Source organism: Phenylobacterium sp. P4_E10, assembly GCF_056401675.1.
This window is the reverse complement of the sequence record NZ_JBFUIW010000007.1, coordinates 165,016-222,686: the sequence shown is the minus strand read 5'-3', so window position 1 is coordinate 222,686 and position 57,671 is coordinate 165,016. Positions and strand designations below refer to the sequence as shown.

The 57,671-nt window shown below is 64.3% G+C and carries 45 protein-coding genes (1 of these 45 running past the window's edge); 26 read left to right on the top strand and 19 right to left on the bottom strand.

Annotation, left to right across the window (positions count from 1 at the left end; translation table 11 throughout):
- Nucleotides 1–270: the final stretch of a taurine dioxygenase gene (gene tauD, locus AC1DQJ_RS10900; RefSeq protein WP_477603096.1), read on the top strand. Its footprint begins 609 nt before the window's first position; only the last 270 of its 879 coding nucleotides appear in the window; its start codon lies beyond the left edge, outside the window; its stop codon occupies nucleotides 268–270.
- A gap of 7 nt (nucleotides 271–277) precedes the next feature.
- Here tauD and AC1DQJ_RS10895 read toward each other — a convergent pair whose 3' ends face one another.
- The 3 genes from AC1DQJ_RS10895 to AC1DQJ_RS10885 all read right to left on the bottom strand — a co-directional run bounded on the left by AC1DQJ_RS10895 (nucleotide 278) and on the right by AC1DQJ_RS10885 (nucleotide 3,416).
- Complete coding sequence (locus AC1DQJ_RS10895) at nucleotides 278–1,939, bottom strand: glycosyltransferase family 4 protein (RefSeq protein WP_477603094.1); 1,662 nt, start codon at nucleotides 1,937–1,939, stop codon at nucleotides 278–280.
- 67 nt (nucleotides 1,940–2,006) lie between these two features.
- A complete protein-coding gene (locus AC1DQJ_RS10890) occupies nucleotides 2,007–2,708 on the bottom strand; it encodes a 2OG-Fe dioxygenase family protein (protein WP_477603092.1) in 702 nt (233 codons plus the stop codon).
- Between the two features lie 69 nt (nucleotides 2,709–2,777).
- Entirely contained in the window at nucleotides 2,778–3,416 is a 639-nt protein-coding gene (locus AC1DQJ_RS10885) for a helix-turn-helix domain-containing protein (protein WP_477603090.1), read from the bottom strand.
- Nucleotides 3,417–3,602: 186 nt separating this feature from the next.
- Here AC1DQJ_RS10885 and AC1DQJ_RS10880 point away from each other — a divergent pair, with 186 nt between their 5' ends.
- The 12 genes from AC1DQJ_RS10880 (at nucleotide 3,603) to AC1DQJ_RS10825 (ending at nucleotide 21,881) form a co-directional block, all read left to right on the top strand.
- Entirely contained in the window at nucleotides 3,603–4,631 is a 1,029-nt protein-coding gene (locus AC1DQJ_RS10880; RefSeq protein WP_477603088.1) for a dipeptide epimerase, read from the top strand.
- Nucleotides 4,631–5,650 (top strand): N-acetyltransferase DgcN family protein, encoded by a 1,020-nt coding sequence (locus AC1DQJ_RS10875; RefSeq protein WP_477603086.1) that lies wholly within the window; start codon nucleotides 4,631–4,633, stop codon nucleotides 5,648–5,650. Before AC1DQJ_RS10880 ends, AC1DQJ_RS10875 begins: the two co-directional genes overlap by 1 nt.
- On the top strand, nucleotides 5,647–6,939 hold the full coding sequence (locus tag AC1DQJ_RS10870) for a peptide MFS transporter (RefSeq protein ID WP_477603084.1): 1,293 nt from the start codon (nucleotides 5,647–5,649) through the stop codon (nucleotides 6,937–6,939). Before AC1DQJ_RS10875 ends, AC1DQJ_RS10870 begins: the two co-directional genes overlap by 4 nt.
- A complete protein-coding gene (locus AC1DQJ_RS10865; protein ID WP_477603082.1) occupies nucleotides 6,936–8,060 on the top strand; it encodes a YkvI family membrane protein in 1,125 nt (374 codons plus the stop codon). The genes AC1DQJ_RS10870 and AC1DQJ_RS10865 overlap by 4 nt, the downstream gene beginning before the upstream one ends.
- 64 nt (nucleotides 8,061–8,124) lie before the next feature.
- Nucleotides 8,125–10,098 carry a serine hydrolase domain-containing protein gene (locus AC1DQJ_RS10860; RefSeq protein ID WP_477603080.1) on the top strand — a complete coding sequence of 658 codons (1,974 nt, stop codon included), beginning with the start codon at nucleotides 8,125–8,127 and terminating at the stop codon, nucleotides 10,096–10,098.
- Nucleotides 10,089–11,744, top strand: a complete 1,656-nt coding sequence (locus tag AC1DQJ_RS10855) for an N-acyl-D-amino-acid deacylase family protein (RefSeq protein WP_477603078.1) — start codon at nucleotides 10,089–10,091, stop codon at nucleotides 11,742–11,744. The genes AC1DQJ_RS10860 and AC1DQJ_RS10855 overlap by 10 nt, the downstream gene beginning before the upstream one ends.
- A 58-nt stretch (nucleotides 11,745–11,802) precedes the next feature.
- Nucleotides 11,803–14,001, top strand: coding sequence for a TonB-dependent receptor (locus AC1DQJ_RS10850; RefSeq protein ID WP_477603076.1), 2,199 nt, complete (start codon nucleotides 11,803–11,805; stop codon nucleotides 13,999–14,001).
- Between the two features lie 65 nt (nucleotides 14,002–14,066).
- A complete protein-coding gene (locus tag AC1DQJ_RS10845; protein WP_477603074.1) occupies nucleotides 14,067–15,800 on the top strand; it encodes a DUF885 domain-containing protein in 1,734 nt (577 codons plus the stop codon).
- Nucleotides 15,797–17,122, top strand: a complete 1,326-nt coding sequence (locus AC1DQJ_RS10840) for an amidohydrolase (protein WP_477603072.1) — start codon at nucleotides 15,797–15,799, stop codon at nucleotides 17,120–17,122. Before AC1DQJ_RS10845 ends, AC1DQJ_RS10840 begins: the two co-directional genes overlap by 4 nt.
- Nucleotides 17,123–17,207: 85 nt before the next feature.
- The gene (locus AC1DQJ_RS10835) at nucleotides 17,208–18,035 is read left to right on the top strand and encodes a hypothetical protein (RefSeq protein ID WP_477603070.1); all 828 of its coding nucleotides are present in this window, start codon (nucleotides 17,208–17,210) and stop codon (nucleotides 18,033–18,035) included.
- 480 nt (nucleotides 18,036–18,515) lie between these two features.
- Complete coding sequence (locus AC1DQJ_RS10830) at nucleotides 18,516–20,036, top strand: tyrosine-type recombinase/integrase (protein WP_477603068.1); 1,521 nt, start codon at nucleotides 18,516–18,518, stop codon at nucleotides 20,034–20,036.
- A gap of 843 nt (nucleotides 20,037–20,879) precedes the next feature.
- Nucleotides 20,880–21,881 carry an SIR2 family protein gene (locus tag AC1DQJ_RS10825; RefSeq protein ID WP_477603066.1) on the top strand — a complete coding sequence of 334 codons (1,002 nt, stop codon included), beginning with the start codon at nucleotides 20,880–20,882 and terminating at the stop codon, nucleotides 21,879–21,881.
- Nucleotides 21,882–22,634: 753 nt separating this feature from the next.
- Here AC1DQJ_RS10825 and AC1DQJ_RS10820 read toward each other — a convergent pair.
- From AC1DQJ_RS10820 to traA, 7 genes are all read right to left on the bottom strand, one after another.
- Nucleotides 22,635–25,775, bottom strand: a complete 3,141-nt coding sequence (locus AC1DQJ_RS10820) for a type I restriction endonuclease subunit R (protein ID WP_477603064.1) — start codon at nucleotides 25,773–25,775, stop codon at nucleotides 22,635–22,637.
- Nucleotides 25,772–27,538: a GmrSD restriction endonuclease domain-containing protein gene (locus AC1DQJ_RS10815; protein WP_477603062.1), complete on the bottom strand. Its 1,767-nt coding sequence runs from the start codon at nucleotides 27,536–27,538 to the stop codon at nucleotides 25,772–25,774. The genes AC1DQJ_RS10820 and AC1DQJ_RS10815 overlap by 4 nt, the downstream gene beginning before the upstream one ends.
- Entirely contained in the window at nucleotides 27,535–28,767 is a 1,233-nt protein-coding gene (locus AC1DQJ_RS10810) for an FRG domain-containing protein (RefSeq protein WP_477603060.1), read from the bottom strand. The genes AC1DQJ_RS10815 and AC1DQJ_RS10810 overlap by 4 nt, the downstream gene beginning before the upstream one ends.
- Complete coding sequence (locus AC1DQJ_RS10805; protein WP_477603058.1) at nucleotides 28,764–30,086, bottom strand: restriction endonuclease subunit S; 1,323 nt, start codon at nucleotides 30,084–30,086, stop codon at nucleotides 28,764–28,766. Before AC1DQJ_RS10805 ends, AC1DQJ_RS10810 begins: the two co-directional genes overlap by 4 nt.
- Nucleotides 30,083–31,690 (bottom strand): class I SAM-dependent DNA methyltransferase, encoded by a 1,608-nt coding sequence (locus tag AC1DQJ_RS10800; protein WP_477603056.1) that lies wholly within the window; start codon nucleotides 31,688–31,690, stop codon nucleotides 30,083–30,085. Before AC1DQJ_RS10800 ends, AC1DQJ_RS10805 begins: the two co-directional genes overlap by 4 nt.
- Nucleotides 31,691–32,082: 392 nt before the next feature.
- A complete protein-coding gene (locus tag AC1DQJ_RS10795; RefSeq protein ID WP_477603054.1) occupies nucleotides 32,083–32,757 on the bottom strand; it encodes a DUF6118 family protein in 675 nt (224 codons plus the stop codon).
- Nucleotides 32,754–35,144, bottom strand: coding sequence for a Ti-type conjugative transfer relaxase TraA (gene traA, locus AC1DQJ_RS10790; RefSeq protein WP_477603052.1), 2,391 nt, complete (start codon nucleotides 35,142–35,144; stop codon nucleotides 32,754–32,756). The genes AC1DQJ_RS10795 and traA overlap by 4 nt, the downstream gene beginning before the upstream one ends.
- 170 nt (nucleotides 35,145–35,314) lie before the next feature.
- On the opposite strand from traA, the gene traD reads away from it, so the two are divergent.
- From traD to AC1DQJ_RS10770, 4 genes are all read left to right on the top strand, one after another.
- Complete coding sequence (traD, locus tag AC1DQJ_RS10785; RefSeq protein WP_477603050.1) at nucleotides 35,315–35,593, top strand: conjugal transfer protein TraD; 279 nt, start codon at nucleotides 35,315–35,317, stop codon at nucleotides 35,591–35,593.
- Nucleotides 35,594–35,660: 67 nt separating this feature from the next.
- A complete protein-coding gene (locus AC1DQJ_RS10780) occupies nucleotides 35,661–35,933 on the top strand; it encodes a conjugal transfer protein TraD (RefSeq protein ID WP_477603048.1) in 273 nt (90 codons plus the stop codon).
- Entirely contained in the window at nucleotides 35,930–37,507 is a 1,578-nt protein-coding gene (locus AC1DQJ_RS10775; RefSeq protein ID WP_477603046.1) for a type IV secretory system conjugative DNA transfer family protein, read from the top strand. The genes AC1DQJ_RS10780 and AC1DQJ_RS10775 overlap by 4 nt, the downstream gene beginning before the upstream one ends.
- Before the next feature lie 69 nt (nucleotides 37,508–37,576).
- Nucleotides 37,577–38,494: a HEPN domain-containing protein gene (locus tag AC1DQJ_RS10770; RefSeq protein WP_477603044.1), complete on the top strand. Its 918-nt coding sequence runs from the start codon at nucleotides 37,577–37,579 to the stop codon at nucleotides 38,492–38,494.
- Between the two features lie 279 nt (nucleotides 38,495–38,773).
- Here AC1DQJ_RS10770 and AC1DQJ_RS10765 read toward each other — a convergent pair whose 3' ends face one another.
- The 5 genes from AC1DQJ_RS10765 to AC1DQJ_RS10745 form a co-directional block, all read right to left on the bottom strand.
- Complete coding sequence (locus AC1DQJ_RS10765) at nucleotides 38,774–39,475, bottom strand: hypothetical protein (protein ID WP_477603042.1); 702 nt, start codon at nucleotides 39,473–39,475, stop codon at nucleotides 38,774–38,776.
- A gap of 8 nt (nucleotides 39,476–39,483) precedes the next feature.
- The gene (locus AC1DQJ_RS10760) at nucleotides 39,484–42,495 is read right to left on the bottom strand and encodes an HsdM family class I SAM-dependent methyltransferase (RefSeq protein ID WP_477603040.1); all 3,012 of its coding nucleotides are present in this window, start codon (nucleotides 42,493–42,495) and stop codon (nucleotides 39,484–39,486) included.
- Entirely contained in the window at nucleotides 42,492–42,770 is a 279-nt protein-coding gene (locus AC1DQJ_RS10755; protein WP_477603038.1) for an XRE family transcriptional regulator, read from the bottom strand. The genes AC1DQJ_RS10760 and AC1DQJ_RS10755 overlap by 4 nt, the downstream gene beginning before the upstream one ends.
- A 270-nt stretch (nucleotides 42,771–43,040) precedes the next feature.
- Entirely contained in the window at nucleotides 43,041–45,386 is a 2,346-nt protein-coding gene (locus AC1DQJ_RS10750) for an nSTAND3 domain-containing NTPase (RefSeq protein ID WP_477603036.1), read from the bottom strand.
- Nucleotides 45,387–45,642: 256 nt separating this feature from the next.
- Nucleotides 45,643–46,077 (bottom strand): hypothetical protein, encoded by a 435-nt coding sequence (locus tag AC1DQJ_RS10745; RefSeq protein ID WP_477603034.1) that lies wholly within the window; start codon nucleotides 46,075–46,077, stop codon nucleotides 45,643–45,645.
- A 1,027-nt stretch (nucleotides 46,078–47,104) separates the two neighbouring features.
- Here AC1DQJ_RS10745 and AC1DQJ_RS10740 point away from each other — a divergent pair.
- Nucleotides 47,105–47,626 carry a hypothetical protein gene (locus tag AC1DQJ_RS10740; RefSeq protein WP_477603032.1) on the top strand — a complete coding sequence of 174 codons (522 nt, stop codon included), beginning with the start codon at nucleotides 47,105–47,107 and terminating at the stop codon, nucleotides 47,624–47,626.
- Nucleotides 47,627–48,025: 399 nt separating this feature from the next.
- On the opposite strand, the gene AC1DQJ_RS10735 is transcribed toward AC1DQJ_RS10740, so the two are convergent.
- From AC1DQJ_RS10735 to AC1DQJ_RS10725, 3 genes are all read right to left on the bottom strand, one after another.
- The gene (locus tag AC1DQJ_RS10735) at nucleotides 48,026–48,937 is read right to left on the bottom strand and encodes an ArdC family protein (RefSeq protein WP_477603030.1); all 912 of its coding nucleotides are present in this window, start codon (nucleotides 48,935–48,937) and stop codon (nucleotides 48,026–48,028) included.
- Between the two features lie 67 nt (nucleotides 48,938–49,004).
- Nucleotides 49,005–49,313, bottom strand: coding sequence for a DUF736 domain-containing protein (locus AC1DQJ_RS10730; RefSeq protein ID WP_477603028.1), 309 nt, complete (start codon nucleotides 49,311–49,313; stop codon nucleotides 49,005–49,007).
- Between the two features lie 343 nt (nucleotides 49,314–49,656).
- Nucleotides 49,657–49,887: a hypothetical protein gene (locus tag AC1DQJ_RS10725; RefSeq protein ID WP_477603026.1), complete on the bottom strand. Its 231-nt coding sequence runs from the start codon at nucleotides 49,885–49,887 to the stop codon at nucleotides 49,657–49,659.
- A gap of 111 nt (nucleotides 49,888–49,998) precedes the next feature.
- Between AC1DQJ_RS10725 and AC1DQJ_RS10720 the strand changes: the two genes are divergently transcribed.
- Entirely contained in the window at nucleotides 49,999–51,009 is a 1,011-nt protein-coding gene (locus AC1DQJ_RS10720; RefSeq protein WP_477603024.1) for a hypothetical protein, read from the top strand.
- A gap of 257 nt (nucleotides 51,010–51,266) precedes the next feature.
- Here AC1DQJ_RS10720 and AC1DQJ_RS10715 read toward each other — a convergent pair whose 3' ends face one another.
- A complete protein-coding gene (locus tag AC1DQJ_RS10715; RefSeq protein WP_477603022.1) occupies nucleotides 51,267–51,863 on the bottom strand; it encodes an RNA polymerase sigma factor in 597 nt (198 codons plus the stop codon).
- A gap of 556 nt (nucleotides 51,864–52,419) precedes the next feature.
- Here AC1DQJ_RS10715 and AC1DQJ_RS10710 point away from each other — a divergent pair.
- The 7 genes from AC1DQJ_RS10710 to AC1DQJ_RS10680 all read left to right on the top strand — a co-directional run bounded on the left by AC1DQJ_RS10710 (nucleotide 52,420) and on the right by AC1DQJ_RS10680 (nucleotide 57,637).
- Nucleotides 52,420–52,770 (top strand): toprim domain-containing protein, encoded by a 351-nt coding sequence (locus AC1DQJ_RS10710; protein ID WP_477603110.1) that lies wholly within the window; start codon nucleotides 52,420–52,422, stop codon nucleotides 52,768–52,770.
- Between the two features lie 430 nt (nucleotides 52,771–53,200).
- Nucleotides 53,201–54,229 (top strand): ATP-grasp domain-containing protein, encoded by a 1,029-nt coding sequence (locus AC1DQJ_RS10705; protein ID WP_477603020.1) that lies wholly within the window; start codon nucleotides 53,201–53,203, stop codon nucleotides 54,227–54,229.
- The gene (locus AC1DQJ_RS10700; RefSeq protein WP_477603019.1) at nucleotides 54,226–54,945 is read left to right on the top strand and encodes a class I SAM-dependent methyltransferase; all 720 of its coding nucleotides are present in this window, start codon (nucleotides 54,226–54,228) and stop codon (nucleotides 54,943–54,945) included. Before AC1DQJ_RS10705 ends, AC1DQJ_RS10700 begins: the two co-directional genes overlap by 4 nt.
- Nucleotides 54,946–55,018: 73 nt before the next feature.
- A complete protein-coding gene (locus AC1DQJ_RS10695; RefSeq protein ID WP_477603017.1) occupies nucleotides 55,019–55,171 on the top strand; it encodes a helix-turn-helix transcriptional regulator in 153 nt (50 codons plus the stop codon).
- Between the two features lie 304 nt (nucleotides 55,172–55,475).
- Nucleotides 55,476–56,420: a restriction endonuclease gene (locus AC1DQJ_RS10690; RefSeq protein ID WP_477603015.1), complete on the top strand. Its 945-nt coding sequence runs from the start codon at nucleotides 55,476–55,478 to the stop codon at nucleotides 56,418–56,420.
- Nucleotides 56,417–57,178 (top strand): sensor histidine kinase, encoded by a 762-nt coding sequence (locus AC1DQJ_RS10685; protein ID WP_477603013.1) that lies wholly within the window; start codon nucleotides 56,417–56,419, stop codon nucleotides 57,176–57,178. Before AC1DQJ_RS10690 ends, AC1DQJ_RS10685 begins: the two co-directional genes overlap by 4 nt.
- Nucleotides 57,179–57,637 (top strand): response regulator, encoded by a 459-nt coding sequence (locus AC1DQJ_RS10680; RefSeq protein WP_477603011.1) that lies wholly within the window; start codon nucleotides 57,179–57,181, stop codon nucleotides 57,635–57,637. It begins immediately after the preceding gene.
- The last annotated feature ends 34 nt before the right edge of the window (nucleotides 57,638–57,671 follow it).

Genomic DNA, 57,671 nt, shown 5'->3' with positions numbered 1-57,671 from the left:
GGCTTCACCGACCGGATCAAGGGCCTGCGCCGCAAGGAGAGCGACGCGATCCTGGGCATGCTGTTCGAGCACATCCAGAAGCCGGAGTTCCTGGTCCGCTGGCGCTGGAGCCCGAACGCCATCGCCTTCTGGGACAACCGCGTGACCCAGCACTATGCGGTCAACGACTACCTGCCGCACCGGCGGATCATGAACCGCGCCACCGTGCTCGGCGACCGGCCCTATCACCGCTCGCGGATGCCCGCCGACGTCAGGACCGCCGCGGAATAGCTGGGCCTCAGCGCCAGTCCAGCAGGCCGAGCTTGCACATCCAGGCGATGGCCAGGCCGAGCGCCATATGCCGGCCGCTCGGATAGGCCGCCAGGATGTCCTTGGCAGGCAACTCGTCGCCATCGGCTAGACGGTCAATGATCGCCACGCAGTCTTCCAGCGGCGCCCGCCATCCCGAGGCGAACAGGTCCAGCCGAACGTCCTTGGTCCGCTCGAGTTCGGCCAGGCCGACGCCCGGCCGCAGGCGCAGGCGCGTGCCGTTGGTCAGCACCTGGGTCGCGAAGGGGGCGAAGGCGGCGAACGGCTCGCCCTTCAGCGGATTGCGGCGGTGCTTGACCGGCGCGCGGGGGGCGGCGGCGCGGATCGAGGCCAGTTCCTGTAAGAGTTCCTGCAAGCCGCGCACGACAACCGGCCAGTCGAAGGTCTCGGCGATGCGTTTGCGGCCCGCCTGCCGCATCTTGGCGCGTAGCTCGGGCGAGGCGATCAGCTCGGCCAGCCTGGCCGCCGCGTCGCCCACATGGACCGCCGTATGGCTGGCCAGGCTCCCGACGTACGACTGGTAGGTCATCCCATTGAAAAGATGGCGGTTGAGGATTGCGTCGCCGGCTCCGGGAGGCGCGCCGAGCGTGCGGATCAGGAAGGCGTCGATCCCGTCGCGCATGGTGTAGCGATAGCCGTCCCAGTCGCTGGCGACCACCGGCAGCCCAGCCGCCATCGCCTCCAGCGGGGTGATGCCGAATGTCTCCTGGATATTATCGACCAGCGACAGGAAGACGTCCGAGGCCGCCCACATCCTACCGACCAAGTCGCTGTCGTTGCCGTTCAAGAAATGCACGACGACCGACGGCGCGTAGGCGCTGGCCGCCTCTTCGTAGAGTGGCTTTTGGGCCGCCGGATCCGGGAACCAGCCGACATGGGCGAAGTGGACGCGCACACCGGTAGCGCGCGCCGCCTCCTCCACAGCCCGCATCATCGGCTGCGGGAACGCCTTTTCGAAGAACGACAGCCGTCCGACCCAGAGGACGATCACGTCGTCAGGCCCAGCGCCAAGCTCGGCGCGCATCGCCTCGCGAACCTGCGGCCGGTCGGCGAGGCTCGCGAACGCCTGGCCGTCGACGCCCAGCGGCAGCAGCGGCAGGTGCGGACGGATCCGGGTCGCGCCGCCATAGCGGTCGCCCAGATAGTCCATCCACTCGTCGAACATCGTCGTCATGGCCTTCTGCACCACAGGTGAGGTGCAGATCAGGGCGTCCCACGGCTGCATGGGCGAGGTGACCGCCTTGCCGATCAGTTCGCGCATGGCGGGCGGCGCCAGAGTGTGGACCATGCCGACCAGGCTGTAGTCGTACTCGGCGTCGGCGCCGCGGCGCAGCCACGCCATGTCCGACAACTCCGGGACGCCGCGCACCAACGCCCCGGCCTCGATAGCCGGCTTCTGGTCGAGCAGATGGCCGACTCGCACCGCCGACGGCGCCGCTTCGGCGCCCAGCAGGCCGGAGACGAGCGCGTCGGGCGCGACCTGCACCGAGGTCAGGAAGTCGACGCGCTCAAAGTCCCCGTACCGCAGCACGGCCTTGAACAGCTCAAGGTTGGCGACGTCCTTGCCGAAAGGATTGTTCTTCGGCCGCACCCCCGCCGACGGATGATAGAGCGCAATACTGCCTGCCAAGACGGCCTTCCCCGCGAACCCTGACCTGCTGTTGCACAGTCCCTGCCCCGCGCCAAGCAGCCGGCGGTCAGGTGCGCCGGAAGGTCACCACCAATACGTCGCGGTAGGCGGGCTGGGCCGGATCGACCGGCTCGATGGCGGTGACGCCGTGGAACACCCGATTGTCGTCGATGAATACGGCGTCCAGCGGCTCCAGCAGGGTGAAGCTGCCCAGCGAGCGGCCGGCCGGATCGTAGATGTCGGTGACCCCGGCGGCCACGTTGCGGCGCGCGAGCAGCATGACCAGGACCCAGTCGACGCCGTCGCGATGCGCGCCCTCAGGGGTCGGTTGGCCCAGTTCGCCAGCGTGCGCCTCAATGCGGAACTGGTGCATCTCGGTCCGCCAGGGGAAGCCGGGATCGGCGCCGGCGAAGACCTGCAGCGAGAGCTCGACCAGCCTGCGGGCCAGCGGTCCCTCGGCGGCCGGCGCGGTGATCGGTTCGAACCAGCGCTCGACGCCGCCGTTCAGCCGGTTGTAGTCGAGGCTCTGATAGTGCGGCTGGTGATCCAGGCGCGTCAGGCCGCCGGGCTGCGCCTCCAGCACGCCATAGCGCCGCCGCCGATAGCAGCCGCCGTCGGCCATATGCTCGTCGATGGGCAGATCGTCCCAACTCGCTGCATAGTCCAGCCAGCCAGCCAGGGCAGGCGCGCCGATCAGGTCGCGCATCTCCTCGGCGCGCACCCTGGCGAAGCCATCCGCCGCCACGCGCACGTTCAGGTCGTCGATCACTGCTCAGCGCCTCCCGCGCGCTTCGCAGCTAAGCCGCTGGCGCCGGAATTCAAGCCCTGCAGGGCCGGGCTAGTGAGGTTCGTCGCCGTGCAGCATCAACAGCGACTCCATCAGCCCTTCTTCCGCGCTCGAGCAGACGCCGAGCACCACCGCCTCGTCGTGTCCGCTCGAGACCACGTAGGCGTGGCCCATGCTGCTGTCGATGTACATCGAGCGGCCGGCGGTCAAGGTCATCGGATCGTAGAACTCAGTATGAACGTCGACCGACCCTTCCAGCACGTAGATGTACTCTTCGCCAGGATGGCGAACCAATGGCCCGAATTCCTCAAGGCTCTTGGCGGTCATCCGGGTGACCACCGGGATCATCCGCTTGTTCCGGATTTCGGGGCATAGATAGAAGTAGTCGTAGTTCTTGGTGGTCACGTGGACCGCCTGGTCGAGATCGCCGACGCTTCGGCGCGCGGTCACGGCGTGCTCGGAAGCCTGATCAGGCTCGCTGAACAATTCCGACATGCGGATATTCAGGCGCTGGCTGAGCTGCAGCAGCTTGTCATAGGTCAGAGTCAGCCGGTCGTGCTCGACTTTCGAGAGGGTCGAGAGCGGGATCCCCGAATGCTGGCTCATTTCCTTCAAAGTCCAACCATTCCGGGCCCTTAGGTTCCTGATGAGCGCGCCCAGGGTCGGGGCCGAACTTGCTTGGGAATTCATCTTTCGGAGGCGTCCTCTCTCAACGAACGACGACGCAATCCTAGAGGGGTTGGCGTCATCCCGCTACGGCTCAGTGGATATGGGAACGCATCAGGAGGTTGACATGTGTCCTGATTAGAAAAAATAGTTCCATTCAGGACGATTTGAGAGAATTTGGACTCTCACCGTCCCGATAGGGGTGATTGCATGGCCGTAAGGCTGAATTCCGACCGGCGGCTTCGGCTGGAGATTTCCGTGGAGCGCTGGCGCCTGCGCGCGCCGTTCCGGATCACCGGTCACCTGTTCGAAGTGCATGACGCCCTGGTGGTGACCCTCAGCGACGGGCCGCACGTCGGCCGCGGCGAGGCGGCGGGCGTCTACTATCTCGACGACCGGGTCGAAGGGATGACGGCCCTGATCGAATCGGTAAGGCCCGACATCGAGGCCCGCCTGGACCGCCAGGCGCTGCAGTCCCTTCTGCCTCCGGGCGGCGCTCGCAACGCGCTCGACTGCGCTCTCTGGGATCTCGACGCCAAGCGCGCGGGTGTTCCTGCCTGGCGACTCACCGGAGCAGATGCGCCGCGCCCGCTGATCTGCACCTTCACGTTGGGGGCCGAAGATCCCGAGACGGTGGCCGCCTCGGCGGCGCGCGCGACGACCACCAAGGCGCTGAAGCTAAAGCTCAACGGCGATGGGCGCGACGGCGAGCGGGTGCTGGCGGCCCGTACCGTTCGCCCGGACGCCTGGATCGGGGTGGACGCCAATCAAGGTCTGGACCGCCCAGGCCTGGAGCGGCTTATCCCCACTTTCCGCGCGGCCGGCGTCCAGGTGATCGAGCAGCCGCTGCCGGTGGGCCGGGAAGCCGAACTTGAAGGCCTGCGCTCGCCGATCCCGATCGCGGCGGACGAAAGCATCCAGGACCTGGCCGACCTCGATCGGCTGGCGACCCGCTTCGACATCGTCAACATCAAGCTCGACAAGTGCGGGGGGCTCACCGAGGCGCTGGCCATGGCGCAACGGGCAAGGTCGCTCGGCATGGGCGTCATGGTCGGAAACATGATCGGCACGACGCTGGCCATGGCTCCGGCCTTCCTGGTGGGCCAGTTCTGTGACGTGATCGACCTCGACGGGCCGCTGCACTTGGTCGGCGATCGCGCGGTTCCGGCAACCTATGATGACGGCCTGCTGATGGTGCCGGACGCCGCCTGGGGCGCCGCCACGGCGGAGCGCGCCTGATGGACGCGCTCGAACTGCCATCGCCCTACCTGCTCTTCCTGGGCGACGTGACCGAGCGGCCGTACATCAAGACCGCGCTCGGCCTGATGGACTGGGCAGCCGACCGCTGCCTGGGAGAGTACGCCTCGCCTGGCGTCGGCGTCTCGACGGGACTGCCCTGGTTCACCCCGGCGGAAGCAGCCGCGGCCGGGGCGAAGGCCATGGTCATCGGGGCTGCGACAGCCGGCGGAGCCGTGGCGCCTGCCTGGTTGGACGCCCTGGACGAAGCGCTGGAGGCGGGTCTCGACCTGATCAGCGGCATGCATACGCCGCTCGGCCAATCTCCTCGTCTGGCGGCGACAGCCAAGCGGCTCGGACGGCGGTTGATCGATGTGCGCACGCCGCCACCGAACATCCCGATCGCGAAAGGCGTCAAACGGAGCGGGCGTCGCCTGCTCACCGTCGGCACCGACTGCGCCCTGGGTAAGAAGTACACGGCGCTGGCGCTGACCCGGGCGTTCAGGGCCCGGGGCGTGGACGCGCAGTTCCGCGCCACGGGACAGACCGGCATCCTGATCGCCGGCGGCGGCGTGCCGATGGACGCGGTCGTCGCCGACTTTTGCGCAGGCGCGGCCGAGCTCCTGACGCCGGACGCCCATCCCGATCACTGGGACGTCGTCGAAGGCCAGGGCTCGCTGTTCCACCCCTCCTATGCCGGCGTCTCGCTCGCGCTGCTGCATGGCGCCCAGCCCGATGTGATCGTGCTCTGCCATGAACCGGGTCGCACGGAGATGCTGGGGGCGAGCGGCTTCGCCCTGCCATCCCTGCCGCACGCCATCTCGCTCAACCTGGAACTGGCCAGCAGGGTCAATCCGGCCGTGCGCTGCGCCGGGGTCAGCCTGAACACCTCGCACCTCTCGGCGGCCGAGGCGGCCGAGGTGATCGCGGCGGCGCAAGGTGCGCTGAACCTTCCCGTGGCCGATCCCATTCGCGGCGGCGAGGCCTTCGAACGCCTGGTCGACGCGTGCCTCGCGCCATGAGCGGCGCCCCGAAGGACTGGTTCGGGCAACCGCCAGGACTGACGATCCTGTTCCTCACCGAGATGTGGGAGAAGTTCTCGTTCTTCGGCATGCGGACCCTGCTGGTCTACTACATGACCAAGCAGCTCCTGATAGGCCAGGAGAGCGCCTCCCTGATCTACGGCGTCTACGCCGCCTGCGTGTACCTGACGCCGATCTTCGGGGGCATGGCGGCTGACCGCTGGCTCGGCCGCCGCCGTTCGGTGATAGTCGGCGGCTCGATCATGGCGCTGGGCCATTTCATGATGACCTCAGAGGCGCTGTTCATGCCCGCCCTGGCGGTCATCGCCATCGGCAACGGCCTGTTCCTCCCGAGCCTGCCCAGCCAGATCCAGGCGCTCTATGGGCCGGACGACCCACGCCGCAGGGGCGCCTACAACGTCTACTATGTCGGCGTGAACCTGGGGGCGTTCCTGGCGCCGCTGGGCTGCGGATACCTCGGCGAGGCCTTCGGCTGGCATTGGGGCTTCGGGCTCGCCGGCCTCGGCATGGTCTGCGGCCTGATCATCTATTGCGCCGGCCAGCGACACCTGCCGGCAGACCCGCTCACCGTGCGCCGCCGAACGCCACAACCGAAAGCCAGCCCAAGATCCCTGCCTATCGCCGTTTTCGTCGCGGTTATGGCGGGGGTGGTCGTCTTTCGGGTCTCCTATGAGCAGATCGGCAATACCCTCGCGCTTTGGGCCGACACTAGCGTGGAACGCGGCCTGGGCGGAGGTTGGGACATTCCCAAAACCTGGTTTCAAGCCCTGAACCCCCTTCTGGTGTTCCTGCTGACGCCGGCGCTCGTCGTCTTGTGGAGTCGGCGCGAAGCCGCTGCACGGGGTGAGCCGACGGCAGGACGCATGGCGTTCGGCGCGGCGCTGGTCGCCGCCGCCTACTTCCTATTGGCTCTGGTCTGCCTCGGTTCGGCGGCCAGCGGCCTGCCAGCGGCATGGCCCTGGCTTTTGCTGTTCTTCCTGATCCTCACGGCGGGCGAGCTTCACATCCTGCCGACTGGGCTGGGGCTGTTCGGCAGGCTGGCGCCCGTCGGCTTCGCCGCCACGGCCATGGCCGCCTGGTTCCTGGCAGGCTTCGCAGGAAACCTGCTGGCCGGCGTGTTTGGGACGCTTTGGAGCCATGTCTCCCCCGCCACCTTCTTCTTCGCCGCGGCGAGCGTCGCGACGTTCTCGGCCCTGATCCTGGATCGGATGAAGGGTTTGGTGGCGCGCGCCGAACTGGCGGCCTCCGACGTGCGAGAGCAGCCATGAGCGCTCAACCCACTCTGCTCCAGCGCTGGCTGCTGCCGGGGCTGGCCTTCAAGGCCGTGGTGATCGGCGGCGGCTACGCAACCGGGCGCGAACTGGTGGAGTTCTTCCTGCCCCACGGGCCTCAAGGCGGTCTCATGGCCATGGCGCTGGCGACCGCGGTGTGGAGCCTGGTCTGCGTGCTGACCTTCCTGTTCGCCCACCTGACGCGAAGCGAGGACTACCGCAATTTCTTCGCCCAGCTCCTGGGTCCATTCTGGGTGGCGTTCGAAGCGGCCTATCTGGGCTTCCTGGTTCTGATCCTGTCCGTGTTCGGAGCGGCCGCGGGCGCAGTCGGCGCCGCAACCCTCGGGCTGCCCCCGCTTGCAGGAACCATCGCCCTGGCCGGCGCCATCGCGCTGGTCACCGCGCTGGGCAACCACGCCGTGGAACGGATGTTCAAGTACGTCTCGTACCTGCTCTACGCGACCTACGTCCTGTTCTTCGTCCTGGCGCTATCCAGCTTCGGCGACAAGATGCTGGCTGGACTGCAGATGGCCGCGCCCACCGACGGATGGGTCGGCGGCGGGCTGACCTACGCCGGTTACAACATCATCGGCGCGGTCGTGATCCTGCCGATGATCCGGCACCTTACCGGGCCACGAGACGCGGTGATCGCCGGCGTCCTCGCCGGCCCGCTGGCCATGCTTCCCGCCCTCCTCTTCTTCCTCTGCATGGTGGGCTACTACCCGCAGATAGAGGCCGAGGCTCTGCCGTCCGACTTCCTGCTCACTCAACTGCAGATGCCGGCCTTCCGATTGCTGTTCCAGCTCATGATCTTCGCCGCCCTCCTGGAGAGCGGCGCTGGCGCGGTCCACGCGGTCAACGAGCGCCTGGCCTCCGCGGCTGCGCAACGAGGCCGGCAGTTCTCCACAGCCATGCGGACCGGCGCCAGCGTCGCCATCCTGCTAATCGCGATCTTTGTGGCCGACCGCATCGGCCTCGTCGCCCTGATCGCCAAGGGCTACCGCCTCGTGGCCCTGGTCTTCCTGCTCACCTTCGTCGCCCCGCTGCTGACGATCGGCGCGTGGCGGATTTTTGGCCTGACGCGACCAAAAGAGCTCCAAATAGAAAACGCGAATTGACAATTCTCTGATTGGGATCATCGTGACCTAAATAAGACTGTTCACCGAACGGGGTGCCAACACGATGCGCTTGATCGGAACATGGGGAGCCGCCGCGCTAGTAAGCCTGGCGGCCGGGCAGTCGCCGCAAGCGGCGGCGGCCCCGTCGGCTCCGGCCGTGCAGGGCGCTGTCGCTCCGCAGACGGCTGAGCTGCAAAGCTTCGTTGATGGCGTCGTGCGCGACGCGATGGCCGCCGAGCACATCGCCGGCGCGGCCGTCGCCGTCGTGAAGGGCGACCAGGTCCTGCTCCTCAAGGGATACGGTTCGGCCAACATCCAGAAGGGCGTCGCGGTCGACCCGGCGCGGACGCTGTTCCGCATCGGCTCGCTCTCCAAGACCTTCACCTGGATCGCCCTGATGCGCGAGGTGGAGCGCGGCACGCTCGATCTGAACGCGCCGGTGAACGACTACCTCCCCGCGGAACTGAAGATCCCCAGCGACGGATTCCAAGACCCGATCCTGGTCAAGCATCTGATGAGCCACACGGCCGGTTTCGAGGACATCGGGCTCGGCCACATGCTCACCGGCACGGGCGGCGACGTCACCGCGCTGCAGGACTATCTGCGGGACTACCGCCCCAAGCGGGTGCGCGAGCCGGGCCGGATTCCCGCCTACTCCAACTATGGTGCGGCGCTTGGCGGCTATATCGCCGCGAGCCTCGGCCGGACCGACTTCCCGACCCTGGCCGAGCGCGACATCCTGACCCCGCTCGGCATGCGAGACACCACGTTCCGCGAGCCCTACCCGGCGGCCGAAGGCCTGCCCACGCCGATGGACAAGGACCTCGCCGGCCGAGTGTCGACCGCCTACAGCTGGAGCGGCGGCGGCTTCGCCCCGCACGGCTTCGAATTCGTCAGCCGGGTCGGCCCTGCCGGCAGCGGCTCGGCCACCGCCCGCGACATGGCGGTCTACATGCAGATGCTGCTGGCGGACGGACGCCTCGGAGACGCGAAGATCTTCGGGCCTGAGACCGCGAGCGCCTTCCGCACCCCCTTGCTCCCCGCCCAATTCAGCAACGGCTGGGCCCACGGGTTCATGATCTCGTCGCTGCCGGGAGGCCTCAAGGGCTATGGCCATCCCGGGGCGACCGGTTTCTTCCTGAGCAACATGGTGCTGGAGCCAAAATCCGGCCTCGGTGTGTTCGTGGTCACCAACACAGACACCGGCCGGCCGCTTACCGCTCGCCTGCCTGAACTGATCGTCCAGCACCTGCAAGGCGTCCAGCCGATCATGCGCCCCGGCGTTCCGGCGCTGGCCAAACAGCGGGCCCAGCTCAGCGGCTACTACCTCACCACGCGACGGGCCTATAGCGGGCTGGAGAAGTTCGTCTCCCTGCTCGCCTCAGCCGGCGGGACCGTCTCGGTGAGCCGGGGCGGCTACCTCGTGACCCGGACCGGCCCCGTGGTCCAAAGCTGGATCCCCGACGGCGCGCCCGGACGCTTTGTCTCGGCGACCGGCGACCAGCGCATCGCATTTGTCTACGGCCCCAACGGTCGCGCAGTCAGCTACCGCCCCTCCAACGGCATGAGCCAGATGGAGCGGGCCAGTCCCATCGAGACGCCCCAGCTCCTGCAGGCCCTGGCGGCCCTGGTATTGACCGCCTGCATTGCAGCCTGGGTCGGCGTGTTCACCCGGAACCGCCGGGACCAGAATCCGAGCCGTGCCCAGAAGCTCTCCAGCGCCGGCGCGCTCGCCGCGGCGACGCTCTGGATCGCCGCCTTCGTCGGCATGACCCTTTGGGGTATGTCGGCGGGCCAGCGCGAAGCGCTGGTCTATGGCTTTCCCGGACCGTTCCTGAGGACGGCATCGGGCGCTGCACTGGTCGCGACGATCAGCTCGGTGCTGTTGCTCGCCGCCGCGCCGTTCACCTGGCGCGGGTCGAAGCTGACGGGGGCCTGGACCCTCGGCCGCAAGCTCCGCCACAGCCTGACGCTCGTCCTGTTCACGGCGTTCGGGGCGGTGCTGGCCGCGTGGGGAGCGCTGTTCCCATGGGCCTGAAACACAACCTCCTCGGAGCCGCCGCCGCCCTCATCATCGGGCAGCCCGTGCTGGCCGCCCCCGCCTACGACCTGGTGATCCGCAACGGCCAGGTGCTGGACGGCTTGGGCGCCCCGGCCAAGCGCGCCGACGTCGCCATCCGCGATGGCAAGATCGTCAAGATCGGCCGTATCCGGACCAAGGGCGCACGCGAGATCGACGCCACGGGCGACTATGTCTCGCCCGGCTGGATCGACACCCTCGACCAGTCTGGCCGGGTGCTGGTCCAAGACGGATCAGCGCTGAACAAGCTCCAGATGGGCGTCACGACCCTGCTCGGCGGCGAGGCGGGAACGCCCGTGCCGGCCGCCAGGACTTCGGAATGGTTCGGCAAGCTCGAGAGCCAGGGGATCTCGGTCAACTTCGGCAGCTACTACGGCACCACCCAGGCCCGCATCGAGGTGATGGGCGATCGCGCCGGAACGCCCGACGTCGCCCAGATGACCGCGATGAAGGCCCGTGTGGCGCAAGCCATGGAGGCCGGCGCGCTCGGCGTCGCCAACGCGCTCATCTATCCGCCGGCCAGCTTCCAGAGCACCGACGAACTGGTGGAGCTGGCGAAGGTCGCCGGCCGGTACGGCGGGGTCTATGGCAGCCATATCCGCGACGAGAGCGGCGGCCTGCTGGACGCGGTCTCCGAGGCGATCACCATCGGCGAGCGCGCCGGCCTGCCGGTCGAGATCTTCCACTTCAAGGGCGCCTACCAGCCCGGTTGGGGCAAGCTGCTGCCGGCCGCCGGCCAGAAGATCGAGGCGGCGCGGGCCCGCGGCGTGGACGTGACGGCCAACGTCTATCCCTACACCGCCGGGGGCACCGGCCTGGACGCCATCATCCCGGGCTGGGTCTACCGCGACGGCTTCGCCAAGGTCGGCGAGAAGCTCGCCGATCCTGTCCTGCGCGAGCAGATCAAGCGCGAAGTCGCCCAGGGATCGCAGCCCGGCTGGGCGAACCTGGTGGAGGCCTCCGGAGGCTGGGACGGCGTGGTTCTAGCCAACGCCCACAATCCGGAGTTCGACCGCTTCCGAACCCGCAGCATCGCCTCCATCGCCAAGGAACTGGACCGCGATCCCACCGAACTGGCCTGGGAGATCATGGGCAAGGCCCAGCCGAACCGCGCCCAGGCTCTCTTCTTCCTGATGGACGAAGGCGATGTGCGGACCGCGCTGAAATATCCGTGGACCAGCATCGGCAGCGACGCGGCCGCGGCCGCCGGGGCGGGCAAGGTCGACGCCCTGGGTCTGCCGCATCCGAGATCTTACGGGACCTTTCCGCGGATCATCGCCCACTACGTCAAGAGGGAGCGCCTGCTCACCCTTGAGGAGGCGGTGCGCAAGATGACCTCGCTGTCGGCCGACCGGTTCCGCATCACCGATCGGGGACGGCTGGCGCCCGGCGCCTGGGCGGACATCACCATTTTCGATCTGGAGACGCTGGAGGACCGGGCGACCTGGGCCGAGCCAACGCTCCAGCCAACGGGGATCGAGTACGTCCTCGTCAACGGCGTCCCGGTGATCGACCGGGGAACCTACACCGGGGCCAAGCCCGGCCGCGTGATCCGGGGACGCGGCGCCGCAAGAGCGCAGGCCCCAGCCGACACCAAACACTGACCGCTGCGCGACAACCGCCAGCCGCCTCGCAAGGGGCTTCAAATTCAAGGGGAGAGTTATGAGAAACGACACACGACGACTGCTGGGCGAACGACGCCTCGCAACAGCCCTGCTGGCCATGACCGCGCTGACGCCGTTCATCGCCCTGCCCGCGATGGCGCAGGAAGCCGAGCTGATTGAGGAGGTGCTGGTCACGGCTCAGAAGCGGGAGGCCTCGGTCAAGGAGGTGCCCAGCGCCATCACCGTGCTCAGCGCCGCACGGCTGGAACAACAGGGCGCTTCCCAGCTCTCGGACTATGTCGGCTACGTTCCGGGCCTGACGAACACCGGCGGCTCCGCGCCCGGTCAGAACTCGCTGATCCTGCGCGGCCTCACCACCGACACCATCGCCACAGCTACGGTCGGCACCTATGTCGATGAGACGCCTTACGGCACGGCGCGCGGCCAAGGCCGCTTTACCCTCGACCTGATGCCCTACGACATCCAGCGCATCGAGGTTCTGCGCGGCCCTCAAGGCACGCTCTACGGCGCCAGCACGCTGGGCGGCCTGCTGAAGTACGTGACCACCGCGCCGGACAGCACCGCGATGGAGTTCCGGGTCGGCGCCGAGTACCTCGGGATCTCCCACGGCGACACCGGAGGTTCGTTCCGGGTTTCGGCCAACGTGCCGCTGATCACCGACAAGGTCGCGGTCCGCGCCAGTTACTACAACCAGACCAACCCCGGCTATGTGGACGCCGTCGGCGGCCCGAAGGACGCCAACTCCGGCTCCCAGGAAGGCGGCCGGGTGTCGATCAAGCTCGACCCCACCGAGAACTTCACAGTTCGCGTAACCGCCGCCGTCCAGGAGTTGCACAACGACGACAGCGGCGTGATCAACGTCCTGCCCTCGGCCTCCAAGGTCGCCAAGGACCGGCGCACCGTCTACGGCGACTATGCGCATAAGACCCTCGTCCCGGGCGCCTATGATCAGCGCGTCGAAATCTACTCGGCCAACATGAACTACGACCTAGGCTGGGCGAGCATCACCTCCGACACCAGCCTCTCCAAGAGCGCGACCCACACGATCACCGACAACAGCGCCATCTATACGCCGATCCTGACCCCGCTCCTCGGCCCGGTGGGAACCGTCATCACTGTCGACCAGGCTTCCGAGAAGGTGACGCAGGAACTGCGGCTGACGTCGAACCCCAGCGAGCGCTTCGAGTGGCTGGTCGGGCTCTACTACACCGACGAAGACAACAAGGGCTCGCAGTTGCTCACCGCGCTGACCCCAGCCGGGGGCGCGTTCCCCGGGCCCATCGGCGCTGTCGGCGGCCTGGCCAAAGTGTCCAACCCGTCAACCTTCCAGGAAACCGCGATCTTCGGCGACGCGACCTGGAAGTTCAGCGACAAGTTCGATGTCGAATTCGGCCTGCGGTTCAGCGAGAACAAGCAGACCACCCGCCAGGCCTCGCAGGGCCTCCTGTTTGGGCGCGCCACCGACATCAGCGGACGCTCGAGCGAACAGGTCACGACCTATGCGATCAGCCCGCGGTACAAGCTCAGCGACGACGTGATGATCTATGGCCGCATCGCCAGCGGCTATCGTCCAGGCGGACCCAACACCGTGTTCCCCGGCCAGATCGTCCCGGCGGCCTATGACGCCGACACGGTCGTGAACTACGAGGCCGGGATCAAGGGCTTCTGGCTGGACCGCACTCTCTCGATCGACGCCGACGTGTTCTACATCGACTGGGACAACATTCAGATCACCCAGGTGTTCGGCGGCGTGCAGGGGTTGGGCAACGGCAAGACCGCCCGCAGCCAGGGCGTCGAGTTCTCGTCGGTCTACTACCCGGTCAACGGCCTCTCGCTCGGCCTGAACGTGGCCTATACCGACGCCCAGCTGACCGCCGACGCGCCCAGCATCAGCGGCAAGGCCGGCGATCCGGTCCCCTACGTCCCCAAGTGGGCCGGCTCGGCGACGATCGACTATCATCGCGCGGCGTTCGGCGACTACGAATGGCGGGTGGGCCTGGGCTATCGCTACAAGGGCGAGAACGCCGGCTTCTTCCCGTCGAGCCCCAACTACTCGAAGCTGAGCGCCTACGGCCTCATCGACCTCAACGCCGCCCTTGAAGGCCCGACCTGGACCTTCAGCGCTTTCGCCCGCAACCTCGCGGACGTGCGGGAGTACATCGGCGGCGCGCTGCCCAACCAGCTGATCATCAACCAGCCGCGCGTTCTGGGTGTGGGCCTCAGCGCCCGCTTCTGACGCGAACCTAGGGGCCGGCCGCCTCGTTGCGGCCGGCCCTCCTTCCCTGACAATCGGAATTCTCGATGACCGCCAAGGGCCTGGTGCTTTCCCTCATGGTCGGGCTCGGCCCGACCGCCGCGCTGGCCGCCGACGGCGTCGAGCAGCTGGCCGACGCCTATGTGGACGCCAAGCTGGCCTACGACCCGCTCTCGGGCCTGGCTAGCGGCCTGAGCGACCCGTCGAAGATCTCCCTGCCCGATCGATCGCCGGCGGCCATCGCCGCCTTCGCCGCCCAGGGCGATCAGATCGCCAGCCGGCTGGCGGCGATCGCGGTTCCGGCGCCGGGAAGCCCTTCGGCGACCACCTATGCAATCCTCAAGGAAACGCTGGCCTCCGACGCCGGACTGCGGGTTTGCCGGCGCGAACTCTGGGCCGTCAGCCATCTGCTGGGATGGCAGGTCGGCCTGGCAGGCCTGGCCGACATCCAGCCGGTGGCGAGCGCAGAGCAGCGCGCCAGAGCCAAGTCCGTCTGGGAAGACCTTCCACGTTTCCTCGAGGTCGAGACCGCCAATCTTCGCCAAGGGCTCGCCAGCGGCTATTCGGTTCCGCGGCCCGTGGTTGAACGCGTTCTGGGCCAGCTGGACGCCGCCCTGGCCGCGCCGCCGGAGAAGTCTCCGTTCTATTCCCCCGGGCGGCGGGCCAACGATTCGGCCTACGCCGCCGAAATGCGCCGCGTGGTGACCGAGGTCGCCAATCCCGCGGTCGGCCGCTATCGCGACTTCCTGAGAGACGAGTACCTGCCCAAGGCGCGTACGACCCTCGGCCTTTCGGCGCTGCCGGACGGCGCGGCTTGCTATCAGGCTCAGCTGCGCGCTTTCACCACCCTGAGCCGCACGCCCCTGCAGGTGTTCGAACTTGGCCGCCAGACGGTGGCGGCCAATGTCGTGGCCGTGGAGCGCGTCGGCCGCGAGAAACTCTCGACCGCCGATTTCGCAGCCACCGTCCGCAAGACCGCCCAGGCGGCGGACAATCGCTTCGCGTCGGAAGCCGAACTGCTGTCCTTCGCCGAGGGCGCCGTCGCGCGCGGCGAGCGGCGGACCGCCGCCGCGTTCCTGGCCCCTCCGCCCCAGGCGATCGTCGTCCAACCGCTGCGCGACTTCCAGCGCGGCTCCGGCACGCCCTCGCACTATCAACCCTCGAGCGACCTCTCCCAGCCGGCCGTGTACCGCAGCGCTTCGGAGCAGTGGGCCACGGCCACGCGCGGCGACATCGAGGTGACCGCCGTCCACGAAGCCGTTCCCGGCCACCACACTCAGAGCCTGGCGGCGCGCGCCGGAGCCCCTCCGAGCCGCCTGGCGCGCCTGGCCGCCAACCCGGCCTTCATCGAAGGCTGGGCGCGTTACGCCGAGGCTCTGGCCGACGAGGCCGGGGCCTACGAGACGCCCTATGCCCTGGTGACCCGCAGGGCCTGGCCGGCGCGGGGCCTCGTCGTTGACCCTGGCCTGCACGCGCTCGGCTGGAGCCGTCAGCAGGCGGTGGACTACATCATGGAAAGCGGCCGGTTCACTGCCCCGGAAGCCGAGGCCCTGGTCGATCGCAGCGCCGCCATGCCAGGCCAGCTGATCGCCTACGACACCGGAGGCCTGGAGATCGCCGCCCTGCGCCATGAGGCCGAGACGCGTCTTGGCGCCCGGTTCGATCTGCGCCAGTTTCACGCCCGCGTACTCGAAGGCGGCGCGGTCCCCCTGACCCTCCTGAGGGCCCGCATCGAGGCGTGGATCGCAGGGGCGAAGCCCAGCGCGGGAGCCGCCCAATGAGGCGCGCCGCCCTGCTGCTCGCCGCCGCCGGACTGGCGCTTGCGGCCGCGCCCGCCCTGGCCGCGCCAGGCCTGCCCGAGGTGAAGGCCCGCGCCGCGGCTTTGGAGCCGAAGCTGATCGCGTGGCGCCGCGACATCCACCAGCACCCGGAGCTTGGCAACATGGAGGTGCGGACCGCAGCCCTGGTGGCGAGTCACCTGCGGTCCCTGGGCCTTGAGGTGCGCACGGGCGTCGCCGGGACCGGCGTCGTCGCCGTGCTGCGCGGCGGCGCGCCCGGGCCGAATATTGCACTGCGCGCGGACATGGACGCCCTGCCGGTCAAGGAACCCGCCGGCCTGCCCTTCGCCTCGACCGCCAAGGGCGTCTCCCAGGGGGCCGAGGTCGACGTCATGCACGCCTGCGGCCATGACGCCCATGTCGCGATCCTGATGGCTGCCGCCGAACTGCTGAGCGGCATGCGCCAGGATCTGCGCGGGACGGTGACTTTCATCTTCCAGCCGGCCGAGGAAACGCCCGCGGACTTCGCCCCCGACGGCGTGCGCGACTGGGGCGCCCGGCGCATGGTCCGCGAAGGCGTGCTCGACGCGCCCAAGATCGACGCGATCTTCGGCCTGCATGTGAGCGGCGGCGCGCCGGCCGGCCAAATCAGCTGGCGGCCGGGCCCGATGATGGCCGGCGCCGACAGCTTCACGATCAAGGTCAGTGGCCGCCAGACGCACGGCTCGATGCCCTGGGCGGGGGTCGATCCAATTGTGCTGGCCGCGCAGGTCGTGACCGGTGTGCAGACGATCGTCAGCCGCCAGATCGACCTCTCGAAGGAGCCTGCCGTGGTCTCGATCGGCTCGATCCACGGCGGCAATCGAATGAACATCATCCCCGGCGAAGTGAAGATGGAAGGCACCGTCCGAACCTACGATCGCGGCATGCAGGACGAGATCAGAACGCGTTTGACGCGCACCGCCGAGAACATCGCCGAGAGCGGCGGCGGATCTGCAGACGTGTCGGTCATCGAGCTCTACGGACCGACGATCAACGACCCGACCCTGACCGAGCGGATGACGCCGGTTCTCAAGGCTGTCGCCGGCGACAATCACGGCACGGCGCCAAAGGCCACGTCCTCTGAAGACTTCTCGTTCTACCAGCAGCGCACGCCCGGCCTGTTCTTCTTCCTCGGCGTCACGCCCAAGGACCAGATCGGCAAGGCTGCACCCAACCACTCCCCGCAGTTCATGATCGACGAGTCCGCCCTGGTCACCGGGGTGCAAGCGCTCTCCATGCTGGCCCTGACCGCGATGGAGCAGGCCGGACCGCCCGCCCGCTGATCCGCACCCTCAGAAGGAGGCCATTGGCTAGCCCTTAAGCTCGTGCAAAGCTGAAGCTCAAGCTCGTCTACTTGGAGAATATCCAGTGGCTGATGTTTGGAAAAAGCGCGAGGTCTGGATCTTTCTGTGCCTGATCGTCGTCGTGAACTCGCTGTTCATCATCGGCATCAACTCGGGCCTGCTGCCGCTGCGCCTCTATAATCTCGGCCGCTTCCTGCTGCTCGGCTTCACCTTGGCGAGCGTCGTATTCGTGATCCGGCGGTTCGCGGGCCTGTTCGACCTGGTGCGCTCCCTGAGCGTCTGGCGGGTTAACCCGCTCTGGTACGTGCTGGCGCTGCTATGGGCGCCGCTCGTCGCCACGTTGTTCCTGGCGGCCAAGAGCCTGCTGACGGGAGAAGACGCCTTCGAGGCGCTGACCTTCGGACTTGTTCAACGACTGCCGATCATGCGGACCGTGCTCATTGCCTCGTTCATCGGCGAGATCGTGTGGGTCGCCTACTCGATCAACACGCTCGCCAAGCGGTTCGGCATGCTGGCGGGGTCGCTCATCGTGGGCGGATTCTGGACCCTCTGGTGGGTGCCGATGGCGCTGTTCGGCAAGGGCATCGTTCCCGAACTGCCGCTGCTGCCGCTGCTGGTGAGCATGCTCGGTGTCGCAACCATGTGCGGCTTTGTCTATCTGACTTCCCGCAGCGGTCCGGTGGTGCTGCTGCTGCAGATCATGGTGAACACGACCTTCCTCATCTTTCCCGTCGTGCCGACCAGCGGCGGAGAGATGACCTATCTGGCGTTCTCGGCGACCTACCTGCTGGCATCGCTCGCCCTGTTCCTCCTCTTCGGTCCCCGCCCGCTCTTTGGGCCACCACAGGCGGCGGAGAGTAGCAAGACGGCCGAGGCGGCGGCCGCGGCCTAGAGCCTCTCTGGAGGCCCGGTCCAGCTATCGGCCGGTGCGGCGAGGGCCGCGTCAGCCTCGGGTGACACTTCCGACAATGTGAGCCCCCTTCACGAGCGGTCGGGGAAGGCGCGCTAGCTGCGCGATCGCGTCTCTAAAGGGAGGCGCCACGAGGCGCGAATAAGACCCCCTGCGAATTGGCTGCACCTGAAGCGATTTGAAACGACATGAAACGGCGTGAACATCCGTATATCCAGGCATATGCATGCCTCGCTGAAGATAATGTCAGCGTAGCTTGCCATATCCATGATCATAAGATTCGTAGATAACGCATATATACTTCCACAATTCCGAACACACGCTCCAATATGTTGATGTATATGGAATATATTCTTGACCTTAGGCGCACACGGAACCACGCTGTTTCATGGATTTTCGGACCTCGGCGCCCCCGCAGTGACCCCAGCTTGATCCAGGGGGGCGCCCACCTGAGGGGGCCCCATGGGAAAGCGAACGGACCGAGATCTCACGGCAGCTTTCTGCCGAGCCGCAAAGCCCGGGGTACGAGAGACCCCCTCAGGCCTCGAGTACTACCGGGCCTCTTACCCCGATGGCGACGTGCGCGGCCTTGAGCTGCGCGTCACCCCGAACGGAGAGAAGAGCTGGGCCTTCCGCTACCGCGACAGGATCACGGGCAAGCAGAGCCGTGTGACGCTCGGACGATTCGATGGGTCTGTAGATAGCCCGCTAGAAGTTGAGCCGGGCATTCGCCGCATGACGCTGCACGGCGCTCGGATCGCCGCGCGTCAGCTGCGGGCCAAGGTCGACAACGGAGGGGATCCAGCCACCGAGCTACGCCAGGCGAAGGCGCAGGCAAGGTCCCAGACGGTCAACACCATGGCCGACCTGGCTGACGTCTACTTCGAGGCCTGCGAGAGCGGCATCTATCGAAGCGGCCGTAGACGCCGCAAGGCGACCAGCACTCTTACTGGCGAGCGCTGGCTCTGGAAGCGCTACCTCGACCGCCGGGTCGGGGCGGAGAGGCCTGAGACGCTCACCAGGACCGGGCTGCGCGCTGTCCTACGGTCAATCTATGGAGATGCCCCCATCCAGTCGAACCGTTGCCGCGCCCTGCTCTCTCAGCTCTTCAACTTCGCGATTTCAGAGGAGCGCCTAGCCGCAAATCCTATCGTGCACATCATGCCGCTCGCCGAAGAGCGCGCTCGCACGCGCACGCTGGACCCCAACGAAATCCGGGCGATCTGGACGGGACTGCAAAATCCTTCAGCCCTCCAGCTAAAGCGCGGACGAGAGATAGTTCCCCTGACGATCGGGCGAGGGCTCTGCATCGCCATCGAGTTGGCGATGGTCACATTGCAGAGGCGCGCCGAGGTCTCCGGCATGATGCGCTCAGAACTCGACCTCGAGCACCGCCTCTGGATCATTCCTGAGGACCGCGCAAAAGGCCGCACTCAGCAGCTCGTCCCGCTCTCACCAAGGGCCATAGCCCTGATTGAAGAGGCACTCGCTCTACAGGCCTCGCGCGGCAAAACCAGCAAAGCGGTCTTCCCCTCGCCCCGGGGCATTGACGTCCCTGTGGGCGCGCCTGCTCTCAGCCATGCGACGACCCATCTCGTCGCCGCCCTCGGCCTCAGCGACATCACCCTCCACGACCTGCGACGCACAGGAGCAACCGGAATGGCGGCGCTTGGCGTCCCGCCCTTCATCATTTCCAAGGTGCTTGCGCACAAAGATGGCGGCGGCGGCGCCGCGGTCACTGCCAGACACTACAACCTCTATGCGTATGCGGACGAAAAGCGCGACGCGCTTCTAAAGTGGAGCCAACGGCTCGCCGCGATCACGAGCGGGACTTCGGCGCAGACATCGCCACTAGGGGGCGACGAGGCCCTCCGGCGCCGGCGCGCCGCACTCTTGGCCGAACTTGCCGAGATCGACGCAGCGGCCGATCAGATATCCGGGCAAGCGGCTGGCCACGGCAATGATCCCATGGCGAGTGCATAGCCAACGACGACGCCTTAGATTTGGAACGCCCCCCGGGCTCGTGCGCCTTCAATATCGGGCTGGCCGACCGCGAAGAAGGCCGCGAATGCGCAAATGGGCCACTTCCCGATTACTTCGCAGCGCGGCCGTGGCGGCCATTTAGCGCGGCGCGCTTTCGCGCACTACCTTCTCAACCTGGCGCATAAGCCCACGATGGAATTCGTCGACCAAGTTCTCGGCTCGAGCGTCGGGGCCTGAAAAACACCCGGCCACGACGGCACGAAAGACCGCCAGTTCGTCTCCGCAACTATTCATTGCGAACAATATTGCCATCTCCGTCGCCTGTCCGGGGTAGCGCGGAGCTATGAGCCCGTAAGCTCGACCCGCTTTAGAGAGCTGGCACGTCGTAAGCTGCTCCGCTGACACTGCCATTGCCCGATCGTAGGTGTGGTTGGGGTAGCATTCAGGCGTCGCGGCTGTAGCGGTGGATCCGGCCGCAAGCGCAACAGCAGCATAGTATCCGACGGTCTGCATATGTCCCCCTCTCGGCAAGCTAACGGATGATAGGGCCGCCCGCGCGCTGTTACAGGCGTTTTCGCCGAGTTGCGCCAGCGGACCTTGGCTTGCGGCGGAGAGCAGACCTTCGGCTCCGGCGATCTATGTCCGCACGCAACTCTTTAACGACTCGAATAGACCGCTCCAGGCAACGCCGCGGGGCCGGCCTGAACGGGGGCACGCCCAACGCTCAAGATGTTAGCCGCGCACCGCTGGGGAGCTGGGTTTGACGGTGGCGTCTGCCATGGCCATAGCGATAGGCGTGCTAGCCGAGGCTAAGCCTCGAGTCGAACAGCGTGGGAGGGGCGCTTGAGAAAGACGGTGTTTGTACTAGGCGCGGGTGCCTCAAAAGATTTCGGCGCGTCGATGCCAGTGGGTGAAGAGCTTGCAGCAACTATTGATCGGACCCTCCTCGAGGAGTTCTCGAACGGCTCCACTGCAAGTGAAGGGCTGATCAAAAACTCCTTCCGTCAGCATGGTGGCCTAACACCGGATCACCGCAAGGCTGCGCTGCAGATCGGGAAGAGCCTGCATTCAAAGCCGTCGATCGATGAGCTCATCGAAGAGTGGAAAGAATTTCCTGAGTTAGCAGCTGTGGCCAAGCGTTCAATTGCGGCCTCGTTGCTGATCGCCGAAAGCCAAAGCGCGCTGATGATTCCGCTCGACGATGAAATCGGCTGGGCGACCGCATTCCGGCCACTACGAAACAGTTGGGCAAGCTGGCTCTTCAGGAATGTTGGAGGTGAAGGTGTTCAGCGACGACAAGCATTCCAGGCGTTTAGCGAGGTTGCCTTCATCACTTTCAACTATGATCGGTGCCTAGAGCAGTTTCTTCTTGCAAATTTCGTCCACACCTGCGGCCTCGCGGAGGATGTTGCACGAGCAGCAATGCAACAAGTGGAAGTCCATCATGCCTACGGTTCGCTCGGAGCGCTCGCCCCGGCGAGTACGCCTGTAAGCACCCCATTTGGAGGCGCTGACACCTGGTCTGTCCAAAGTGCGGCGGCCCAAATTAAGACGTTCACCGAAGAGGTCGAAAGCGGTGCCGCCGAAAAAATTCGCCATACAGTCGCCAAGGCATCGCGGATCATCTTCCTCGGCTTTGGCTTCCACGAGCGGAACTTGAATCTGCTCTTCGGAGATTGTGGCAACTGTCCCGCCGTCCCAGTTGCTGGAACTTGCAGCATTCTCGACACCCGCGCTTGGCGCGTACCAGCCTCGCGGTTTGAAGCGGCGAGCCGGCAGACTTGGGATAGACGCTTTGCTGCCGAGTTCATGAGTCTACGCGGTGAAGAAGCCTTGTTCGACTAACGGCGGCCCAAGCGATCGGCTTGGCAGACGGGGGAGTGGGCATCCGCTTCCCATTAAGGGCCTCTGGTATGCTCGTCTCCCGGAGGCTTGACAGTTGCACTTTCGGAACGTCGCTCATTTTGGAGACGATGCCCCGAGAGGGGGATGGCATCAATCTACTCTAGGCAACGATCGGAGTGTCTGCATCCAGGCCTCTGATCGGGGAACGGCCGCTTAGCACGACATCCGGACATGGCTCCCGACCGAAGAGCGGAACTAGCTGATAGTCCGTTTTCAGGAACGTCGAGGTCGACCGCATCCGACCCGTTTGCGGACGCCATGCCGCCAGCTAGACTGGACATGAGAGCTGGGGGTGAGACGTGACTATTGAGGCGCTAACTCGCGGAAGGCCGCTCGCGATCCTCATCGGGGGGACCCTCGTCGTCTACGTGCTCGGAATGACCGTGGCGAGGTTTCTCTTCTGGCCAGGCTTCGTATTGATCACCGTCAGCAGCGTCGCAATGTGGTACCGATTGGCGCGGTTCCTCCTCGATCGGGTCAAGGAAAAGTAAGGCCGACGGCCGGTGCCTTGGATTGCGCATTCCACCCGTCCGCGACGTTCGCCAGGCCGCCTCCTCGGCAAAGGGACCTGACGGCATCCAAACGACCGCCCAGCGCCATTAGGAGACAGTGGCCCGGAGCCCAGAAGCGGACTTCAGACAGCGTCCGCTACAGGGTTGGCAACGTCGTCCGCTTTCAACTCAGCGGTCGGCGTTAGCTCCCCCGCAATAGCGTCTCCGCCTGCGCCAACACGGTCTGCACCGCCAAATCGGACAGATCTGGCGGATACCCATAGCGGCGGAGAATTCGCTTCACGAGGATGCGCATCGACGCTCGAGCGCTCTCGCGATGGTGCCAGTCGACAGTGACATTGCCGCGGAGCTGCTCGACCAGCTCATGCGCGATGAGCCGTAGTTGCTCGCTACCGAGAATTTCGACGGCCTTTTCGTGCTCGGCGAGCGCGTCATAGAACGCCAACTCCTCCTGAGAGAGCCCCGTTTCCTCGCCGCGTGAATAGGCTGCCTTCAGATCCTTGGCGAGATTGATCAGTTCCTGGATCATCTCGAGGGCAGACAGTGCGCCGGCGTGGTACCTCGCAACGGCGTCCTCGAGCCGCTGCGAGAAGGCCTTGCTCTCGACTACGTTGGTGCGCGACCGGCTCTTGATCTCGCCAGCCAGCAGCTTCTTCAACGCCTCCAGAGCGAGGTTCTTCTTCTCCATTCCCGCGACCTCGAGCAGGAACTCGTCGGAGAGGATCGAAATATCCGGCGCCTTTATTCCGGCCGCTTCTAGAACATCGATGATATCGGCCGAGGCGATCGACTGGTCGATCAACTGCTGGACCGCGAGGGTCTTGTCGGCGGTGCTCAGACCGCCCCTTGTGGAGCTCTTCGCGAGTGCGGCCCGGATGGCCTGGAAGAAGCCGACCTCGTCGCGGATTTCGCGGGCTTCGTCACTCGCCGAGGCCAAAGCATAGGCCTTGCCCAATCCCAAGACGAGATCGTGGAAATGGCGATGAGCCTGCTTTTTCTCCTCGGGCGTATTGACCTTGGCCGCCTCCTCCTCGGACCACTTCAGCACCCAGTCAATAGCCCCCGCCAAGCAGGCCAGGCGTTGCATCGGCGCCCCGGAAATCCCCGGTTGGTAGTCGAAGCAATGGAAGATGCCCCGCACGACCTCGTAGCGCTCGATCAGGACCGCGACAGCCTCTTCCTCGTCGATGCCGGTCTTGTCGCGATCCGCCTGGGTGTACTGACCGAGCGCGGCCTTCAGGTTCTGCGCGATGCCGATGTAGTCGACGACCAGTCCGCCGGGCTTGTCGCGAAACACCCGGTTCACCCGGGCGATCGCCTGCATGAGACCATGCCCCCGCATGGGCTTGTCGATGTACATGGTGTTCATGCAGGGGGCGTCGAAGCCCGTCAGCCACATGTCGCGAACGATCACCAGCTTGAGGGGATCGGACGGATCGCGCGCGCGCTTGGCCAGAAAGTCCCGGCGTTTCTTGTTGCCGATGTGCTTTTGCCACGCCAGGGGATCTGAGGCCGAACCGGTCATCACGATCTTCACTGCGCCGGAGGCGTCGTCGTCCGCCCCCCACTGGGGTCTCAGCGCGATGATCGCGTCATAGAGTTTCACGCAAATGCGCCGGCTCATGCAGACGGCCATGGCTTTGCCTGTCAGTCCCCCTGCACGCGCTTCAAGATGTCGAACCAGATCGGCAGCGATCTGGTCAAGCCGTTTGGTGGACCCGACCAGAGCCTCGACCGTCGACCACTTCGCCTTGGCCTTCTCGGCCTCCGTCAGGGTTTCGTCGACGACCAGGGCTTCGACCTCAGCATCGATCTTCGGCTTTTCGTCCTCGTCGAGCTCGATCCGCGCCAGCCGGCTCTCGTAGTAGATCGGCACCGTCGCGCCGTCCTCCACCGCCCGGCTGATATCGTAGACGTCGATGTAGTCGCCGAAGACCGCCGGCGTGTTCACGTCGTCCGCCTCGATCGGCGTGCCAGTGAAGCCGATGAAGGAGGCGTTGGGCATGGCCTGACGCACATAGTGGGCATAGCCGTACCGGCGCTCCCCGGTTCCGAGGTTCAGCTTGGAGTCGAAGCCGTACTGGCTGCGGTGCGCCTCGTCGGCCATCACGATTAGGTTGCGGCGGTCGGTCAGCTCCGGGAACTGCTCCTCGCCCTTCTCGGGCGAGAACTTTTGCACCGTGGTGAAGATGACACCGCCAGAGTTCCGGCTGAGCAGGCGTTTGAGTTCATCCCGACTCTCCGCCTGCTCTGGCGTCTGCCGGATGAGGTCACGGCAGACGCCGAAGGTCGAGTAGAGCTGGTCGTCCAGATCGTTGCGGTCGGTCAGAACGACGATCGTGGGATTTTCTAGCGCCGGGGCCTTCACGACCAGCCCGGCGAAGAAGGCCATCAGCAGGCTCTTGCCGGAGCCCTGGGTATGCCAGATGACGCCTATTTTGCGATCGCCGTCCGGCCGAGTGGCCTCCACGGTTTCGATCAGTGCCTTTCGGGCGCCATGGAACTGGTGGTAGCCGCCGATGATCTTGAATGGGCCCCGGTCGCCGTCGCCGAACACGGTGAAATCGCGGATCAGGGCAAGGAAATGCTCCCGCTCAAAGACACCGCGCAGAAGAGTTTCCAGCTCCGCCGATCCCTTGTGGGTGAAATCGTCGTCCGCCCCGGTGATGGTGCGCCACGGCATGAACCGCTCGAAGTCCGCAGTAAGCGAGCCGATACGTGCTTCGAGGCCATCCGAGGCCACGAGGACGGCATTGGTGCGGAATAGTCCGGGCACCTGGGCCAGATAGGTTTGGAGCTGGTTGAAGGCGTCGCTCGTGGTCGCGTTCTCGGCCGCGGCGTTCTTAAGCTCCAGCACCGCGAGCGGAAGGCCGTTGATGAAAAGCACTAGATCTGGCCGACGATTGAAGGCCCCCTCGACGACCGTGAACTGGTTCACCGCCAGCCAGTCGTTGGCGTCCGGATTGCTGAAGTCGATCAGCCAGACTTTCTCCGACACGATACGGCCGTCGGCGGACCGGTGCTGCACCCCGACCCCGTCGGTCAACAGCCGATGGATGCGGCGGTTCTCCTCGACCAGTGAACCCGTCGCGCTCGTCAGCAGCTGCCGGATCGCCTCGTTGCGCGCCGCCTCGGGCACGTCGGGATTCAGCTTGGCGAGCGCAGTCTCGAGCCGGGGCAGCAGGATGACGTCGGAGAAGGCCTGACGCTGCGGCGCCGGACAGTCCGGGGCGATGCTAGTCCCGTGCAGGTAAAGCCAGCCGAGATCCTTGAGGATCTCGATGCCGGCTTCCTCGACGATGCCTTCCGAGAATCGCTTCATTTAAGGCTCTCAAAACCTTGGCGAATGACACCTGCCATGAGCTTCCTCCTCGCCTCCAGGAAGTCAGGGTATGCCATGCCCTCCCACCCGTTCGGCAGAGCGTGGTCGAACAGCATCTTTTCCCACTGTGCGTTGGAGAAGCGCTCCCGAATCGCGGGCGCGTACCGGCCCGGCGGCGCCATGCCGATGTCGATGTTCTCGGGCCACTCAAGCAGCGCGTAGTTGGCCATTTGGTTGATCTCGGTCTGCTCTTGGGTGACCGCCTTCTCTAGCCAGGCCCGGGGAAAGAGGTGATGCCGTTCCAACGGCTTCTTCTTCGCGCGAAGGGCAGGATCAATCAGCTCTGAGATCTTCTTGTGCGAGAACAGAACATTCGCTCCCAAGCGGTTCTGCGAGGCGACATAGGCGAACAGTTGCGGGTTACGCGCAGACGACGTCGCCAGCGCCGCCGGTAGGGTGATCGCCCAAAAGTCTTCGGTAAGCTCGTTGGCCATGAGACTCTCAAGCATCGCCAGAAACGCTTCGCCGGAGTCGAGCAATTTGATGCGGTTCAGGTCCGCGTCCATGACGGTCTCGGGCGAGCTCGTGTAGCGGCCATTGAGGCTAGAGAAGAAGAACCAGCGCCCGATCGCCTTCTGCAGCTCATGCTCCTTGATCTGGAACCTGACCCTCCCCCACAGGTAGAAGGCATAGGCGTACAGAAGCGCATTCTGGGAAGAGATCATCTCCTCGCTTCTGAACCCTGCGCCGACCAGGGCGCTCAGGAACTGATGCCAGTGGGTCAGGTTCAGGACATGCGCCTGCGCCTCCGCCAACCGCGCGAACTGTTCCTCGCGGCGCTCCGGTGAGAACTCGCCCGTCTCCGGGTCCTTGCCCCGCAAGACCTGATACACGCTCTTCAGCCGCCCGCGGCCAAAGCCCAAGGCGACGGACACCCGCAACAGCTGGTCCGGATCGGGCTGGAGGAAGTGGTTGAACGGCGAAGCGCCGGCACCCGGCGCATTCGGTCGCCGAGCGGCGCGACAGAAGCTCTCGAGGTCCGAACGCCCGGTGTCCCAGAACACGGACAGCAGGGTCAGGATGAAGTCGGCCTGGTTGAGCTTCACGCCCTCGCTGTTGATCCGCACGAAGATGTCCGCGACCTGTTCCTCATCGACCGAGGACGCGATCTCCAGCGCGGTGAACGGGTATTTCTGCAAGTCGAAAAGCCGATCGAGATTGTGGGCAATGTCCTCCTCTTCTTCGTCGGAGAGGGAAGCCTTCTTGCTGACCTGCGCGATGTAATCGTTGACGATCTTGCGGCTGGACCGTTTCGAGGACCACATTTCGGAGATGTTGGCGATCCATTCGGGATTGCGCCGGATCGCGGCGTCGGCGACCTCGAACCGGCGCGTGCGCGGATTGAACGCGACCTCGATCAAACGTTCCTTATAATCGACGTCAAGGACCGCCCGGCCCTTGAAGACGGCATAGAGGGACGTCAGGCGTTGCTGGCCGTCGACGATCAGGCGGTTCGGCGCCTTGTGAGCCTTTTCATCGCTGCCGATTTGCTTGGCGCCGGCGACTTGGGCGTTCTCCCAGAACAGCAAATAACCAACCGGAAACCCCTGATACATGCTGTCGAACAGCTCGCGCACCTTGGCGTTCGACCAGACGAACGGGCGCTGGATATCGGGCAGGCCGATGTCGCCCAGCTCGATGTAGTGCAGTAGATTGCTGAGATCGTAGTCAACGCGCTTGAAGCAGGTTTTCAGATCAGTCACTCGGCCGCTCCTATGTCCGAGCTTGAACTCGAAGCCAGAGATGCAAAAAGTTCGACAGTGGCTGCCGCGACAGCTTCAATCTCGTCGCTCGAAACGCCGTTCATCCGGAGAATTCGTTTGATGTCGACACTCACGGACGCGTGCCCAAAAGCACGGCCGCTCCAGTCGACCGGCGCGGTGGTGTGAAATTTTGCGGCGAGGTCGCGAGCCAAGGCGGAGACCTGTTTGCTGTCCAATCCTTGTGACCGCAGCACCCGCGACAATTGCGTCTCGAGGTCCAGCGGCACGGCGGATGGCCTAGTCGGCTTGGCCGGTCGTTGTGCCGGTTTCGGCGGCTGTTTCTTGACGGATGTTGTGGACTTCTCAGGCTCCGCATCCGGTTCATCAACTCGACCGCCAAACCACTCGTTGCAGTACAGAGAGGCACCGATTGGATCCGGAAACAGGCTGCCGTGATGAATATTCATCTTCCGGAGCATACTGAGACAGTCTCTCCGCTCCTCAGTCGAATTGGGGATGTGGATTTTGAAGATGTATCGGCCGACCGCTTCCGGGTCGTCCATGTTCACGGTCTGCGTTTCCGATAGCAGGTTGAGGATTCGGGTTTCGAGGGTCTCGGACCCCGAGGGAGACAATGTGAAAAGGCCAGCTTGGTTTACCAGGCGAGTGTGGTCATTCCGTAGAGGCTGGACGATCAACTCGCTGTCCAATGCCTCTAGCGCTGTCTTGTTAATGACAAAGATCGCCCGGCTGGGGTTCGAGTCTTCGTAGGGAAAGTCGGGATCCGCGAACGCAAAGAACAGGGCGACGAAGGGCGATTTCGTCCAGTCAAGCAATGGGGTCGCTAGGCCGTGATGCTGGCCGAAGGCCCAAAGCTCGTTGTCATCGTCCAGAAGTTCGGGGCCGATGCCACGCCCCCGCATCGCGAGACGAAATTCTCGTTTCTGCTCGGCGGCGCGCTTGGGATCGACAACCCCCGGGCCAGAGGGCGGATATCGGCCCAGGGTGGGCGTAAGCTGCCACTCCTGACGTTTCTGCCCTCGGAAGATTAGTTCGCCACCACGAGGGTTCATGAGCTTGTTGCCCAGAGCCGACTCGAACCGCCGCCAGTATTTCAGGCGACAAACGGGGATCAGACCGTCGATCCGCTCATTCCCCCAAGCCAGTTTCGGCCACTCTGGGAGCGAGAGGTGATGCGGCTTTGGTTCGGAACGGGCCGACGTGGTCATTGGGTGGACTCAACCACTGGCGCGTCTCCGACCCGCACGATGCCGGACATCAGCCGGGGCAGCAGGTAGTCGCGAGTTTCGGCGAGGGTGCGGTTTTCGGCCCGGAGACTGAGCACCCGCTGGAGCAGAGGCTCCGCGAACTGATCGAACGCCTCAAAGACTTTGCCGCCGCCGATCAGCAGGGTCGTCTTCATCAGGGCCGGCGGCGAGATGCGCTGGTGACTCTTGGAAGTGCCGGTCACCATGCCGGCGAGAATCTGGCGGACGGTCGGATCACGGAAGAGGCAGTAGAGGAGACCTCGACCGGCGCCCGGCAACGGCTGGAAGATCAGGAATTCGGTCGATGCGATTTGCTGACGCACCGACGGAGGGTTCGGCAGCCAGATGCGCGGGATTTCCGGGTTGAGCTTGGAGAGCAGCACCGCGCCCTCGGGTACGGGCGTCTTGTTGCTCTTGATGTCCGCGCCGAGGTCGATTGCAGGTTCTTGACCGCTGTCAAAGGCTGGCAGGCTGTAATGCTCAAACTCCACACTCGGATGTGCGAGCGGATCGATGCTGCCCTTACAAAGGATAGCCAAATCGGCCAGCGTCGCGGACTCCCATTCCTGCGGCTGCCCGTCATCTTCGAAAGACGCGGGAAACAGCGCCGCCAGTTCGGCGGCGCGGGCGGGATCGGGGATGAGGCCTCCCATGACGGCGACCGGGTCGGTCTCGCCGGCCAGCTTGCGGCGAACGGGGCCGAAGTCGACGAACCAGTCGCGGAAGACCGCCTGGGCCATCGCCGCCAGCGTCTCGTTCTTCCGCCGGTTCAGCTCAATTTTTTCGTCGATTTGGCGGAACATTCCTCCCAGAGCTGCTTGCTCGGCCTTGGAAGCCACAGGAACAGGAAGCGACCGCAAGCGGTCGGTATCCAGCACACCAGTTCCATGCCCTGCCGAGCTAACCCATTCGAACAGCTGCGGTTTGCCTGCGACAAGTGCGTAGTACAGAAAAACCGGATCGACTTCATCGTTGGCAATGATTGCCTTGATGTCCTGATTGAATGTCATCCGATGATCGGCCCGCACCACCCGGATCTCGGTATGAAGGGACATTCCTCGCACCGCGACGAAGGAAGCCCCGGCCGGGGCTAGCTTGGTCCCTTTGCCGATTGCGACCGGTGCCACCGTCTCTTCCGTAGTGCCAGTCCAGCGACCCATGTCCTTTGGAGTCAGCCAAGGGATGTTTCCCTCCCAGAGCTCGGCATTTGTCTTCCGCGGCGTGCCTCCCGAAAGCAACGTGGCCATTTCTCCGAGCGGTTTCGTCGGAAACCTGCTCATCGGTCGAGTCCGCTCAGTGCGGCCTCGATCCCAGATTCCAGCGACCGGCCCTGCGCAAACTGCTCCGCCAGCTTCGCCCTGAGCGCCCCGAACCGCTCCTCAAAGCTGACCCCATCATCCTCCTCGTCCGCCGCGCCGACGTATCGGCCCGGCGTCAGCACATGCCCGTGGCCGCGCACCTCATCCAGCGAGGCCGACCGACAGAAGCCCGGCTCGTCTTCGTAGGCCTCCAGCCCCTGCGCCCCATTCGTATCCGGTCGGTTGCGCCAGCGGTGATACGTCTCCGCGATCCTGGCAACGTCTTCGGGCGAGAACTCCCGCCGCGTGCGGTCGACCATGTGGCCCAGCTTTCGGGCGTCGATGAACAGGATTTCGCCGCGTCGGTCGCGGTGGCCGTTGGCGCTCTTGTCGCGGGCCAGGAACCATAGACAGGCTGGGATCTGGGTCGAGTAGAACAGCTGGCCAGGCAGGGCGACCATGCAGTCGACCACGTCGCCCTCGATCATGGCCTTGCGGATCTCGCCCTCGCCCGACTGTTGCGACGACATCGAGCCGTTGGCCAACACCACCCCGGCTGTGCCGCGCGGCGCTAGATGATGCAGAATGTGCTGCAGCCAGGCGAAGTTAGCGTTGCCCTGCGGCGGCGTGCCAAAAGTCCAGCGCGGATCGTCCTGCAGGCTGGGCTGCCACCAATCTGAAATATTGAACGGCGGGTTCGCCATAGCATAGTCGAACTTCAACGTCGGGAAGGCGTCGCGCAGGAACGAGCCTTCATTGTTCCAGGCGATATCGGCGTCGATGCCGCGCACCGCCAGGTTCATCTTGCACAGGCGCCAGGTCGTGTGATTGCGCTCCTGACCATAGACGGCGATGTCCGAACGCCGGCCCTGGTGGTCTTCGACGAACCGTTCCGACTGCACAAACATCCCGCCTGAGCCGCAAGCGGGGTCGTAGACCCGCCCCTTCACCGGCTCCAGCACCTCGACGATGGTGCGCACCACGGACCGGGGCGTGAAGAACTCGCCACCGCGTTTGCCCTCGGCGCCGGCGAACTGCGAGATGAAATACTCATAAGCCCGGCCCAGTAGGTCCTGCGCCCCGTCGTGGCCGACCCTCATGTCGACGTTAGAGAACAGGTCGACCAGTTCGCCCAGCATGGTCTTGTCCAGCTGCGGTCGGCTATAAATCTTGGGCAGGACGTCCTTCAGGACCTTGATGTTGGCCTTCTCAATCGCCTCCATGGCGTTGTCGATCAGCCCGCCGATGTCGCCCTTCTTCTCTTTGCCCGTCGTGACGTCGACGAAGGTGATCTCGGGTTGTTTGGCGTTGGCTTGCAGGTTGAACCAGCGCGCCTCGGCCGGGACCCAGAACACGTGGGCGGCGAGGTATTCCTCGGGGTCCTCGGGATCGGCATAGGCCTCGCCCTTCAGCTTCTCGTACTGGGCCTCGAATGCCTCGGAGATGTACTTCAGGAAGATCAGGCCAAGCGCGACGTGTTTGTATTCCGACGGTTCCAGATTACCGCGCAGCTTGTCGGCGGCCTTGAACAGCTCGGCCTCGAATCCGAGATCGCCGCCGTTCGCGGTCTTGGTCTTCGCAGCCATATACTCCCCCCGTAGTTGTGCTGACTTAGCGGCCACTACCGCGGGCCGCCAGCATGAATCGGGCGAGCTTACCGAAAAAGGGGCGAGTTCACCTCCGTCCTACTCGTGGGAGAACGCCCGCTGTGAACTAATCTCGGCTTGGCCGACCGGGACCGCTACCAACTAGAACTCGACCGTTTTGCACCACTTGCCTTCGCTTCCAGAACCCGACAGACGGAGCCCGCCGAACCGATCCGAGAAGTGACCGAACGCGGCCTCTCCTACCGTCCAATGAGTCCGGTCTGGCCATTGAGCCCTGGCCTGCCTACCGTGCCGGAACCGCGACACCAGGCTGCGCAGAACCGGTCATCCCCAACGTCGCAATGAGTCCCATGCGCCCGGCGATGGCCGGATCAATCGCGATGCGGAAGATCGGTCGCGCAGCGCTGCTTGACGCCAGGACGGGTGGGACCACGCGCGCACAGCATCAGTGCCTGTGCATTGAGCGCCACCAATTCCCGCGCCACCTCCAAACTGTGCCAGCTTGCAGGGTCGGCCGTACTCATCAATCGCCGACCGGCCTCCCATCGGTCTTCGCCCAACGTCGCCGCCGCCAAACGCTCCGCGACCTGCCACTCATTAGGCAATGCTCTCGCGATCGGGCCTGATAGGGCGAGCCAAGCGGTGAGCGTCAGCACCGCGCTCATCAAAGCCACGATGGCCAACTGGCGCCGCTGCCACTCCCAGCTTCGTACCCGCCCGGCGTGACGAGCAAGATCCGTCCCGACCCTTTCCAACTCGACCATCACGACCTTCCAAGGTGCACGCAGCTCATCGTCGACGGCGCGCCTCATGCGTCTTAGCTGCTCGGCCAACGCCTCTGGCGTGACCGCAAGCACTGGCTGACCTGCCAAGCGCTCGGTCTCATCAGCCAAGCGTTTGAGTTCATCTGCTTGGCTACGAAGCTGCCTGGCGATCTCTGGCGATGTCTTGGTCGGCTCCGCGAGCAGCCCCTCGATCGCTCGCCGCAGCAACGCCACCTCGCCGCGCAGATTGTCGAACGCCTCCTCGGCCCCGCCTTCGCTCATAGCTCAAGCCCCCTGCCCCGTTTGCCAGGCCCATCCAGACTGAGTTGCTGGCTTTGGTCGGGCTGCTTTTGCATAGGCCCGCTGGCCCGGACCGGCGCCTCCAGCGGCGCCTGCGCCGGCTGCAGCTGGTCGGGCCGAGGGCGGAAGCCGGCAAAGACGCGGGACCGTGTCTCAGCGGACCGCTGAGGATCGCGCCCCACGCCGTAGTCCAAGGTCGTGTCCTTGGCCCGCTCGCGGCTCAGCGCGCTCTCCAAAGCCCGTCGATCGACGAAGGTCTCGCGGTCATAGTGCAGCGTGACCTCCTGCCGATGGCGCGACAGCGCCACGTAGGTCGCGTGCCGGTCCATGTGCGCGCTGGCCAGCACGTGCGCGCGATCGACCGTCACGCCCTGCGATTTGTGGATCGTCGAGGCGTAGCCGTGAACGAGGTGGTTGTAGTCTTTGAGCTCGACGGCGATCTCAGCGCCGCCGTCGAGGCGAACGCGCATCGCGCCGTCACCGATCCCCCGAACTTCGCCCAGCGTGCCGTTCTTCACTCCGAGTGAGCGCTCATTGCGCAGGAACATCACTCGGTCGCCGGGCGCAAACATCAGCTCGCCGCCCGCCGTCGCGACCGCTTTGTCATCACCCAACGCGCCGCTCTCACGCATGCGCTCGCGCGCCAAACTGTTGAGCTCAGCGACGTCGACGCGCCGATAGGCGAGCATCACCTGGCTCGAGTTCGGATGCTCGACCCGGGCGCGGTCCCACCCGGCCACCAGCGATCGCGTTGCAGACGCCCCGTCTGGGTGCGCCCGCACCATTCCGGAGGCGTGATAGGCGGCGAGCGCTTGGCCGGTGCGTTCGGTGGCCAGCAACCTGGTGGCCGCCCGTTGCCAATCGACCTGCTGACGGCGCACTTGGGTCAGTTCCACCGCCCCATGCCCATCGGCGATCACCCGGAACGCCGCGCCGGCCTCGATGGCCTGCAACTGCTCGGGATCGCCGACCAAAACCACCTTGGCGCCGGCGACCTCGGCCTTACCAAGGATGCGTTCCATCTGACGCGAACCGACCAGGCCGGCCTCGTCGATCACCAGCACGTCTTTGGAGGTCAGCAGGTCCCGGCCCTGCTCCCAGGCATGTTCGTAGCTGGCCAGGGTCCGCGAGGCGATGCCGGAGCCGCCTTCCAGGTTCTCTGCGGCCATCCCCGACAACGCTGCGCCGCGGACCTGGTAGCCGCTCATTTCCCAGGCCGATTTGGCGACGCCGAGCATTGCGCTCTTGCCCGTCCCGGCGTAGCCGACAACGACGGAGAGACCGGCCCGCTCGGTGACGTGTTTGAGCGCGCCTGTCTGCTCAGGCGACAGCTTCAACCCACCCACTTCAGCCAATCGCATCGCGCGCTCGCGGGCGCCGCCCATCACGCCGTGCGAGCGCGCCTTTCCGAGGCTCGCGGCCGCCCGTTCCATGCGCTGTTCGACCGATAACATCTCACGGCTGGTGAAGCGCTCGCGACCGGCGCCGTCGCGGCCGAGACGGATGACCTCGGGACTGGCGCGCAACGCCGCCAGCACCTTGTCGAACTGCTCCTTCCCGTCGCTGTAGCGGTGCACGAACCGGGCGAGATCATGATCGGTGAAAGTCGCCTGGTGGCGTGAAATTGCGTCCAGCGCCAGCCGCAGATCGGCCAGGATCCGCTCACCATTGCGCGCCGCGATCTGCCGATGGTTTTCGGCGCGCTCGGACCATTCCTGACGGCCTTCCTTACGCGCCGCCGCCGGCCCGATCTTCGACTGCGGCTCAAGCTCGATGCCTTGAGCCTTGAGGGTGCGGTGGTCGACCCGCGCCTCGATCCCAAGTTCCTTGAGCCTGCGATTGACGTCGGTGCTCCAGGCCTCCCGCCATTTGCCCAGCGCATTGGTGCGGTTCCAGTCGCGGACCTTGGCGCCGAAGCCGCTCTCGCCGGCTTCACGCAACGACAGCATGACGTGCGCATGCGGCTTAGCCTGGCCGTCCTTGCCGATGTCCCAGTGCACGTTGAGATCGGCTACCATGCCCTTGGCGACGAACTCGCGCTGCACGAACGAGCGGGCCAACGCGACCGCCTCGCGCTGCGGCATTTCCCGCGGCAAGGCGAACTCGACTTCGCGCGCCAGCTGCGCGTCTTTCCGCAGCTCTGCGGCCTCGACCTCATTCCACAAGGTCGCGCGATCGGACCAGCGCTCCGGCGCTCCGTCCGGCAGCAAGATCTCCGAGTGAACGACGCCTGCCTTATTCGTGAAATTGTGCGTGCGCTCGATGCGCTCATCGTAGAGCCGCGAGGCCGATCTGTAGGCCGCCGCAGCGACGGCGCTGGACCCCTTCCCGCGGCTGATCACCTTGGCTGCGAAATGATAGATCGCCATGCCCCGATCCTGCGAAGCGCAACGTCGACACGACGTATAAGCGCGCACTCCGACCTTCCGGCCGTCGTGACTGAGCGCCAACCCCGCAAGGTTCGGGGGTATGGCTGCGCCGCTTAGCGCCCCAGACTTTCCGCCTCATGACCCCCGTCCAGCGGAGAGGAGACCCAAGTATGAAGAAGCCCCGCGACATCGACGCCGAGCTGCGCGCGCTGGCGCAGAAGGCCAGGGACTTGAAGGCCAAGCGCGTGAACCAGCTCGGCGAGTTGGTGATCGCGACGGCTGGCGAGGACATCAAGCCTGAGCTCCTGGCCGGCTTGCTGCTGGCCGCGCAGGACGCCACGCCAGCCGAAAGGGAGGTGTGGCGCGCCAAGGGCGAGGCGTTCTTTCGCAAACCCGAAGGGCGGCCAAGGCCAGCTCCTGCAACGCCTCGTGAACCTGGCGAAAGCTGAACGCCGCAACATCAGCGCCCGCAGAAGGCTCGAGGCCCTGATGGCGCGTAGCGAGACGAGGCCCTGGATGAGCGAGCGACGCGAACGCACCCGCCGGCTGATCGAGCTCGGCGGCCTGCTGCAGAAGTCTGGACTTGTTGAGGCCACCGGCGATGACCGGGCGATGATTTACGGCGCCCTGCTGGGCCTGGCCGACCTGGCCCAGGGCCCAACCGGCCAACACGAACGCGAGCTGTGGCGGCGGCGCGGAAAGCGCACCTTCGAGGCTGCCGAGGACGAGCGAAGATACGCAGGAATCTTTCGCGGTTTTCGTCCCCGCCCCGCGGAGCCCGAACGATGAGAGCGCTGGTCCTCATCTACCTGGTCTTCGATACCGCGGTCGGCGCTTTCTTCGGGATCGCCCTCGTCAGCGTGGGTCTCTTCATCACCGATCTAATGGGCCACCAAGCTTCCCCGCTTGCGCGCGACATGATGGGCAATGCTGCGGCCGCACTCGGCGGGTGGATCGCCTTCCGCAAAGCGCGCGCCAAGTCGCGGCCTGTCTACATGGACGCCCACGGCTCTGCGACCTTCGGCGACGAGGCCACTGAGCGCCCTGCCCTCACCCGTCCGGACGGGCTGATCGTCGGCCGCGCCAGCGACGGTTGGCTGATGCGCTACGGAGGACCTGCGCACCTGGTCACCATCGCCCCGACCCGGTCTGGCAAGGGCGTCGGCGCGATCATCCCCAACCTACTGACGTTGGACCGTTCGATCATCTGCGTCGATCCGAAGGGCGAGAACGCCCGGATCACCGCCAGGGCGCGGCGCGCGTTTGGGCCGGTCTATGTGCTCGATCCCTTCGAAGTCTCCGGCCAGTCCTTCGCGCGGTTCAATCCGCTGGCGGGCTTGCGGGAAGACAGTCCCGACATCGCCGACGACGCCGCGCTGATTGCTGAGGCCCTGGTCTATGACCCGCCCCACCAGGTCAGCGAGGCGCATTGGAACGAGGAGGCCAAGGCGCTGATCGCCGGTCTCATCATGCACGTGGTCGCGAGCTTCTCAGCCAGCAGCTGCACGCTTTCGCGGGTGCGAGAGATGCTGACCACCGCGCCAGAGATCTTCGCGGCGGAGCTGAAGCGCATGCAGGCCAGCCGCGCGGCCGGCGGGCTGATCGCGCGCACCGCCAACCGGCATCTGAGCAAGAGCGACCGCGAGGCGGCCGGCGTGCTCTCGGCGGCCCAGCGGCACACGCATTTCCTGGACAGCCCGCGCATGCGCCAGAGCCTTTCGGGGAGCGACTTCTCGTTCGCCGATCTCAAGGCCGGCGGCGCCAGCATTTTCCTGGTCCTGCCGCCCGAGCGGATCTCGACCTATTCGCGCTGGCTGAGACTGCTGGTCTCGCTCGCCATCCACGACCTGGCGCGTGGGTCGAGCTTTCGGCCGCCAGGGCGGCCGGTGCTGTTCATGCTCGATGAGTTCGCAGCGCTCGGTCGGCTCGAACCTGTCGAGCGCGCCTTCGCGCTGATGGCCGGCTATGGCGTGCAGCTCTGGGCGATCTGCCAGGACATCCACCAGCTGCGCGGGCTTTACGGCCAGCAGGCCGGCACCTTCCTCTCCAACGCCGGCGCGATCCAGGTCTTCAACGTCGCCGACGTCGACACCGCCAGCTGGGTCTCCCGCACCCTGGGCACCATGACCGACCATTACACCAGCGTCGGGACCAGCCGTTCGCAGGCCTTCAACCAGCCCTTCGCGACGCACGGGGAAAGCAGCACCGAGCACTATGTCGCCAGGCCGCTCATGACCCCCGACGAGATCCTGCGCATGCGCTCTGATCGGATACTGCTGCTCCGTCCAGGAAAGGCGGCGCTGGCGCCCTGGAAGGTCCGTCACTTCGCCGATCCGGAGTTCAAGGGGCTGTTCGATGCCTAGCGCGGAAGCCGGCCAATACAACCTTGGCGGCTTGCCAGCCGCCCACGCTCAAGCCACTTAAGGGTCCTGATGCGCACCGACCTTGATCATCTACCGGCCAACAAGAAGAGCGAGCTCGAACGCATTGTTCGCATCCTCTTTGAGGAGTTCGATGCGGCCAAGGCGCATCGCAGCCATGCGCATCGCCGCAACGGACAGATCCTCAAGGTGATCCTGTTTGGCTCCTACGCCCGCGGTGACTGGGTCGCCGATCCCGTCGGCGGCTACTACTCCGATTATGACCTTCTGGTCGTCGTCGACCATGAGGATCTGACCGACGTCGTCGAGTACTGGGCCAAGGCCGACGAACGACTCCTGCAGGAAGTGACGATCACCAAGCGCATCTCCGCGCCGGTGAACTTCATCGTCCACAGCCTCGCCGACGTGAACGAGAAGCTGCGCCTGGGGCGGTACTTCTTCGTCGATATCCTGAGGGACGGCGTGGCGCTCTACGGGACGCCGGGGCATGAGTTTGAGCGGTCAGAGCCACTCAGTCCCGAGGCTGCCCTTGCCGAGGCTGAGGGTCACTTCGCAACTTGGTTTCAGACCGCATCGGACTTCGCCGAAGGCGCAGCGTTCTACCGCGCGAAGGGCAGTTCTAACTTGGCGGCGTTTTCGCTGCACCAAGCAACGGAACGGCTCTACGTCTGCGTCCTGCTAGTGCTGACGCTCTATAGCCCGAAGTCGCACAGGCTGAACTTCCTGCGCTCGCAGGCGGAGCGACTTGCCCCATCGTTAGCGGCGGCTTGGCCTCGGGAGACACGCTTTGAGCAGCGTTGCTTCGAGCTGCTGCGCCGCGCCTATGTCGAGGCGCGATATTCGCCCCACTACAAGATCAGCGACGAGGAGCTCACCTGGCTAAGTGAGCGTGTCCAGACTTTGCAGGGGCTAGTTCAGCGGGCCTGCGAGGGGAGGCTCAGCGAACTAAGGGCCGGCACGGTCAGTTAGACCGCATTGGCTCAAAGGCGACCTTCGGCATGTCCGCTTAGAAGGCGGATTCCCCATCTAGCCTGGCCCCGTCAGCAAGGGGCCAAAGCGGTTCATCGCTACATCTGCTTCTAGGTATCGAGCCTCTGCCTACACCAATGACCAGGGCGGGCTCGAAATCGTCCTGTGACGGTTTGCTTTGAACCGCGCCTAATCTGACGCCCGAACCGACGGGCATGCGTCGGCCTCGTCCGGCGTTTGTCGGAAAGTTGGCGATGTGAGGTGATCGGCTAGTTGCCCCTAGACGCTCGCGGAAGCGTCCAGCCAAAGATGCCACAAGTCGATTGGACCCGGATCGTTGGCCGGCGGCGGCATGTGAGCATAGAGGTAGGATCTGCCGTGCCGCGTCTGCCCAGAATCGCCGAACGCGGGGTCGTGCGCGACTAAGCCATCTTGCACTGCGTAGGCTGCGGCTTGAGCCGGCGACGCTAGGTACGGCGCGAGCCGAGCCGAGAGCGTCGATCCATCGCGTACGTAAGCGATCATGAAGGCTTCGCGTCCGCCCCAGCCGTACTCCCCGTTGAGGAAGCGCCGTATGCCCTGGCCGCAGTAGAGGGTCTCGCCCTTGGCAGCGTCTATGATCTTGGCTTCCGCGATCAACGGGAAGCGGCGCGAACGCTCAGTCAGATGAATGGACAGGTCGGGCCGCTTCTCCAGATGGGTACCGTCGAAGCTCAGGCTTTCTTTGCCTCTGACGACGCACGCGACGAGTTGCCGCCAAAGCGGGTCCTCTTCGATCATGGCGTTGAGACGGGTTTCCAAGAGGGCGGTGAGTTCCGCTTCATCGCCGCCCGCGACTGTGCTTGGCGCGTTGAGGCGGATGTCCCTGAAGGCCTGCGCGACCCCCTCGGCGAGTATCTGCAGATGTAAATCGTCGATGGCCGCGAGCGGCAGGTCCAGACCGCGAGTCAGTTCCGCGATCTGATCGGGTCGTGGAGCCAACGCTGAACTCATCCGCGGCCGGGACCTTTCAGCACATTCAGGCGGGACCAGACGATATGTTGTGCCAGCAGCCGGGCCTGCGTCTCACTCCAGTAGCGGTTCTGGGCCAGTCGACCGATCAGCAAGCCTCCGCCAGCCTCTTCGACTATGAGCTCGCTAGCCGCGGTCGCATCAGCGGCGGCGAGAAGACCTTCCCAGCCCGCATCGGTCGAAACCATTGCAGGCGAGCCGCCCACCAACAGCCGGAGACCCATCCAGGGTGACATCGAGTGCTCGCCAACCCTGAGCACCCTGATCGGGGTGCCGAACCGCTTGGCCCAAGGTTCGAGTTCCCTCTGCAAATGGGTGCAGAAGTGATCGACGATCTCAGCGCCTGGCCGAGCCTGGGCGGCTGCTTTGTTCTCAGCGAAAGGAAGATTGTAGGCGAGCGTGTCGGAGATAACCTGTAAGTCCGTTGAGCCGAGGCCGTATAGGTCGGCCACCCACCCATCGATGTCTTCCCAGGTTGCAGCTGACCGTCGGAGGCTTTCGAAAAGCGTGTCGATCTCCTGTCGGCGCGGCGCTTCAAGCCCGCGGAAATCCGGCAAGGGAATCCGATCGAGTGCGGCCTTCTCCACAACCTCGCGCTCGAATCCGAATTCTCCGCTGGTCATGAGGGTCAGCCACAAGGTGAACTTGCTGCCGAGGACGAGGGCGAGGTAGCGCGAAAACAGGCCGGCGTCGGCCATCTCACCCGGGCAATAGCCGTAGAAGTTCTCATTATAGGCGATGGGCATATCCGAAACCGCAACGCGGATCCGTCCGCGCTCGGCCGACGGAACCTTGTGGACCACGGTGATCGGCGTGGAGAACAGTCGAGGATCCCGAGGGTCGTGCACGCGCGCATGTTCGAATGAGTCGAGCTGCTTGGTATCAATCACCAAGTCCTCGAGACTTGCGATCGTGACATCCGGCAGGCCATGGAGGTACCGCGCGTCCGCCCCGGGCAGGCCGTCTCCATTTTCGCGGATCCGGCTGCTGGGTTTGAGGGTCTGATAGCCTCTTCCCGCGCCCGCCAGGCGTCCTCGTCCGGAAACGCCGACTGCATCAAGCCAGAACGTTTCGAGCGTGGGGTGCCCCTTGGTTCGAAGACGTTCGAGCAGTCCGGCGTCGGCCTTCGAACCTCGGAACAGCACCTTGAGCAGTTCTGGCGTTTCCATCATCTGTTGGGTCGCGATGATTTCTGCCGACTGGGCGTCGATCCGCATTACGCCAGCTGCATTCAGGTCCGATTCCAACCGGGGGCTGATTAGACGAAAGCCAGCGCCGACGGCTGGCCGCTGGTTGGTGGCAAGCAGCAGGCAGAAGGGTGCGGAAATCTCGGGCCATACCTTGGTCTGCCGAAGCTCCACGCCGTTGATGACCGAGGTGATGTCCAGCGCCTGGAAGAGGGCGCTTCGGGCGTGGGCCATGCCGTCGCCCTGCTGAAACAGAAGGCGAGCGTGTAGCGCGAAGGCGATCTGCCCGCCGGGCTTCGCCCACTCCATTGCGCGCCAGACGAACGGAAGATCCAGCACCTCATTCGGCAGGGGCGGCGCGACTTCAACGCCCATGCGCTCGCTAGCGATCCGGGAGACACTCTGCAGGACTAGCGGCCAGTCAGGAAGTTTGGTGCCGGTCGCCCAGGGCGGATTGCCTACGACCATGTCATAGCGAGCCCGGTGCTCATCGCTAACTAGCGGGCCGAGGCTTCCGAGCTTGGCTCCGGGCTGGCCGTCCGGTCCGACCATAAGATGGAGCACCTTGCCCCTGAGATCGTCGAAGCGCAGCTTGTCGATAGGCTGTGGCTCGGGATCGAGTTCGATCGAGATCAGATACAGCGCAAGCGCTGCGAAGCGCAGGGCTTCTTCGTTCACGTCGAAGCCCGCGATTTGATCGTAGAGTATTTCCCGCAGACGCTGAGTGTTAGGCCGTTTACCGTCGGCGCGCCAGCGCGCAGCTACCAGTTCACGGAACGCGGTCAAAAGAAAGACACCAGCCCCGGCCGCCGGGTCGAGAATGCGCGCCTCGGCGCTCGATCCATCCCGTTCTAGTGCGCGGAACGACGCGCGCACCAACAGATCGGCGATTGGTCGCGGAGTGTAGAAACCACCCTCCTTGCGTTGCTTCGTTGGCGCATGGCTGCGGAGGTAGAGCTCATAGGCTTGGCTAAGCACGCCGACCGGTATGTGGGCGAAGTCGAGCTGATCCCAACGTTCCGCCCAACCTAGGAAGAGCTGTCCACCCTGCGCTCTGCGCATGATGTTACCAAGCACGCTGTAAACGGGCGCCGGCAGCGTCTCGAACAGGGAGGCAGAGAGAGGAAGGAGGTCGCCATTGAAAGTGTCGTCGAGCCACTTGCATGCCGCGCGCGCATTGTTTGGCGTGTCGAACATAGCGGCCGCGACCTCGGGCGTCGAGAACGCTTGGGGCAGGAGATCGCGATCGCCCAAAAAGCGGGCGAAGAGCGCACGGCCGACAAGGGAGATTGCGTCGCCGTGCTCGAGGTCGAAGCCGATGAGTTTGTCGATCGCTTCCGTCAGGAGATTGAGGACGACATTGGAAATCCAGCCGCGCTTGGACTGCGTCGCCTTCGGTCGGCGATTGGCCAAGGTCGGGAACACGTCTCGGCCTGGTCCGGTCAACCCATCGGTAGCCACTCTCGCCTGCGCAGGTGTCTTGGTATCCAGCGCAATGGTGTAGACATCAAGTCGCCCTGGCGAGACGACGCCCAGATACGGCGCATCGCCGCGCATCGCGAGGAGGCGACGGAGCTGGTGGATATCGCTGGTGTTCTGGACGTGATCGGCGTCTACCAAGAAGACCAGGGGCGCGTCCTGCCATTCGTAGACTGCGCCGACGATCCGGAGGATAGAGTCACCTCGGCGCCGCGCATTGGTGAGCGTGGCATAGGGAAGGAGCTCAGCTCTTTCGGTATCAAGCGAGTGCAGAGATCTCAGGTCGGCACCGAGATCGTCTAGCCAGTTTAGCCACTGGGTCATGACCGCAGATCCAGGCTGGCCTGGCGGTCTCCGCCGAAGTGGCCACGCCGCGAGGCTCCCCGAGGCTGGCGCGTCGGCGCGACTTTGGCGATTGCCGCCCTATAGTCGATTCCACTGGCAGCCATTTCGGCGACAAGGACGGTCACAAGGGCGATATGCTGGGGCACGTCCCCGCGCCCCGCGTAGTTCGTGATCGAATTGGGGTTCATGCCGATGAGGTCAGCGAAGCTGCGCACGCTGAGTCCAGCGCGCTCCAGTTCGGCGAGAAATTGCACGTATGGCAACGCTTGGCTCCTCGTCTCGCCACACGAATTGATGTGTCATAACACACAAAACGATGTGCGCAACAACCTGCGCTATTTTCATCGCGTCGGGGTCGGAGGCAGACTGTTCGTTAGCCACCGAAAGGCGTCAGACGTCACTTCCGATGGCGAACCTAATGTCCGCATTACGCGCTCGATGGAACTCATTCCGCTGGCCGCAGCCACGACCGCTAGACCAGGGACGCTCGTATGCGGGCGGAGCTTGCGGGACGCAGTCGCTCCTCAGCGGAGCAGGGACGAGAAGAGGCTCGCGACTTCGTCGTCCCCGAAGGGCTCGGGTGGGCCGGGGCTGGGAGGCGTCGCCTGCCGGCGGATCGGATGCTCCCAGGCCTCGGCGATCTGCGCGTCGATCGTCTCCAAAGCCCTCGTAAGCCTCTCCTCGGTGATCGGGCCAAACGGGGCGAGCTCCCGCAGCAGTTCTTTATGCTCCTCCAAGAGTTCCACGTCGGACCCAACGTCCCGCAAGACCTCTCGCAGTGAGTCAAACTCCTGGTCGATGGTATTCGCCAGCGCCCGCCAGGCGGTCTGGGTGAAATAGGGTGCCGACTCGTTCAATGCGTCGGCGATGCCGCGAAGCTCGTGAGTGGCGACGGTCAGGAAGACGGCCTCCAGATGTTCCTCGAGCAAATCCGGGAGTTCCGGGAAGGGGAAGCCTGCGAGGGTCTCGCTGCGGATTTGGACGATCAGATCGAGGAGCGCGTCCTTGTCGGCATAGTTGAAGTCACCGGGCGGGCTCAATGCGAGCGCCTTCATGGCCTCGCCGAAGGGTAAGGCTTCCGTCCGTGCCCACCAGTCGGCGAGCAGCGCCAGTCGACGTCCGAGCGGCAGATCGACCTCATGGAAGGCGCGATCGCGGTAAATCTGCGTCTTTCGAGTAATGAAGAGCGGCAAGCTCAGCGTGGCGGCTGTGAGGACGGTCGTTAGGTCCGCGCGAGATAGTCGAGCCGCCTGCGCCTGGCGCCAGACCTCGGCGGCCCATCCGACCGTCGTGACGGCGCCGGCGCACGTGGCAAGGAGCGCTGGGTCACTAAGCTCGCCCTTTAGGAAGTCACGGACGGAGGGGTTGAGGAATGAAACTTGACCATTGTGGATTACTAGGAAGCCGCCTTCGAGTGTCGAAAGCGCGGCCTCGAAGTCGTTGGGCGCATGGGGGAGGCCGTAGGCTTGGCAAAGCAACGGGTGCAGGACGCTGAAGTGGTGCCTCAGAGCTGCAATAGACGCGCTGCGCGTTGTGCTTAAGAAGAGCGCGATCAGCAGGTGGCGGCAGCGCGGCGCGATGTGTGTCCGGAACGGGATTTCCCACATGTGCTTCGGGTTCTTGAGCATCGCTAAGAACGCCTCGACATAGGTCTCCGGTCCGACCTCCCGCAGGTGATTCGGATTAGTCATCCAGTCGATGATCCGCGGGCTGTAGTTTGGGTGATCGATGATCTTGGCGAGGCGAGGGTCGCGAACCAGCGCCTCGATATGGGCCGCCGGCGCGCCACCTTCGCACAAGTGATTGTAGAGAATGCGCGCGCGCACTTGACGCGTGTAGGCCCCGACATCGAGCACGTAGCGCAGCAGATCCAGGGTAGGGTTCGCCAAGGGTTCCGAGCGCTTGCGGGCACCTTCAAGGACGTATGCGCGGGTTGTGAGGATGAAGCGGTTGTCTTCCTCATGGATCACGCGGCGGATGAAGCGCGCCAGTTTCGAGTCTTCGTGCGGCGAGGTCTCCAGGTCGATGTGCCCCAGAAAGTCGTCAAAGAGGAAAACGCGGCGAGATCCGGGAAGCGGTGCTAACCCGTCGCTCACGCTTTCCATCGGGGTCAGTTCCCAGCCCCGAGCGGCATAATCCCAGGCCAGAATCTGAGCGAGGGTGGTCTTGCCGACACCAGGCGCGCCTGAGACGATCAGGACGTGGTTCGCCTCGAGGTGCTCCCGCGCCGCCGGGAAGCTCGCGTTCTCCACATACACCGTGAGGCTCTTGCGGATCTCCGCCTCGGTCATCGCCGCAAACCCGAAGCGCGCCGCGTGGACGATCCGTTCGAGCACCGCTGCGCTTGAGAGCCAAAGCTTGATGTGAGCACGGTAGATGTCGTCGTGCGACCGAAGCAGCCCTTCGAGATCACCGGCGGAGAAAATGTCGGCCTCGGTCTTGAGGGCCGGCCCGATAATGCCCGCTAGTGTCGCCTTGTTCTTGGGTGACAGCGGCCGCGACGTGGCGAGTAGGTAGCGATCCGGCTGCAGTGCGTCGATCGACGCCTTCTCGCGCCGCATGGCCTTAACTAGGTCCGCGAAGGTCGATCCGGCATAGTGCTTCGCCTGCAGGATTATCCTTCCGCCTCCCTTCGCGTGTCGGCCGTCCGCACCCCCGTCGGGTCCCCGGCCGAAGGCCTCTAAGCGCAGACCTTCAGCGCGACCGACGAGGTCACGTGCGAGGTCTTCGAAGTCTGGTGGCGAGAGATTGCTAAAGCTAACGGTCAGGATGCACCCCTCGCGCGTGGTGGCGGCGCCCCGCCGCGACAGACTACCTATGCAGGGCCCACCGTGCGGCAGAGGCCCGCTCGCGAGATCGAGAATAGCCACGGTTTAGGAGCCCATCAAAGCCATCTTAACTACTGGCAACTGCTGGCTGGCGCTTGGCCCTGATCGCTCTCTGCGATAGCCCCGCAAGCAGTGCCCGTAGGCAGTTCAAGTTCAATCGTGCAAGCCGTTGCCCATGGCCGCGAAGGTCCGGTTTGGGCAGCGATCTGAAGTTCCGCTCCTGGCGCTGGGCTGACGACAGATGCGGTCCGAAGCTTCCGCTATGAGGAAGTATTGCGTCCTGTAGTCTGGCGGCGCGTTAGCGGATGTCTCGGCCGCTCGCGAGTTCCAGCGCTGCGGCGGTGCGATCGTTCATCACCACCTGATGCTCCGTCCAGTCGATCCCTGGTTCCAATATCTCGATCCTTTCGGCCTCGTCATTGAAAAGGGGCGAGTAGATGAAGGCCTGTCGAGCCTGTTGAACCTGTGCTGCAAGCACGGCGATTCCGGGCTGTTGGGGCGGAATGATCGAGTGGTGGAACGGATCCTGATGCTGTTCCACACTGGGTAGGAACTCAATCGGCTTCCAGCTGTGGTGGAAGCTGTGAAAGCGGTACCGATGCCCATCCGGCCCAGCGCCAACAGCGGTTGGAAAGCCGCCGACACCGCTTCCGCGATCCACATGACTACTCGTGAAGGCGTGTAGAAAGGTTGAGTAGAATTCTTTGGCATCCTTCTCGTCGTCGCCAGTCAATTCAAACCCCTCGTAGACGGCGGATCGTATAGTAGTGTTGCCCAGCGCACCGTCCTCCATGGGGTTCGAGACCTGCCCGGACCACACTTTTCGTAGTTCTGCCGTTGGCTGGTGGCCACAAGGAACTCGACTTCATGGTGCTCAGAGGCTGTGAATGACTGAAGCTCCCTGAGCACATCACCTACCCGGACTGTCCCGCGTCGGAATAAGTCCCTGATGATGTGTAGCGCTGGATCAGAGTGGCCTGCGTAGGCGATCGCAAGGCTCGGCGAGAGCGTGATGATCTTCAATCGCCCGGGGAACGCGTCCTCGCGGCCTCTATCGCGATCCGAGATCGTGGTGTCCGCAACCACTTCTATGTGGCTGCCGAAGCGTTTTGCGAGGACGACGGTCAACCAAACCCCCCTTGTTGTCTTCGAAGCGCAGACCGGCTGAGCTGCCTTTCGGACCCCTCTGAAGTGGACAGCTATAATCACGGCCGAGCGGCAGCGAGGAAGGGGGGCGGGCCAACTTCTCAAGCCGACGCCGAAAGGCAGGGTGTGCAGAAGTTCCGCTTTCCGACAGTGCCTCAATTCCGCTGTCGGCGTATTCGCGATCTAAGCCGGCGACTGCGGTTGTCTGCCGGGCGCGGACGTAAGACGTGTCGGCTTGAGGGCTCGTTGCGGAACTCGGAGGCGTCCGCTTCTGCGCTATGAGGAAGGCACCCTGGGCGATGGCAAAGTTGGGCTGGCGGCAGGGCATCCGACTTTTAATCGAATGGTCGTGAGTTCGAACCCCGCACGGTGTCGCCGATCGAGGCGGCAAGCCGCGGATGAAACGGCATCCCGGGCTTAGTTCTCCCTCCCGCCCTCCTGCTGGGCGACGCGAACTTGGCGCCCCGGATGCGCTGGCGGCCCTTGGAGACGGTGGCTGAGCGTCGTCGCGGGTGTAGGCAGCAGACTTAGGGTCAGTCGCTCGCGCGGATCCTCGAATTTCCATTTCCCGACCGACGAGCTAGCTTGGCCATATGAGCTGGGGAGGGGACAAGTTGGTCTGGTCCTTTGCGAACATCGACTGGAACGCGACCGCTGCCTGCGGCCAGGTTCTCATGTCCGGCGTCGGGCTGTACGTGGCCTGGACGATCTCGCGCGCCGAGCTTGCCGCTCAACGCACGGTCGCTCGAGAAGAGGCGAGGCGTTACGCGGACATGGTGATCGGGGTTTGCGATCGCGCCGAAGCGGCAATCGCCGACGCTGCTCATGTCCTGAACGACCGAGGAACGGTGATGGCGATGTCTGTCAACATCGTCCCCCAGGTAAGCACAGCGGAACAGGCCGTGGTTCTCAATGAGATCGACATCAATCGAATTCCGTCGGCGCGAGCAGCGTTGGGCTTAGTGCAAATGAGAGCTCTGACGAGCCGCACCGATGCATTGTTCGACACAGCATATGCGGTGCATGCCGACGACGACGAAGACACCGAGGAACTGGAGGAGGTCATAGCTACATGGCGTCGGGATGCGGCTGAAGCCCTGAAAGGTGTCAGGGAAGGCTTCGCCGCTAGCCATTAGGCGACGCGGGCAGCTGCGGGCAGACCATTATAGCGCATCACTGCACCCGAGGGCCCTGGCAAGCCCCCCGCCAGTGTCGCCCATGGGTCGAATCCGTTCGATCGCGACGTTCCGCGACCTCGTGGCGGCCACAGCCGGACCACGATGCATTGCAGGCGCGCGTCGTAGGCGGTCGAATTTCCGCAATGGGGTCGATAGGTTCGCGCAGCGTCCAGGGTTCCTCGGCGGAAACTGCTTGCAAGACGATCCCTCCGCCAAGACCTGAAATGCCACCCCAACGAGCTTCGCAGACGCGGCAGCCGTAGACCGCCACACGCGGGCAGCGACGCCTCCACCGAAGCTCCCACGTCGCGGGCAGATGTGATTGCACGGGTCCCGCACAGAAGAAGTAGGCGCGCCTCACGGCGCGCCCTCCCCGCCCAGTTGCAACTGATGCAGGAAATCCGCCGCACGTTGTGCATGCGCCGCCGCGCTGAAGATGAAGCGCTTATCGCCCTTCAGCACGTCGAGCCAGGAGGCCAGATAGGCCGCATGGTCTTCGCGGGGCGTCAGCTCAAGGGCAAGATCGGCGCATAGGAAAGCCGCCCCGAGCTCGGCCACCAGCTCTTCGCGCGCATAGCCCTCGTCACCCCAGCGCTTACGGCCGAAGTCGCGGTCGAGGCGGGTCGGATGCCGCGTCCAATGCGTGCACTCGTGAGCCAGCGTCGCGTAGTAGCCTTCAGGATCAGCAAAGCACTCGAACGGCGGGACCTGCACGTAGTCGGGATGCATCGCGTAGTAAGCCTGATGGCCGCCATGGCGGATGTCGGTGCGTAGATTGGCGAAGAACGCCTCGGCGTTTTCGATGCGCTGGCGCGGCTCCAGCTGCGGCGCAGTCGTGGCCGAGAACTGCGCCGGCAGGCCCTCGATCTGATCGACGTTGAAGACGCTGTAGGCCTTCAGGAACGGGATCTGCCGCTCGACATCCTCGCCGTCAGCGCCAGCCTCACTGCGCACGATGCTGTTGGCGTAGACCACGGTCGTGCCGTGCTCGCCCTTGCGCACGCAGCCGCCAAGTTCGAGCGCCTGGCGGAAAGTCATCCAGATTGGCGCGGCGTATCCGCTGGCGTAGGCCTGCGCCCAGAGCAGCAAGACGTTGACGCCATTGTAGGGCTGACGGTTGTGTCGCAGCGGCCGGCAGATCGATCCGGCCAGGTGCTCGGTCGACCAGGGCTTGGTCCAGGGGCGGACCCCAGCTTCGAGGTCGGCGATGATCGCGTTGGTGACGCGGGCGTAGAGATCGGGGCGAGTTTCTTCGGTAGGGCGCGCCATGGCGGCCTCCTGTCGAATGAAGTTGTGGGGGAGCGGCGCCCCGCCGCCTGGCGGGGCGCGTTGGGCCTTAGTCGGCGCGGCTGCGCGACCAGATCAGGCTGTGGCCGGCGTCAGCCTCCACCAGGGAGGCGAAGATCGGGGCCGCGAAACTCGGGTCGTCGAGCTTGATCGCGAGGTAGGGACGCTCTTCCCGCGATGTCTTCTGCCAGGCCGCGCCGATTTCGGTCTGGCCACTGAAGATCCTGAAGTCCGGGCCCTTGCCGCTGACGTTCCCCGTCGGGCGGAGCTCAGCGGATTTGACGTTCAAGGTGAGGGTGCTGATCGAGCCTTGGTATGAGCCGTCGGCTTGTTTCTGGAAGGTGCCGATGGTGGCCATGGGATGTCTCCGTTTCCTGCTCGGGTCCGCGCCGATCGCGGCCTCGATGGCGACCTGGAGAGCCGGGGGCCATGGCCGGGCGCATCCGCAGGGCCGCAGCGTCAGCGAAGGACGGCGAGGCGGCGGGGTCTTTGCCTCGCGAGGAATGCGCGCACGCGCAGGGGAAAGACGCCGACGCCGCCGTTGCGACCGGCCGAGGGGCGAAGCCAAATCCCCGGCCAGGTCATAGCCAGAGGCCGCTTCGGAGGAGGGTCGGAAGGTATCGGAGCTCTCCCCGCCTCCATCGCCCCCAATCAAGCCGTCGCTACTCCACAGACGCCTCGCGTTCCGCCTGTTCGGCAGATCAGCCGATCTGCCGCAAAGCGCCGGCATCAACACCGACTTCGGTCACAACGCCGCGGCCGATCAGGCCCGGATGCATTCGGAGGCCGTCGCCCGCGACTCCGTCGTGATCGATTTCTCGGACTACTTCCTTGAACCGTCCCAGTCCGCCGAGCAGGTCGAACTTCTGCTGCTCAAGCAATTGATCCTGGGGATGCCGACGACCTGCCAACCCCGACAATCCTGGGACCATCAACCCACTCTAGCCAGTCACATACCCGCGTTATTCTTGCCTTGACCACTAGCTGGGCTGAGCTTCTCATTCGTTGGGAGCCGCATACCATCTGAACATAGGGAAGCCCTCATGCCTCAGGACACGACTATCACCGGAAGCTACAAGATCGACCCCGCCGCCCCATTACTCGTTTTAGACATGGTCCAGTATGGATTTACTGAGGGGAGCGAGGTCACCTTCAATCTCATGGGCGACTCCAAGATGGCCAACGACCCAGAGAACCTTCCTTACTACGAGGACGTGAACCGGACGGCGGTGTTGTTCTACAACGGGGCGGAGGTTCCGTGGGGACAGTCAATCACGCTGGATCAAGGTCTCACGCTGGAAGTCAGGAACTATGACGGCCCGAATTGGCCCGATCCGGTCTGGTTTGCCGACAACAGCGATCCCGATGGCGACTATATGGTGTCATTCTCCGGCGCGGCATCGGACTTGATCAAGCTAACCACCGACTTCAACGGTGACGGCAAGATCGGCCGGAATGAGCATTTCGAAGGCACACTCGAGCAACTCGAAGCCAAGCTCGGGCAGGTCATGGACCTGCATCACGAGGTGGCGGCAGCGCGAGCCGAACTGCTCGAAACAATGCAAGGATATGGAGACGCGATGACCTCACGAGTGGGGCAGTTTGTCCTCGTGCAGACTGCAAACTACGGCCAGCTTGCTGTAGAGCTACTGACGGCGGGTCTCGCCAAGGCGATCAAGCATGTCGCCAAGGACGTCGCTGATATCGCGGGCTTCGCGACTGAAGTTGCAAATTTTTACCAAGCTACCAACTCGGACGGTAGCGTTGGCGACAAGCTGCTCGCCACGCTCAGCTTCGCCCTCAAGCAGTCCAAGATTTTCGAACTGCCCCACCAGGTTCCGATCGTCGGTGTAGCTATCGATATCGGCCTCGAAGGGAAGGGCTTTGTCGCCGACATGGGCGATTTACGCAGGCTCACTGAAGCTGCCGACTCTCGTGATGACAAATACGAGTTACAGCAGGAGCGCCTCATGGACGCGATTTCCGACATCAACGGTGCGCTCTCAGCTAACCCGGTGCCCCTGACTACGGGTGCGGAAGGTTGGATCGTCTGATCAGACGCGGCCACGAAGACGATCGTCAATGCAGCGAACGCCCTGCGCATCACCGTGCATGATTGCGTTGTGGTCGCTCGCGAGGGGCGAGGTACAGGAGGTGATCTAAGCCCTGGCCTTTAGCGCACCGGCCTCATCAGCGACAACGCCCAGGAGGTGCTGGGCCCGACGGGCCTGGCCGGAACCGACCACGGGCAGAAGATCGTCCAAACGTAACCCGAACTGGACTAGAGACGAGCTCATCCTCGCGCTCGACCTCAATCCGACAGCGCCTCGGTGCAATAGGCCAATGCCTTGGACATCCGCCATTCCACCGTCTTGATGGGAATATTCATTTCCACCGCGATCATTGAGTAGCTCATGCCCCTGAAACGGCTCAGGACGAAAACGTCGCGGTACGTCGGCGGCATCTGCAGGATCAATTGCTTGAGCAGTAGGAGCTCGACCTGCTCGGCGGACTGGAACGGTTCAAGGAAGTAGTCGGAGAAGTCGATCACGACAGAGTCGCGAGCGACGGCATCCGAGTGCCTCTGGGCCTGATCGGCCGCGGCGTTGTGGGCAATGCGAAGCAGCAGCGCCTTGGGATGCCGGATGACCGCGCCAGCCTCGCCATACCTCGCCGCCCGCAGGAACGCCTCCTGCGCGAGATCTTCTGCCTGATCGCCGTAGCGCCGGCGAAGCGCGCGCGCGAGCCAGGCGCCGTAAGTGCGAAAGAGGCCGGCGATCCGGCCCTCCTTGCGGGCATTGCGCGATGCTGAAGAAGTGGTCGACAGCTGGCTTGAGGCGAGCGCGCCTTGCGGATCGCCACGATGGGGCGCGGCCAGCCGCCGTCGCTTGGAGGAGAGCTTCTCCATGGTCCTTCCCTGCTTCTAGCCGCGCAGCCCGAGAAGCCGGGCGGTTCGATACGTGCGAAGCAAGTAAGCACGCCCCACCTATTCCCACGCCGACCTGCAGGATCGGCTGATGTGGTTTTGTATTCGGTGGGCCGCCCGACAAGCGGGGTCGCTTCGACACGTCTTGCGCGGGGATCGCCGGTATCGAGCCGTCGATTCCAGATTCAACTTCTCATAGGTTTCGCGGGCGCGCCAGACCCTCATGAAGGGTGTGCAGTCAATGGAAACGAACGTGCGCCGCCGTAGAGGTGCCCTTCGAATCTCAACGCTGTTCGCGCGGCTTTCCACCGCCCGACAGCTCGGTTCGAATGATCCGCCCAGAGGCCTTTACCCCAGCTTGACCCTGAATGTCTTGAGAACGGCTTCCAGGGTCAAAAACCCTAGAAGAAGTGGCGCGCCCGGCACTACAATCTCTACGCCTACGCAGACGAGAAGCGCGATGCGCTGCTGAAGTGGAGCCGACGCCTCACGGCCATCACCAGCGTATCTCACCGCTGGCGGATCCCGCGCCGTGGATATGCGACCGCCACGAAAGACCATCGGAACATTTCCGGCCGGGTCCGCCGTCCGTTTGCGCCCTGCCGCACCAGCGATGGTGGTCGGAGAAGGCGTCTTCACGACACTCTCGGCGATGGAGGAGTTCGGGATGCCTGGCTGGGCCCTGCTCTCTACCAGCAACATGCGCCATTGGACGCCGCCGGTTGGCGTCAATCGGGTGGTGATCGCCGCCGATCGAGGTACCGGTGGAGAAGCTGCGGCGGAATTCCTTCGCAGGCAATTCGAGGCACGAGACGTGGCGGCGGCCGTGATGATGCCACTTGAACCGTTCGGCGACTGGAACGAAGCCGCTCAGGCTTCACGGCGCTAGGCCCCAGCCTCCACCGCTTGGCGCACCCTCCTCCCTTTGGACGAGGCGAGTCGCCGACGCTTATGAAATCATCTACTTATGTAGTTATGTTTTGCTTTTTGGACATTCCTCCCACGAGGGGATCTCGTTGACTGCACCTCAGCCGTTCTGACCGTGGAGTGATGCGTGGGTCGGGTCGGCTTGATCCAATCGGCGCGCCTGGTGCGGAAATCAAAGACCGCTCTCGAGAGAGGACGGCGGCCATGGTTGAGATTCCGGCGAAATGAGGCGATGACAATCTAAACGATTGAAATAGCCTCTAACGGCACTCGCGCGAGAATAGCATATTTACAGCTAAAATACGCGGGTATGTCGCGAATAGCATTCGTCTCTTTTTGAACTTTCCTTATCTGCCGGCGTTTCGCAGGCCATTTGAACTCGAAGAATATTTATGATTTCCAATTCTAAGCTTAGTGCGGGCGGCGAGATGCTAGTGATCCGTGGCGCGCCAGTCGACCGGACCTGCCAGATCGACGTGCGAGACGGCTACGATCCGCCGCGCTTCGTAATTAACGGCACCGCCAGCTTCCTGCACTTTCTTCCGGAACTGGAATCGCGCGCGCGGCAACTGTGGCTCGTTTCTGGCGACTGGCCCAAGACACTGCCGGTAAGGCGCGTCCCAATAATCAACTACATGGCCGACCCCGACATTTACGGGCCGGTGCTGCGCAAGGCCGACAGCCTCGTCCAGCGGGTGGGCAAGCCAGCGTTCAACGCTCCAGCTGCTGTGCTGCGCACGGGGCGCGACCAGGTGTCGGCCGGCCTGGCGGGCCTGCCGGGAGTGCGCATGCCGCGGACGATCCGCACGCCCGCGCCCGATCGGGCGAGCTTGATCGAGACGATCGCGCGCGAGGGCCTGGCCTTCCCGCTGCTGATCCGCCCAGCCGGAGCCCATGGCGGCATAGGCATGATCAAGGTGGACCGCCCCGAGGATCTGGCGACGGCGAAGATCAGGCTCGACGACGGGCCGCTCTACATCACCGAGTTCATCGACTTCGCCGACGCCGATGGCTTCTACCGCAAGGCGCGGCTAGTGGTGGTTGGCCAGGAGGTTTTCCTGCGCCATCTACTCATCGGCGAAGGCTGGCTGCTGCACGCCGATCGGCGCGCGCCCAATACGCAGGACGAGGAACGGGCCTTCCTGGCCGCCTTCGCCGAGGTGACCCGCCCCGCCATCCTGCCCGCCGTCACTGCAATCGCCGAGGCCCTGGCGCTGGACTATTTCGGGATCGACTGCTCGATCCGTCCGGACGGGAGCCTGCTGGTTTTTGAGGCCAACGCCTGCATGAACGTCCTGCACAACAGCGCGCGTTCGCCGAACATGTGGGACGCGCCGATCGCCGCGATCATCGAATCCCTACAGGGCCTGCTGGCCGACCCTACCCGGTGGCGCGGCCAACCCGCGGCGGCCGCGGCATGAACCTGGAGTACGGCGAGATCTTCGAGGTGCGCGGCGCGCCCTATCACCGCGCCATGATCCGCCATCCGCAAGCGCGGCGGCGCGAGTTCGAGCAGCTCTTCGCCCGCCGCCCCTTGGGCGCGGGCGAGACGATCCTCGACCTACCGGCGGGCGGCGGCTACCTGCGGGATGTGGTCCCAGACAGCTGCGCGATCGAAGGCTACGAGCTAACCGCTGGTTTCAGCGGGCAGGAGACGGTGCTGGACCCGGCAGAGCCCTGGGCGCTGGGCCAGTTCGACCGCGTGGTCTGCCTGGCGGCGCTGCATCACATCGAGGATAAAGCGGGCTTCCTTGGCAAGTTGGCCTCACACACCGCGCCTGGCGGAACGCTGCATGTCGCGGACGTGGACAAGGGCTCGCCGATCGCCGCCTTCCTCGACGGCTTCGTCGGCCGCTTCAACGGCACCGGGCACGAGGGCGCCTATCTCGACCGGCCGACTTTCGAGCAGGTCGAGGGCGCGCGGCTCGTCCTCTACGAGGAGCGTGCCTGCCCCTGGGTCTTCGGTTCGGAGGCGGCGATGCTCGACTTCTGCACCGACCTCTTTGGCCTGCAGGCGTGCCCGGCCGAAGAATTGTTGGCGGCGCTGGAGCAGCATGTCGGGATCCGCCGCCAAGCGGACAGCGTGACCCTAGACTGGCGGCTGACCTATGTGGATCTCCAGCCGGTCGGTGACTAGAAGGAGGTAGCTCTCCCGTCGTTAGATTTTGCACCTGCCGAGATCGCGCAAGGCGCGCCGAGCTCGCGTTTTGATGCGCCGCCCGGCGCGCCTTCCGGGGTTGCACCGCAACTATGTGGGCTTGATCGAGCGCGGCGAACGAAACGCGAGCGTGAAGACTGCATACCACCTGGCGCGCGCACTGGGCGTCCGCGTTGATGAACTCTTCCGGGTAGTCGGAGACTAACCGGCTGACCGGCTCAATGTCCGCCTCGGGCTCCTAGCGGAAGTTGAGAACGTCCGCCTCTTGGCGCTGGCTCGCGCACGCTGTGGGCCAGCTAGTCCGTCCACCGGGCTCGGAGACGGAAGGCCATATCACATCCAGTCGCGCCAGGGAGATCGTCGGATTGCTCGGGCTCGGCTGCGACCTCACGACGCAAGGATAGCCACCAAAGCTCTCGGTTGCGGCCGCTGACCGCTTGAATGGGGATTGCAGCAACCAACGATATCTAGGAATAACGAAGGTCACCAATGCAGGAGATCAATGTCCAGTGGCGCTACGCTCGCTTTCAGATTTAGATCCCAACGAATTTGAGAACCTCACGTATGACCTAGTTCAGGCAGCCGGTTTGCGTAATCTTGTTTGGAGGACGCCTGGCGCAGACGGCGGGAGAGATATTGAGGGCGAGTACCATTACGTCGATTTCAGTGGCGCTCGTTGCATTCAAAAGTGGCATGTTGAATGCAAGAGATACACAAATGCCATTGATTGGCCTACGGTTTGGCAAAAAATCGCCCACGCCGATAGCCTTCGGGCTGACGTCTTACTACTGGTGACAAACAACAACCCATCACCTGCATGCGAAACGCACATCGCGCAATGGAACGCACAGAGGCGGGATTTAAAAGTCCGAGTTTGGCGCGGATACGAACTTTCCGAAATCTTAGGGGCATATCCTGCAGTCGCCCTGAAATTTGGCCTACTAGACGCAAAGCTACCGATTGACCCGAAGTTCTCCGGTCTCATTGCCGAGATAATGAAAGCCGCCCAGGCCAGCTATGCGACGCTGGAGTTTGGGCAAGATCCTCGCAGAAGCGTGGAGATGGCCGCCGCCCTAGCCGAGTTAACTTCGGCGCGAATGGCAGAGATCGATAACTACGGCAGAATCGTACACTCTCAAGATTCAACGGCCCCGCCGGACTATGATTGGGTCAAATGGCAAGGGCCAGCGGCGGGATGGGACTCCGTCGGCCTGCGAGCCATCCTAACAACACTTAGGCACTATTTGACAGCCAGTGAATTGACTGTCGCTGGCGAGGATACAAGAGCCGTATTGACCTCAACTGGACACAAACTGCCCGCAACCGAGACCACCCATCGCCATTTGAGCGAGATTGCGTTTTGGTCGAATATCGAGATCGAGTCTTTTGATGTCACCGGCGGCCTCGACGCTGGCGACATGCACGCGACCGTTACCATTCGGAAGATCAAATGACCGCTGATCTACAAGACATCTCCGGGTCTATTGTTCAGATAGTGGACCACTCGGAGGGGCTCGACCTCACGCTCTTGGCAAATTTCGTTCACCAAGTCGTCAATCCACTGAATGGCGTCGCGGGCACGTTAGATAACCTCGCCAATGGTCTCATCCAGGGCGACGGTCGGCGCGAGCAGCGGCTGACCGCAGCTCGCGCCCAAATCGAACAATGCATCACCTTGATGCGAAACTTGGCCTTCCTCGCGCAAGGAAGCGGCGGCGTCGCAGATGATGACCGAAGGAAGGTCGTCCTCCCGCAGGTGATTATTGAGTCAGCCATGTTCTACCAAGAGGACGGAAAGGCGAAGCAAATTGAGATATCGCTCGACGATCCAAAAACGCAAAATCGCGTGTCGGGGCACCCCGAATTAATACGTCAAGTTCTTATGAACATATTCGACAACTGCGTAAAATACGGCCAACGGAACACGAAGATCTCAGTGAACCAGTGGATTCAAGCTGACACGGGAATGGCCCTCATCAAAATTCATGGGACCTCTGCCGTGCCGCTTCCGCCTTCCGAAATGACCAGGGTTTTCGATCTCGGGTTTCGGGGAAGCAATGCGCGTAAGGTAGTTGCCTCTGGCACCGGCCTTGGACTCTACATATGCCGCCAGATTGTGGAGACGATACACGGCGGAAGGCTTATGATTCAGGGTGAAGGAAGGGACGGCATCACATTCACCATCAAAATTCCAGGCGGAGAGGCTGCCTGAATGGCCAAGACAACAGATCCTGATACAGTCGTCATCGTAGACGATGAACTACAAAATGTACTTTGGATGGTCGATTACTTCGACGCAAAGGGGATTCTCGTGACCTTGGCGTCAAATGTGAATGAAGGTGTTGATAGAATTAATGAGGCGATCTATCGAGCCTTGGTAATTGATTTGAATATACCGGTACTTGAGCCGTATGAAGAGGCGCTTGCTTTAGCGGGAACCGCCTATGTGAAATTTCCCGGCCTATTCTTGGCGAAACACGCACGAAACCGTGGATATCGCGACAGGCAGGTAATAATTTACTCAGTTCACCGGGACGCTGAAGTCGTTGAGGAAGCAAAACGGCTGGGATGTACGTACATCATAAAGGGACGGCCTCGAGAGATAAAAGCTGAACTAGAGGCGGTGCTTTCATATGACCCAACGACGGACGATGGTGGGCAGCCAAAGTAGGACAGCCACGCCCCTTCCGCTGCCAATTATTCAT

Bases quoted from the DNA above. Each gene is read 5' to 3' on its own strand.
- AC1DQJ_RS10885 (WP_477603090.1), bottom strand. From the start codon at position 3,416: ATGAATTCCCAAGCAAGTTCGGCCCCGACCCTGGGCGCGCTCATCAGG.
- AC1DQJ_RS10880 (WP_477603088.1), top strand. From the start codon at position 3,603: ATGGCCGTAAGGCTGAATTCCGACCGGCGGCTTCGGCTGGAGATTTCC.
- AC1DQJ_RS10875 (WP_477603086.1), top strand. From the start codon at position 4,631: ATGGACGCGCTCGAACTGCCATCGCCCTACCTGCTCTTCCTGGGCGAC.
- AC1DQJ_RS10870 (WP_477603084.1), top strand. From the start codon at position 5,647: ATGAGCGGCGCCCCGAAGGACTGGTTCGGGCAACCGCCAGGACTGACG.
- AC1DQJ_RS10865 (WP_477603082.1), top strand. From the start codon at position 6,936: ATGAGCGCTCAACCCACTCTGCTCCAGCGCTGGCTGCTGCCGGGGCTG.
- AC1DQJ_RS10860 (WP_477603080.1), top strand. From the start codon at position 8,125: ATGCGCTTGATCGGAACATGGGGAGCCGCCGCGCTAGTAAGCCTGGCG.
- AC1DQJ_RS10855 (WP_477603078.1), top strand. From the start codon at position 10,089: ATGGGCCTGAAACACAACCTCCTCGGAGCCGCCGCCGCCCTCATCATC.
- AC1DQJ_RS10850 (WP_477603076.1), top strand. From the start codon at position 11,803: ATGAGAAACGACACACGACGACTGCTGGGCGAACGACGCCTCGCAACA.
- AC1DQJ_RS10845 (WP_477603074.1), top strand. From the start codon at position 14,067: ATGACCGCCAAGGGCCTGGTGCTTTCCCTCATGGTCGGGCTCGGCCCG.
- AC1DQJ_RS10840 (WP_477603072.1), top strand. From the start codon at position 15,797: ATGAGGCGCGCCGCCCTGCTGCTCGCCGCCGCCGGACTGGCGCTTGCG.
- AC1DQJ_RS10830 (WP_477603068.1), top strand. From the start codon at position 18,516: ATGGGAAAGCGAACGGACCGAGATCTCACGGCAGCTTTCTGCCGAGCC.
- AC1DQJ_RS10820 (WP_477603064.1), bottom strand. From the start codon at position 25,775: ATGAAGCGATTCTCGGAAGGCATCGTCGAGGAAGCCGGCATCGAGATC.
- AC1DQJ_RS10810 (WP_477603060.1), bottom strand. From the start codon at position 28,767: ATGACCACGTCGGCCCGTTCCGAACCAAAGCCGCATCACCTCTCGCTC.
- AC1DQJ_RS10805 (WP_477603058.1), bottom strand. From the start codon at position 30,086: ATGAGCAGGTTTCCGACGAAACCGCTCGGAGAAATGGCCACGTTGCTT.
- AC1DQJ_RS10800 (WP_477603056.1), bottom strand. From the start codon at position 31,690: ATGGCTGCGAAGACCAAGACCGCGAACGGCGGCGATCTCGGATTCGAG.
- AC1DQJ_RS10795 (WP_477603054.1), bottom strand. From the start codon at position 32,757: ATGAGCGAAGGCGGGGCCGAGGAGGCGTTCGACAATCTGCGCGGCGAG.
- traA (WP_477603052.1), bottom strand. From the start codon at position 35,144: ATGGCGATCTATCATTTCGCAGCCAAGGTGATCAGCCGCGGGAAGGGG.
- traD (WP_477603050.1), top strand. From the start codon at position 35,315: ATGAAGAAGCCCCGCGACATCGACGCCGAGCTGCGCGCGCTGGCGCAG.
- AC1DQJ_RS10780 (WP_477603048.1), top strand. From the start codon at position 35,661: ATGAGCGAGCGACGCGAACGCACCCGCCGGCTGATCGAGCTCGGCGGC.
- AC1DQJ_RS10775 (WP_477603046.1), top strand. From the start codon at position 35,930: ATGAGAGCGCTGGTCCTCATCTACCTGGTCTTCGATACCGCGGTCGGC.
- AC1DQJ_RS10770 (WP_477603044.1), top strand. From the start codon at position 37,577: ATGCGCACCGACCTTGATCATCTACCGGCCAACAAGAAGAGCGAGCTC.
- AC1DQJ_RS10760 (WP_477603040.1), bottom strand. From the start codon at position 42,495: ATGACCCAGTGGCTAAACTGGCTAGACGATCTCGGTGCCGACCTGAGA.
- AC1DQJ_RS10735 (WP_477603030.1), bottom strand. From the start codon at position 48,937: ATGGCGCGCCCTACCGAAGAAACTCGCCCCGATCTCTACGCCCGCGTC.
- AC1DQJ_RS10730 (WP_477603028.1), bottom strand. From the start codon at position 49,313: ATGGCCACCATCGGCACCTTCCAGAAACAAGCCGACGGCTCATACCAA.
- AC1DQJ_RS10725 (WP_477603026.1), bottom strand. From the start codon at position 49,887: ATGGTCCCAGGATTGTCGGGGTTGGCAGGTCGTCGGCATCCCCAGGAT.
- AC1DQJ_RS10720 (WP_477603024.1), top strand. From the start codon at position 49,999: ATGCCTCAGGACACGACTATCACCGGAAGCTACAAGATCGACCCCGCC.
- AC1DQJ_RS10715 (WP_477603022.1), bottom strand. From the start codon at position 51,863: ATGGAGAAGCTCTCCTCCAAGCGACGGCGGCTGGCCGCGCCCCATCGT.
- AC1DQJ_RS10710 (WP_477603110.1), top strand. From the start codon at position 52,420: ATGCGACCGCCACGAAAGACCATCGGAACATTTCCGGCCGGGTCCGCC.
- AC1DQJ_RS10705 (WP_477603020.1), top strand. From the start codon at position 53,201: ATGATTTCCAATTCTAAGCTTAGTGCGGGCGGCGAGATGCTAGTGATC.
- AC1DQJ_RS10700 (WP_477603019.1), top strand. From the start codon at position 54,226: ATGAACCTGGAGTACGGCGAGATCTTCGAGGTGCGCGGCGCGCCCTAT.
- AC1DQJ_RS10695 (WP_477603017.1), top strand. From the start codon at position 55,019: ATGCGCCGCCCGGCGCGCCTTCCGGGGTTGCACCGCAACTATGTGGGC.
- AC1DQJ_RS10685 (WP_477603013.1), top strand. From the start codon at position 56,417: ATGACCGCTGATCTACAAGACATCTCCGGGTCTATTGTTCAGATAGTG.
- AC1DQJ_RS10680 (WP_477603011.1), top strand. From the start codon at position 57,179: ATGGCCAAGACAACAGATCCTGATACAGTCGTCATCGTAGACGATGAA.